Annotated in this window: 56 protein-coding genes and 1 pseudogene (2 of these 57 only partly in view); 42 read left to right on the plus strand and 15 right to left on the minus strand. The window is 49.5% G+C overall.

Annotation, left to right across the window (positions count from 1 at the left end):
• From NQ510_RS00970 to mobA, 3 genes and pseudogenes are all read right to left on the minus strand, one after another.
• Nucleotides 1–724, minus strand: a pseudogene (locus NQ510_RS00970) (YWFCY domain-containing protein); its annotated part reaches 197 nt to the left of the window's first position; the annotation flags it as partial.
• Between the two features lie 257 nt (nt 725–981).
• Nucleotides 982–2,277, minus strand: a complete 1,296-nt coding sequence (gene mobB / locus NQ510_RS00975) for a conjugal transfer protein MobB (protein WP_005829906.1) — start codon at nt 2,275–2,277, stop codon at nt 982–984.
• On the minus strand, nt 2,274–2,702 hold the full coding sequence (mobA, locus tag NQ510_RS00980; protein WP_004327358.1) for a conjugal transfer protein MobA: 429 nt from the start codon (nt 2,700–2,702) through the stop codon (nt 2,274–2,276). The genes mobB and mobA overlap by 4 nt, the downstream gene beginning before the upstream one ends.
• Before the next feature lie 360 nt (nt 2,703–3,062).
• On the opposite strand from mobA, the gene NQ510_RS00985 reads away from it, so the two are divergent.
• From NQ510_RS00985 to NQ510_RS01075, 19 genes are all read left to right on the plus strand, one after another.
• A complete protein-coding gene (locus NQ510_RS00985; protein WP_005829899.1) occupies nt 3,063–3,185 on the plus strand; it encodes a hypothetical protein in 123 nt (40 codons plus the stop codon).
• A 244-nt stretch (nt 3,186–3,429) separates the two neighbouring features.
• On the plus strand, nt 3,430–4,209 hold the full coding sequence (locus tag NQ510_RS00990; RefSeq protein WP_005840599.1) for a ParA family protein: 780 nt from the start codon (nt 3,430–3,432) through the stop codon (nt 4,207–4,209).
• Nucleotides 4,190–4,594, plus strand: a complete 405-nt coding sequence (locus NQ510_RS00995; protein ID WP_005647514.1) for a DUF3408 domain-containing protein — start codon at nt 4,190–4,192, stop codon at nt 4,592–4,594. The genes NQ510_RS00990 and NQ510_RS00995 overlap by 20 nt, the downstream gene beginning before the upstream one ends.
• A gap of 19 nt (nt 4,595–4,613) precedes the next feature.
• A complete protein-coding gene (locus tag NQ510_RS01000) occupies nt 4,614–5,201 on the plus strand; it encodes a DUF4122 family protein (RefSeq protein ID WP_005829895.1) in 588 nt (195 codons plus the stop codon).
• A gap of 18 nt (nt 5,202–5,219) precedes the next feature.
• On the plus strand, nt 5,220–5,519 hold the full coding sequence (locus NQ510_RS01005; protein ID WP_005647510.1) for a DUF4134 domain-containing protein: 300 nt from the start codon (nt 5,220–5,222) through the stop codon (nt 5,517–5,519).
• An 11-nt stretch (nt 5,520–5,530) separates the two neighbouring features.
• The gene (locus tag NQ510_RS01010; RefSeq protein WP_005647508.1) at nt 5,531–5,854 is read left to right on the plus strand and encodes a DUF4133 domain-containing protein; all 324 of its coding nucleotides are present in this window, start codon (nt 5,531–5,533) and stop codon (nt 5,852–5,854) included.
• Nucleotides 5,851–8,352, plus strand: a complete 2,502-nt coding sequence (locus NQ510_RS01015) for a TraG family conjugative transposon ATPase (protein ID WP_005647504.1) — start codon at nt 5,851–5,853, stop codon at nt 8,350–8,352. Before NQ510_RS01010 ends, NQ510_RS01015 begins: the two co-directional genes overlap by 4 nt.
• Before the next feature lie 215 nt (nt 8,353–8,567).
• Nucleotides 8,568–8,930: a DUF3876 domain-containing protein gene (locus tag NQ510_RS01020; RefSeq protein ID WP_005647502.1), complete on the plus strand. Its 363-nt coding sequence runs from the start codon at nt 8,568–8,570 to the stop codon at nt 8,928–8,930.
• A gap of 4 nt (nt 8,931–8,934) precedes the next feature.
• On the plus strand, nt 8,935–9,564 hold the full coding sequence (locus NQ510_RS01025) for a DUF4141 domain-containing protein (RefSeq protein WP_005829892.1): 630 nt from the start codon (nt 8,935–8,937) through the stop codon (nt 9,562–9,564).
• Nucleotides 9,565–9,613: 49 nt separating this feature from the next.
• On the plus strand, nt 9,614–10,618 hold the full coding sequence (gene traJ, locus NQ510_RS01030; RefSeq protein ID WP_005647499.1) for a conjugative transposon protein TraJ: 1,005 nt from the start codon (nt 9,614–9,616) through the stop codon (nt 10,616–10,618).
• 49 nt (nt 10,619–10,667) lie between these two features.
• Entirely contained in the window at nt 10,668–11,291 is a 624-nt protein-coding gene (gene traK / locus NQ510_RS01035; protein WP_005647497.1) for a conjugative transposon protein TraK, read from the plus strand.
• A gap of 5 nt (nt 11,292–11,296) precedes the next feature.
• The gene (locus NQ510_RS01040) at nt 11,297–11,581 is read left to right on the plus strand and encodes a TraL conjugative transposon family protein (protein ID WP_005647491.1); all 285 of its coding nucleotides are present in this window, start codon (nt 11,297–11,299) and stop codon (nt 11,579–11,581) included.
• On the plus strand, nt 11,556–12,722 hold the full coding sequence (locus NQ510_RS01045) for a hypothetical protein (RefSeq protein ID WP_005647488.1): 1,167 nt from the start codon (nt 11,556–11,558) through the stop codon (nt 12,720–12,722). The genes NQ510_RS01040 and NQ510_RS01045 overlap by 26 nt, the downstream gene beginning before the upstream one ends.
• A 20-nt stretch (nt 12,723–12,742) precedes the next feature.
• On the plus strand, nt 12,743–14,137 hold the full coding sequence (traM, locus tag NQ510_RS01050) for a conjugative transposon protein TraM (RefSeq protein WP_005829888.1): 1,395 nt from the start codon (nt 12,743–12,745) through the stop codon (nt 14,135–14,137).
• Nucleotides 14,138–14,174: 37 nt separating this feature from the next.
• Nucleotides 14,175–15,113 carry a conjugative transposon protein TraN gene (gene traN, locus NQ510_RS01055; RefSeq protein ID WP_005647484.1) on the plus strand — a complete coding sequence of 313 codons (939 nt, stop codon included), beginning with the start codon at nt 14,175–14,177 and terminating at the stop codon, nt 15,111–15,113.
• A gap of 3 nt (nt 15,114–15,116) precedes the next feature.
• Complete coding sequence (locus tag NQ510_RS01060; RefSeq protein WP_005647482.1) at nt 15,117–15,698, plus strand: conjugal transfer protein TraO; 582 nt, start codon at nt 15,117–15,119, stop codon at nt 15,696–15,698.
• A 26-nt stretch (nt 15,699–15,724) separates the two neighbouring features.
• The gene (locus tag NQ510_RS01065; protein ID WP_005647480.1) at nt 15,725–16,174 is read left to right on the plus strand and encodes a DUF3872 domain-containing protein; all 450 of its coding nucleotides are present in this window, start codon (nt 15,725–15,727) and stop codon (nt 16,172–16,174) included.
• On the plus strand, nt 16,161–16,817 hold the full coding sequence (locus tag NQ510_RS01070; protein ID WP_005647478.1) for a hypothetical protein: 657 nt from the start codon (nt 16,161–16,163) through the stop codon (nt 16,815–16,817). Before NQ510_RS01065 ends, NQ510_RS01070 begins: the two co-directional genes overlap by 14 nt.
• A gap of 29 nt (nt 16,818–16,846) precedes the next feature.
• On the plus strand, nt 16,847–17,695 hold the full coding sequence (locus NQ510_RS01075) for a hypothetical protein (RefSeq protein WP_005647477.1): 849 nt from the start codon (nt 16,847–16,849) through the stop codon (nt 17,693–17,695).
• Between the two features lie 89 nt (nt 17,696–17,784).
• Here the strand turns inward: NQ510_RS01075 and NQ510_RS01080 are convergent, their stop codons facing one another.
• From NQ510_RS01080 to NQ510_RS01120, 9 genes are all read right to left on the minus strand, one after another.
• Nucleotides 17,785–18,285, minus strand: coding sequence for a hypothetical protein (locus tag NQ510_RS01080; protein WP_005647475.1), 501 nt, complete (start codon nt 18,283–18,285; stop codon nt 17,785–17,787).
• A gap of 3 nt (nt 18,286–18,288) precedes the next feature.
• A complete protein-coding gene (locus NQ510_RS01085) occupies nt 18,289–18,861 on the minus strand; it encodes a type II toxin-antitoxin system antitoxin SocA domain-containing protein (protein ID WP_005647472.1) in 573 nt (190 codons plus the stop codon).
• 214 nt (nt 18,862–19,075) lie between these two features.
• Nucleotides 19,076–19,519 (minus strand): JAB domain-containing protein, encoded by a 444-nt coding sequence (locus tag NQ510_RS01090; RefSeq protein WP_005647469.1) that lies wholly within the window; start codon nt 19,517–19,519, stop codon nt 19,076–19,078.
• Between the two features lie 419 nt (nt 19,520–19,938).
• Entirely contained in the window at nt 19,939–20,541 is a 603-nt protein-coding gene (locus NQ510_RS01095; RefSeq protein WP_005829877.1) for a hypothetical protein, read from the minus strand.
• A 109-nt stretch (nt 20,542–20,650) separates the two neighbouring features.
• Complete coding sequence (locus tag NQ510_RS01100; RefSeq protein WP_005829875.1) at nt 20,651–22,363, minus strand: ParB/RepB/Spo0J family partition protein; 1,713 nt, start codon at nt 22,361–22,363, stop codon at nt 20,651–20,653.
• A 150-nt stretch (nt 22,364–22,513) separates the two neighbouring features.
• Nucleotides 22,514–23,062 (minus strand): SLOG family protein, encoded by a 549-nt coding sequence (locus tag NQ510_RS01105; RefSeq protein ID WP_005829873.1) that lies wholly within the window; start codon nt 23,060–23,062, stop codon nt 22,514–22,516.
• Nucleotides 23,063–23,073: 11 nt separating this feature from the next.
• Nucleotides 23,074–23,283: a hypothetical protein gene (locus tag NQ510_RS01110; RefSeq protein WP_005829870.1), complete on the minus strand. Its 210-nt coding sequence runs from the start codon at nt 23,281–23,283 to the stop codon at nt 23,074–23,076.
• Nucleotides 23,284–23,327: 44 nt separating this feature from the next.
• Nucleotides 23,328–23,984 (minus strand): hypothetical protein, encoded by a 657-nt coding sequence (locus NQ510_RS01115; RefSeq protein WP_005829868.1) that lies wholly within the window; start codon nt 23,982–23,984, stop codon nt 23,328–23,330.
• 70 nt (nt 23,985–24,054) lie between these two features.
• Nucleotides 24,055–25,029, minus strand: a complete 975-nt coding sequence (locus tag NQ510_RS01120) for an ArdC family protein (protein ID WP_005829865.1) — start codon at nt 25,027–25,029, stop codon at nt 24,055–24,057.
• 262 nt (nt 25,030–25,291) lie between these two features.
• Between NQ510_RS01120 and NQ510_RS01125 the strand changes: the two genes are divergently transcribed.
• The 8 genes from NQ510_RS01125 (at nt 25,292) to NQ510_RS01160 (ending at nt 30,287) form a co-directional block, all read left to right on the plus strand.
• Entirely contained in the window at nt 25,292–25,624 is a 333-nt protein-coding gene (locus NQ510_RS01125) for a hypothetical protein (RefSeq protein WP_032934329.1), read from the plus strand.
• A 247-nt stretch (nt 25,625–25,871) separates the two neighbouring features.
• The gene (locus NQ510_RS01130; RefSeq protein WP_225982706.1) at nt 25,872–26,528 is read left to right on the plus strand and encodes a hypothetical protein; all 657 of its coding nucleotides are present in this window, start codon (nt 25,872–25,874) and stop codon (nt 26,526–26,528) included.
• 74 nt (nt 26,529–26,602) lie between these two features.
• Nucleotides 26,603–26,938 carry a hypothetical protein gene (locus NQ510_RS01135; RefSeq protein WP_005829849.1) on the plus strand — a complete coding sequence of 112 codons (336 nt, stop codon included), beginning with the start codon at nt 26,603–26,605 and terminating at the stop codon, nt 26,936–26,938.
• Nucleotides 26,939–27,001: 63 nt separating this feature from the next.
• A complete protein-coding gene (locus NQ510_RS01140; RefSeq protein WP_005829847.1) occupies nt 27,002–27,613 on the plus strand; it encodes a hypothetical protein in 612 nt (203 codons plus the stop codon).
• 57 nt (nt 27,614–27,670) lie between these two features.
• Nucleotides 27,671–28,324, plus strand: coding sequence for an ankyrin repeat domain-containing protein (locus NQ510_RS01145; RefSeq protein ID WP_005829845.1), 654 nt, complete (start codon nt 27,671–27,673; stop codon nt 28,322–28,324).
• A 184-nt stretch (nt 28,325–28,508) separates the two neighbouring features.
• Nucleotides 28,509–29,336 (plus strand): hypothetical protein, encoded by an 828-nt coding sequence (locus tag NQ510_RS01150; RefSeq protein ID WP_005829837.1) that lies wholly within the window; start codon nt 28,509–28,511, stop codon nt 29,334–29,336.
• 28 nt (nt 29,337–29,364) lie between these two features.
• Entirely contained in the window at nt 29,365–29,952 is a 588-nt protein-coding gene (locus tag NQ510_RS01155) for a DUF4948 family protein (RefSeq protein ID WP_005829835.1), read from the plus strand.
• 23 nt (nt 29,953–29,975) lie between these two features.
• Nucleotides 29,976–30,287: a hypothetical protein gene (locus NQ510_RS01160; protein WP_008675376.1), complete on the plus strand. Its 312-nt coding sequence runs from the start codon at nt 29,976–29,978 to the stop codon at nt 30,285–30,287.
• Here NQ510_RS01160 and NQ510_RS01165 read toward each other — a convergent pair.
• On the minus strand, nt 30,246–31,238 hold the full coding sequence (locus tag NQ510_RS01165) for a ComF family protein (RefSeq protein ID WP_032934328.1): 993 nt from the start codon (nt 31,236–31,238) through the stop codon (nt 30,246–30,248). The genes NQ510_RS01160 and NQ510_RS01165 overlap by 42 nt on opposite strands.
• A gap of 242 nt (nt 31,239–31,480) precedes the next feature.
• Here NQ510_RS01165 and NQ510_RS01170 point away from each other — a divergent pair, with 242 nt between their 5' ends.
• Both NQ510_RS01170 and NQ510_RS01175 read left to right on the plus strand, forming a co-directional pair.
• On the plus strand, nt 31,481–31,774 hold the full coding sequence (locus tag NQ510_RS01170) for a helix-turn-helix domain-containing protein (protein ID WP_005829826.1): 294 nt from the start codon (nt 31,481–31,483) through the stop codon (nt 31,772–31,774).
• Nucleotide 31,775: 1 nt separating this feature from the next.
• A complete protein-coding gene (locus tag NQ510_RS01175) occupies nt 31,776–32,093 on the plus strand; it encodes a helix-turn-helix domain-containing protein (RefSeq protein ID WP_005829824.1) in 318 nt (105 codons plus the stop codon).
• Nucleotides 32,094–32,186: 93 nt separating this feature from the next.
• On the opposite strand, the gene NQ510_RS01180 is transcribed toward NQ510_RS01175, so the two are convergent.
• Nucleotides 32,187–33,482 (minus strand): site-specific integrase, encoded by a 1,296-nt coding sequence (locus NQ510_RS01180; protein WP_005829822.1) that lies wholly within the window; start codon nt 33,480–33,482, stop codon nt 32,187–32,189.
• 397 nt (nt 33,483–33,879) lie between these two features.
• Between NQ510_RS01180 and NQ510_RS01185 the strand changes: the two genes are divergently transcribed.
• The 12 genes from NQ510_RS01185 (at nt 33,880) to NQ510_RS01240 (ending at nt 55,908) form a co-directional block, all read left to right on the plus strand.
• Nucleotides 33,880–34,461, plus strand: coding sequence for an RNA polymerase sigma factor (locus NQ510_RS01185; RefSeq protein ID WP_005829818.1), 582 nt, complete (start codon nt 33,880–33,882; stop codon nt 34,459–34,461).
• A 53-nt stretch (nt 34,462–34,514) separates the two neighbouring features.
• Nucleotides 34,515–35,519 carry a FecR family protein gene (locus NQ510_RS01190; protein WP_005829816.1) on the plus strand — a complete coding sequence of 335 codons (1,005 nt, stop codon included), beginning with the start codon at nt 34,515–34,517 and terminating at the stop codon, nt 35,517–35,519.
• A gap of 225 nt (nt 35,520–35,744) precedes the next feature.
• Nucleotides 35,745–39,068 (plus strand): TonB-dependent receptor, encoded by a 3,324-nt coding sequence (locus tag NQ510_RS01195; protein ID WP_005829814.1) that lies wholly within the window; start codon nt 35,745–35,747, stop codon nt 39,066–39,068.
• A 14-nt stretch (nt 39,069–39,082) separates the two neighbouring features.
• Complete coding sequence (locus NQ510_RS01200) at nt 39,083–40,813, plus strand: RagB/SusD family nutrient uptake outer membrane protein (protein ID WP_005829812.1); 1,731 nt, start codon at nt 39,083–39,085, stop codon at nt 40,811–40,813.
• 136 nt (nt 40,814–40,949) lie between these two features.
• Entirely contained in the window at nt 40,950–42,830 is a 1,881-nt protein-coding gene (locus NQ510_RS01205; protein ID WP_005829809.1) for an FAD-dependent oxidoreductase, read from the plus strand.
• 47 nt (nt 42,831–42,877) lie between these two features.
• Nucleotides 42,878–44,941, plus strand: a complete 2,064-nt coding sequence (locus NQ510_RS01210; protein WP_005829807.1) for an alpha-galactosidase — start codon at nt 42,878–42,880, stop codon at nt 44,939–44,941.
• Nucleotides 44,942–44,954: 13 nt separating this feature from the next.
• On the plus strand, nt 44,955–46,247 hold the full coding sequence (locus NQ510_RS01215) for an acetylxylan esterase (RefSeq protein WP_008664209.1): 1,293 nt from the start codon (nt 44,955–44,957) through the stop codon (nt 46,245–46,247).
• 14 nt (nt 46,248–46,261) lie between these two features.
• Nucleotides 46,262–48,256 (plus strand): glycoside hydrolase family 97 protein, encoded by a 1,995-nt coding sequence (locus NQ510_RS01220; protein WP_005829802.1) that lies wholly within the window; start codon nt 46,262–46,264, stop codon nt 48,254–48,256.
• 39 nt (nt 48,257–48,295) lie between these two features.
• Complete coding sequence (locus NQ510_RS01225; RefSeq protein ID WP_005829800.1) at nt 48,296–50,092, plus strand: glycoside hydrolase family 2 protein; 1,797 nt, start codon at nt 48,296–48,298, stop codon at nt 50,090–50,092.
• Nucleotides 50,089–52,809: a glycoside hydrolase family 2 gene (locus tag NQ510_RS01230; protein ID WP_005829798.1), complete on the plus strand. Its 2,721-nt coding sequence runs from the start codon at nt 50,089–50,091 to the stop codon at nt 52,807–52,809. The genes NQ510_RS01225 and NQ510_RS01230 overlap by 4 nt, the downstream gene beginning before the upstream one ends.
• An 11-nt stretch (nt 52,810–52,820) precedes the next feature.
• On the plus strand, nt 52,821–53,591 hold the full coding sequence (locus tag NQ510_RS01235; protein WP_005829796.1) for a hypothetical protein: 771 nt from the start codon (nt 52,821–52,823) through the stop codon (nt 53,589–53,591).
• A 106-nt stretch (nt 53,592–53,697) separates the two neighbouring features.
• Nucleotides 53,698–55,908, plus strand: a complete 2,211-nt coding sequence (locus tag NQ510_RS01240) for a glycoside hydrolase family 3 N-terminal domain-containing protein (RefSeq protein ID WP_005829794.1) — start codon at nt 53,698–53,700, stop codon at nt 55,906–55,908.
• A 69-nt stretch (nt 55,909–55,977) separates the two neighbouring features.
• On the opposite strand, the gene NQ510_RS01245 is transcribed toward NQ510_RS01240, so the two are convergent.
• Nucleotides 55,978–56,526, minus strand: a complete 549-nt coding sequence (locus tag NQ510_RS01245; RefSeq protein ID WP_005829791.1) for an RNA polymerase sigma-70 factor — start codon at nt 56,524–56,526, stop codon at nt 55,978–55,980.
• Between the two features lie 153 nt (nt 56,527–56,679).
• Here NQ510_RS01245 and NQ510_RS01250 point away from each other — a divergent pair, with 153 nt between their 5' ends.
• Nucleotides 56,680–57,671 carry the 5' portion of a FecR family protein gene (locus tag NQ510_RS01250; protein ID WP_008664214.1) on the plus strand. 28 nt of this gene lie beyond the right edge of the window, so only the first 992 of its 1,020 coding nucleotides appear in the window; it begins with the start codon at nt 56,680–56,682; the stop codon falls past the right edge of the window.

Here is a 57,671-nt window from a genome sequence, read left to right on the forward strand (position 1 = left end):
GGTCGGGGTACTTGAAATCATACAGGAAAAGCGAATAGCCCTTCTCGATGGTCTGTTTGATGTACTGATTGATAATTGCATAGGACTTGCCCGAACCGGGCGTGCCCAAGACCATCGTCGCACGGAAGGGATTGACAAGGTTGATCCATCCGTCATACGCCCTGCCCCGGAACCAGAAGCGGGTGCGGAGGTTGACGGAATACTCGTTCTCCTTCAGCTCGGTCTCCTGCATGAAGGATTCGTTCTCGACGTTGAACACGTCTTCGAGCAGGTCGGTCTTCAGCAGGCGGGACATCCACAGCCCCGCCATGAGCAGGCAGATATACCCGGCGGTAAGGGTGGCGATATACAGCACGGTGCCCGCCGGAAGCGACAGAGGAAGGGCGAGCAGCCACCCGTTGCCGAAAAAGAGCAGCAAGCCGGACACGCCGCAAAGGATGATCCTGCGCCACGTGATTTTCTGCTCCTTCACGCCCTTTGTGCCGAGGCAGCTAAGGGCGAGGAACAGCACGGCGAAGAGCTTCGTCCAGAGGATACTGGAGAACAGCCCGGCGGTACGCTGGAAGCCGAGCAATATCCTATCGACAACGCCGATGTCGATGCCCCACTCCCGGACAGACTGGTAACAGAACCAGTAAATATTGATGACTACAAATAAAATGCTTATCGCACGCATGAACTCCATGACTTTGGCGAGTCCACGCAAATCGTCTTCGTTTTGCATAATTCGTTGAAAATTAATGATAAAACTTCGTTTTATTATGTATATGTACTTTTTCTTTTGTCTTGATACAAAAGAAAAAGATACCAAAAAGAAAAAGTCAAGACTGCATTTTCTCGCTACTCCACTTCGCAATTTTCGGGGACAAAAAGAACTCGCTACGCTCAAACAGCTTTTTGTCCTTATCCGAAAATCGCTGCGTTCCGCTTTACGCTGCGAAAATGAGGTCGGTGTGCCATGCGGATGGGCATTGGGCATTGTTACTGTTGCCTTCCATATTTGCGTTTTTTCTTCCTTTTTCGGGGCGGTACGGGCTGGTCGCCGGAGGCTCCGCCGGGTACGGGGGCAAAGAGGTTGAAGGCGGCCGCCACGTTTTGGGTGCTGCCGTCCTTGTGGTCGGGACGATAGCCGGTATCGTGTCCGTCCCATTGGGATGCGCCCGTATGCTCCTGCTGCCGGGTGGGATGTTCCACTCCGGCGGAGGGTTGCGGCAGGTGAATGCCTTCCTGCCCGGTGAAAAGGTCGTTGAACACGCCTGCGGAGAACTCCTTGCCCAGACGGGAGCCGTTGAAGACGGCTTTGGCGGCATGGTCGATGAAGGTCGCCCCATAGATGCGCCCGGCTTCATTCTGACGGAATACCACGCCGATACCCTGCCGCATGAGTTCCCGCTCGAACTGCGCCCGGTCATGCCCTGCGGTCTGCATGGCGGCGGCAACCTTTCCGGCGGTGGCGGCGGCGACCTCCCTGTGGGTCTTTTCCCATGCGGCAGCGTTGTGCATCCGCCTTTCGAGGGCTGCGACGCCCGCCTCCTTGCCGAACACGGAGGACTTGAAGGGCTTGCCGACCTTGTTGCCCTCCCTGTCGGTTGCCGAATAGGTCAAGCCGTGATACTCCCGCCCGCCGTATTCCCCCTTCACCTCGTCCACCGTGATGCCGTAAAGGGAAAGGACGGCACGGTATTCGCCCAGTGTACGGAAACGCCACTCCCGGGCGAGCGGGCGGATGACTCCTGCCAACTGCCCCTTGAGGTTGCCGTCCCCGTAACCGACGGGCGACAAGGGCAGCCCCTCCTTCCACTGCTTGGGCGTAGCCGGGACAAGATCGAACTGCCGTTCCAGCTCCCGGCAGACCTTCATCGAACGCCCGTGCTCGTAGCTGTCGGAAATCGCCCGCCCGGTTTCGTCCACCCGGACGGAGACGATGTGCAGGTGCTCCCGCCCGATGTCGTTGTGGCGATAGACGATATAGGGCTGGTCGCCGAAGCCCATGCGCCGCATATACTCCTCCGCCAAGCTGACAAACCGCTCTTCGCTCAAGCAATCCTTCGGGTCGGGATTGAGGGAGATGTGCAGGACGGGCTTCTCGGTCTTGCGATTGGCTGTGAGGTAATCACTGAACGAGCGGGAAAGATGCCCTATCGTGTAGGGGTTATCGCCCTGCGGCTCGATAATCCGGCTGGTGAAAAGCACGTCGGCGTGCCGTTCGTCCACCTTCAACTGGTTGTAGGCAAGCACCCCGTACAGGCTGCTGCCGTGCGAGATCTTGGCTATCATCGGACGGGGTATTTGCTTTGGAACTCCTCCACCAGTGCGGAAATCCGCTTGCTCAACTCGACCAGTTCGAGGGTGTGCCGCTCCAGCTTGTAGAGGAAAGCGAGGGCTTTCTTCTCCGAGAAATTGGATTTGAGCGCACGCACGCATTGGTTGTAGTTCGTGCCTATGGCACGGAACTGCGAGTGGAAAGTGGTCAGGCGCATGTAGAAATCCTGCGTCCCCTTATCCAGTTTAATGACCTTAATCTCCCTGCCGAAAAGTGCGGAAACGATAAACTCCGCCTTGGTCGCCTTGCCCGACTCGTCGAAAAGCGCGAGGAAACGGGCGTTGTCCCCGTCGTCCAGACGGAACACGTAGCGGTGGCGCATCTTGTCGGGCTTGGGCTTTCGCCCGTGGTTGCCCGCATACTTCTTCTGATTGTCCATCATCCTGTAAAATTTTAAGTGAAACATGGTCTGAAAACGCCGTATGCCTACGGCTCTCCCCCGTGAGCAGCCCCCGACTCCGGAGGGGGATGCCACATCGAGGGGGCAAGGTGGTGGTGAGGCACGAAATTCATTTCGAGTGCCGCAGCACACAACTTGCCATTTTCGTTTGAAAATAAAATCCGTCCTGCCGGACAGATTGGGGATGCCCTTGCCTGCTGCGGAGTGCCGGGGCACTCCCTCGGGCGATTGCCGCTCTTTTTCATTCTTACTTCATTTTGGTTTCCGCCTGCAAAGTAACAGCCCTTTCCCCGTCCGGACACCATACCCGGATGCGACAAACCTACGGGTGGAAAGACAATGCACGACACGTTGATAATCAAACGGATAAACTATCGGTATTTTGATATTCCTTTGCGCCGTGGAAGCGGTGAAACGACTGTCCGGATAGACAAGGAAACAACCGGACAGCCGAACGGCTGACGGTCTTGCCGGACAAACGGACGGATGATTGGCTAAACAGCCAAACGGCTAAATGACTAAACGGTCAAACGGCTGGACAGCCGGACAAGCGGGCAGTCGGATGATTGGATGGATGCCGGGCTGAATGTATGACCGGATGCCTGAACGGATGAACGGACGGCAGAGTGGCTGAAAAGCTGACCGATTGAGTGAACAGAGAAACGGCTGCACGGGCAGCCGGATGAATAACCAACAGAATGACGATATGGACAGACAGACATTGAACGTGGCTTTCGCCACACAGAAAGGCGGCAGCGGCAAGACGGCTATCACGGTGCTGGTGGCGGGCTACCTGCACTACCGCTTGGGGTGTCCGCTGGCGGTGATCGACTGCGACTTCCCGCAGTACAGCCTGTACGAGATGCGGGAACGGGACAGCCGGGCGGTACTGGAGAACGAATACCTGAAACGGGCGGCTTACGAACAGATGCGGCAGCCGGGGCGTGCCGCCTATCCGGTGCGCAAGTGCCGGGTGGAGCAAGCCCCCGACACGGCAAGGGAGCTGGCGGCGGAAGGCTGCTACGACCTGCTCTTCTTCGACCTGCCGGGCACGGTGAACTCGGCGGGCATCCTGCGCACGATCGCACAGATGGACTACATCTTCGCCCCAGTGAGTGCGGACAAGGCGGTGCTGGAAAGCACGCTCTCCTTCCTCGACGTGCTGCAACGGATGATGCTGGGCAAGGAGACGAGCCGCTTGAAGGGGCTTTACCTTTTCTGGAACCAAGTGGACAAGCGGGAAACGAGCGGGCTGTACGAGAAGTACGGGCAGGTGGTCGCCGACATGGGGCTGCCGATGCTGCAAACCCGCATCCCCGACACGAAACGCTTCCGCAAGGAGGCGGACGGCACGGGACGGACGGTGTTCCGCTCCACGCTGCTGGCTCCCGACAGGCGGATGCTGGCAGGCAGCGGCATCCCCGAACTGACCCGTGAGATAGCGACCATCCTCAAACTGGAAGGCTATGAAGAAGCAGCGGAATGAGAAGCCCATCGACGAGGAGCTGCTGATGCGGATGATGGCGGGCGAGGCGGCAGGGACGGGAGAACCGGGAACCGGAAAGGAGGAAACCGCCGTGCCGGTGGAGAAGGCGCAGGAAGGGAAGGCGGCGGACACAAGACGGCGCAAGGGAAGGCAGGCGGACTATGAGACGACCTTCCTCAAAGGCATGGACATCCCCGCCCGCTACGGCAAGCCGGTCTATGTGCGCCGTGAGTACCACGAGCGCATCGCCAAAATCTCGGTGATGCTGACGGGCGGCAAGGTGTCGCTCTCGGCATACATCGACAACGTGCTGGCGCAGCACTTCGAGCAATACCGGGAGGAGATCGAGGCGGCATACGCCGGGAAACTGGAGAACCTCTTTTAAAAAGGAAGGAGGAAACGGCATGATACTGAAATTATCGCTCACCGTCCTGCTGCTCTATTACCTTGTCGTGCTGTGGAAATACTACCGGCAGGACATCACCGGGATATTCGGGACAGCGGAGACGGACGAAGACACGGACGGAACGGGAAAGGAACCGGGGCAACCGGGCGAGCCGTACACGGTCATGGGAGAAAGCACCTACCTGCCCTTCGGAGCGGAGGACGGGGAGGAAGCGGCAGCCGGGGCCGTGGACGAACCCGCAGCGGAGGACGACGGGGCGGACTACTCCGACATCGAGCCGGAGGAGGACGAGGAGGAGACGGACTATGAACCCACGCCGGAGGAGATCCGGGAACTGGAGGAGGAAGAGGAATTAGAGGCTTATTACCCGGACGGCAACCCCGACTTCGCCACGGGGTACTCTTTCGATGACCTGAAAAAGGTGCGCCGGGTACTGGTGTCGGACAATGCGGACGAAAAGGCGGAGCGGGAAGCCCGTGAAGTGCTGCCGTCCGTGATGGGGTCGGACATCTGGGAGGCGATGCTGGACGAGTTCGAGGGCGCACGTGAGCGTGTCGCCCGGCTGATGGACAACCATAATGTTTAATTAAAATTTTAAAGACAAATGAGACAAAAGAGAATCTTATTCACGGCGGCCTGCATACTGGCTGCCGTGGGCGCAATGGCGCAGGGAAACGGGCAGGCGGGCATCACGGAAGCCACGCAGATGGTTACCTCGTATTTTGAACCGGGGACGAAACTGATTTACGCCATCGGTGCGGTGGTCGGCTTGATCGGAGGGGTGAAAGTATATGGGAAGTTCAGCTCCGGCGACCCCGACACGTCGAAGACGGCGGCGAGCTGGTTCGGAGCCTGCATCTTCCTGATTGTAGCCGCCACCATCCTGCGTTCGTTCTTCCTGTAAAACAGCGGACTATGGACATGGAAATCAACAAGGGGATCGGCAGGAACGTGGAGTTCAAGGGGCTGGAAAGCCAGTACCTCTTCATCTTCTGCGGCGGTCTGCTCGCCGTGTTCGTGGTGTTCGTCATCCTGTACATGGCGGGCGTGAACCAGTGGGTGTGCATCGGCTTCGGCGTGGCTGCGGCTACACTGCTGGTATGGCTGACCTTCCGGCTGAACGCCCGGTACGGCACGCACGGGCTGATGAAGGCAGCCGCCCGCAGGAGGCATCCGAGGTACGTGGTGAACCGCCTGAAAATCCCCCGATTATTTATCTTTAAACACTGGCAAGAATGAAAAACGTAATGAAAGCGGCGACGCTCGAAAGCAAGTTCCCGCTGCTGGCGGTGGAGAACGGCTGCATCGTGAGCAAGGAGGCGGACGTGACGGTCGCCTTCAGGGTGGAACTGCCGGAACTGTTCTCCGTCACGGGGAGCGAGTACGAGGCGATCCACTCGGCTTGGCACAAGGCGGTGAAGGTGCTGCCGGAGTATTCCATCGTGCACAAGCAGGACTTCTTCATCGAGGAGAAGTACCGGCCGGAAACGGACAGGGACGACCTTAGCTTCCTGAGCCGGAGCTTTGAGAGGCACTTCAACGAACGCCCGTTCCTGAACCACTTCTGCTACCTGTTCCTTACCAAGACGACGAAGGCACGGAGCCGTCAGGAAAGCACGTTCTCCACCCTCTGCAAGGGCAGGCTTGTCCCCAAGGAGATCGAGGACCGGGAGACGGTTACGAGGTTCCTCGAAGCGGTCGGTCAATTCGAGAAGATCATGAACGACAGCGGGCTGGTTACGCTGCGCCGCCTCACGACGGACGAGATCACCGGGACGGAACGGTCAGCGGGCATCGTGGAGAAGTACCTCTCGCTCTCGCAGCACGACACGACGGTGCTGAAGGACATCCAGTTGAACCCGGAGGAGATGCGCATCGGCGACGACATCCTCTGCCTGCACACCCTCTCGGACACGGAAGACCTGCCGGGCAAGGTGGCGACGGACAGCCGTTACGAGCGGCTCTCGACCGACCGCTCGGACTGCCGGCTGTCGTTCGCCGCCCCGGTGGGCTTGCTGCTGGACTGCAACCACTGCTACAACCAGTACATCTTCATCGACGACCACGGGGAGAACCTGAAACGCTTCGAGCAGACCGCCCGGAACATGCACTCGCTCTCCCGCTACTCCCGCTCCAACCAGATCAACAAGGCATGGATCGAGGAATACCTGAACGAGGCGCACTCGAAAGGGCTGACCTCGGTACGCTGCCACTGCAACGTGATGGCGTGGAGCGACGACCGGGAGGAACTCAGGCGCATCAAGAACGAGGTAGGCAGCCAGCTCGCCCTGATGGAGTGCAAGCCGAGGCACAACACGGTGGACGTGCCCACGCTCTTTTGGGCGGCGATACCGGGGAACGAGGGGGACTTCCCCTTCGAGGAGAGCTTCTACACGTTCATCCCACAAGCCCTGTGCTTCTTCACCGAAGAGACGAACTACAAGGACTCGCTCTCGCCCTTCGGCATCAAGATGGCGGACAGGATGACGGGCAGACCGCTGCATCTGGACATCAGCGACCTGCCGATGAAGAAAGGGGTGATCTCGAACCGCAACAAGTTTGTCCTCGGTCCGAGCGGAAGCGGCAAGTCGTTCTTCATGAACCACCTCGTGCGCCAGTATTACGAGCAAAACAGCCACATCGTGCTGATCGACACGGGCAACTCGTACCAAGGGCTGTGCGAGCTGATCCACCGCAAGACCAAGGGCGAGGACGGGATTTACTACACGTACACGGAGGAGAAGCCCATCAGCTTCAACCCCTTCTTCACGGACGACTACAAGTTCAGCGTGGAGAAGAAGGACAGCATCAAGACGCTGCTGCTGGCGCTGTGGAAGGGCGAGGACGAGAAAATCACGAAGACGGAGAGCGGCGAGCTGGGCAGTGCGGTGTCGGCGTACATCCGCCGGATACAGCAGAACCGGGACATCGTCCCCTCGTTCGACACCTTCTACGAGTACATGCTGAACGATTACCGGAAGGAGCTGGCTGCAAGGGACATCAAGGTGAGCCGGAAGGACTTCAACATCGACAACTTCCTGACCACGCTCAGGCAGTATTACAAGGGCGGTCGCTACGACTTCCTGCTGAACTCGAACGAGAACATCGACCTGCTGCACAAGCGGTTCATCGTATTTGAAATTGACAGTATAAAAGATAACGCCGAACTGTTCCCCGTGGTTACGATCATCATCATGGAAGCCTTCATCAACAAGCTGCGCCGCCTGAAAGGGGTGCGGAAGATGCTGATCTGCGAGGAGGCTTGGAAAGCCCTTTCCTCGCCGAGTATGAGTGAATATCTGAAGTACCTCTATAAAACTGTCAGGAAATATTTCGGCGAGGCGATTGTCGTCACGCAGGAGGTGGACGACATCATCTCGTCCCCCATCGTGAAGGAGGCTATCATCACCAACTCGGACTGCAAGATCCTGCTCGACCAGAAGAAGTACATGAACAAGTTCGACGGCATCCAGTCGATGCTCGGTCTGACGGACAAGGAGAAGTCGCAGATACTCTCCATCAACCTCGCCAACCATCCCGGACGGAAGTACAAGGAGGTGTGGATCGGTCTGAACGGTGTGCAGTCGGCGGTGTATGCCACGGAGGTATCGGCTGCCGAGTACCTGACCTATACCACCGAGGAGAGCGAGAAGACGGAGGTGTTCGCACTGGCGGAAGAGCTGGGCGGGGATTTGGAGCTTGCCATCAAGCGGCTGGCGGAAACGAAGTATAAATAATGTGCCGATGTGCTGACTGGGAGCGGCGGACAGGCTGCCGGACGGATGGTTGATTGACCGGACGAACGGCTAAAGGGTCGGATGACTGACCAAACGGCTAAACGGTCAAACGGTTAAACGGTTAAACAGTTGGCTGGCTAAACGGCTGGATGTACAAACGGCTAAACGGAATGGAGAGAATAAAATTTTGTAAAACTTAAAAAAACGGAATCAAGATGAAACGATTGAATTTAATCCTGCTGCTGTCGGCGGTAACAGTGGCGCTGGCGTTTGTCATTTCCTGCAAGGAGACAAATGCGGAACGGTTGGAAAAGATGTGCGGCGAGTGGGTCAGCACGGGCGGCAAGCCGCCCTTCACCCTCTGGGAAGAGGACGGCAAGTACCGTGTGACGGTCATGCACAGGAACCACAAGGGCGGCAGTGAAGCGGAGACCTACCTCGTCCGGGAAACGGAAGGGGTGCTGTTCATCGAGACGGGCTTTGCCGTGATGATGGACTATGACCGGGAGAAAGACCGCATCCGGCTGTCGCCGGGCGGAGAGTACAGGAGAAAGAGTGACGGAACCCTAAAACAGTAAGGACATGAGAACGATAAAGGCAATCATTCTGGGCGTGGCGTGCCTGACGGCAGGTGCGGCCAACGCCCAATGGGTCGTACACGACCCCGGCAATCTGGCGCAGGGCATCATCAACACGGCTAAGGAGATGGTGGAGACCTCCGCCACCGCACAGCACACGCTGGACGGATTCAGGGAGACGGCGAAGATATTCGAGCAGGGGCGTAAGTATTACGATGCGCTCAAGGCGGTGCATGACGTGGTGAAAGGCGGCGTGAAGGTGAAGAAGTCCATCGGGCTGGTGGCGGACATCTCGGAAATCTACGTGCGCAACTACCAGAAGATGCTGGGCGACCCGAACTACACGCCGGACGAGCTGGAAACCATCTCGTTCGGGTACGCCAAGCTGCTGAGCGAGAGTGCGGACATCCTGCAAGACCTGAAGAACGTGGTGAACGTGACGGGGATGTCGCTCTCGGACGCCGAACGGCTGGCAATCATCGACCAGAGCTACAAGCGGCTGCTGGAGTACCGTAACCTCGTGCAGTATTATACGGACAAGAACATCTCGGTGAGCTACCTGCGGGCGAAGAAGAAAAAGGACGCCGACCGGGTGGTGGCTCTCTACGGGGATGCGGAAGACCGTTACTGGTGAGACCGGCAATATATAATAATGTTCACGTACATAAATATAATATAGGACTATGTTGTTAGCGATAGACTTCACGAACCTGCACGAGATATTGCAGGTATTGTATCAGGACATGATGCCGCTCTGCGAGAAGCTGACGGGTGTAGCCAAGGGAATTGCCGGGCTGGGTGCGCTGTTCTACGTAGCCGCCAAGGTGTGGCAGGCGCTCGCCCGTGCCGAACCCATCGACGTGTACCCGCTGCTCCGCCCGTTTGCCATCGGGCTGTGCATCCTCTTCTTCCCCACCTTCGTCATCGGCACGATCAACGCGGTGCTCTCGCCCGTAGTGAAGGGCTGCCACGGGATGCTCGAATCACAGACCTTCGATATGAACCGATACCGGGAGCAGAAGGAAACGCTGGAGAGGGAGGCGTTCCGCCGTGACCCGGAGAAGGCGTATCTGGCGAGCAAGGAGGACTTCGACAAGAAGCTCGACGAGCTGGGCTGGTCGCCCAAGGACTTGAAGACGATGGCAGTGATGTACATCGACCGGACGGAATACAACATGAAACGGAACATCCGGCTGTGGTTCCAAGAACTGCTCGAACTGCTGTTCCAGTCGGCTGCGCTGGTGATCGACACGATACGGACGTTCTTCCTGATCGCCCTTTCCATCCTCGGTCCGATAGCGTTCGCCCTCTCGGTCTATGACGGGTTCCAGAGCACGCTCACGCAGTGGATAACGAGGTACATCTCCATCTACATGTGGCTGCCCGTGAGCGACCTGTTCAGCTCGGTGCTGGCACGCATCCAAGTGCTGATGCTCACCCGTGACATCGAGGCGATGAGCGACCCGACCTTCATCCCGGACAGCTCGAACACGGTGTACATCATTTTTTTAATCATCGGGATATTCGGGTACTTCACCATCCCGACGGTCGCCAACTGGATCATCATGGCGGGCGGGGTGAGCCAAGCCAACCGTGCGATGAACCAGACCGCAAACAGGGTCGGCAACGTCGCCGCAGCGGGTGCGGGCGCCGCCGTGGGGAACATCGCCGGAAAAATCATCAAGTAGCGGCGGATGCCCCAAGAAAATGAGTCATAACGAATAAAAAACCGGAAACATGGAATTTAAAAGTTTGAAAAATATCGAAACGAGCTTCAGGCAGATACGGCTCTTCACGCTGGTATTCGCCTGCCTGTGCGCCGTGGTGACGGGCTTCGCCCTGTGGAAGTCGTACAGCTTCGCCGAGGCGCAGCGGCAGAAGATCTACGTGCTGGACAACGGCAAGAGCCTGATGCTGGCGCTCTCGCAGGACGTGCGGCAGAACCGCCCGGTGGAGGCACGGGAGCACGTGCGCCGCTTCCACGAGCTGTTCTTCACGCTCTCGCCCGACAAGTCGGCTATCGAGGGGAATATCAAACGCTCGCTGCTGCTGGCGGACAAGAGCGCCTTCAACTACTACAAGGACCTCTCGGAAAAGGGGTATTACAACCGGATAATCTCGGGGAACATCAACCAGATGATAGAGATAGACAGCCTGCGGTGCGACTTCGACAAGTACCCGTACAGCGTGCGGACATTCGCCCGGCAGATCATCCTGCGGGAAAGCTCCGTTACGGAGCGCAGCCTTGTGACCCGCTGCCGCCTGCTGGATGCGGTCAGGAGTGACAACAACCCGCAGGGCTTCATCATCGAGGGATTCGAGATCACGGAAAACAAGGATTTGCAGACCCTCAAACGCTGACGGCTATGATAAGGAAATTCATCACAAAGGCGCAGGACCGGGCGGACGGGAAGCTCCGCCGCCTCGCCGGGCGTATCTCGCCCGACATGCGTGTGGCAATCATCCTCGTGATGCTGGCGGCGTTCGGCGCACTGTCGGTCTATATGACCGTCTCCTCCATCTACCGCATCGGCAGGAACGACGGGAAGGAACTGGGGATAGAGCATATCAGGCGCCTGCAATTGCCCAATGACAGTATTATCAACCCTTTTGAAAGCGGACGGCATGGGACTGGCGGAGAAGTTGAGTGAGTGGCTGCTCCGCCGCCGGGAGCGGCAGGAGGAGCGGAACATGAGGCAGGTGGCGGCGTATTTCGGGAGCCTGCTGAATAAGAGGCGTGCGGATGCCGGTGCAATCCTCCAGTCCGTCAGGGACTACCGGGACTGCCCGGAGGTAACAAGGAAACAGGCGGAGCTGCTGCTGGAACACAGGTTCTTCCGGTACGTGTACCAGACGAGCTATCCCGAATGGCGGGCGGTCATGGACGCCCTGAAAGAGACCCGTTACGGGATGCGTGAGGGGGCGGCAATCCCCCGGAGCGTGAGGGAGGCGGCGGAAAGCCCGATGCTGCGTCTGGAGGCGCAATACAAGGTGCTGGAGTACGAGTACACGAGGCGCAACGCCCCGCAGCCGTTATCCCCCGAAGCGCAGGCGGAACGGGATGCGGCGCACCGGCTGCTGAACTGCTGCATGAGGGAGGGCGACCTCGACGCACTGAAAAGGCTTGCCCTGAAAGGCGAGAAACCGGACGACTCGGTGGCCATCCGCCACGGGCTGGCGGAAGGCTACCGCAGGCTCGAAGAACTGAGCCGGGAATGGAGCGAGGAGATGCGGGGCGACAACCACACCGTCATGGAACAGATCGAGTTGCGGGAGGCGGACGAGCGGGGAAAGCTGATGCGGCAAGCCGCCGCCCTTTACGAGAGGAAGACGGGCGGCAGACTGCCCGGCGACTATCTGGAAGCGGTGAAGGCGGAACGGGCGCTGCTCCACGGGATCGCCCGCCACGGCTGGGACGGTCAGCGGGAAGTACCGAAGGAGACGGTGGAGAAGTACGGGCTGACGGAGGACTTTGCCGGTATCGCCCGGCTGAGATGGGACTACCACCTGAGCGAAGACAACGGGGATCTCTCCCGGGACTACCCGGAAGCCGCCATCGGACGCCACAACCGTGCCATCCGGGAGCGTGCGGCGAAAGAACTGGCAGGTCTGGAAGCGAGGCTGTTCCCCGAAAAGGCGGCAAGCCGGGAACGGAAGGCTGCGCACCTGCGGGCGGACAACCGGGCAAGCCCCACGGCATCGCTCAAACGGGAACGGAAGGAACCGCCCGGCAAGCGGCAAACCGGGGAGACAGGCAGGCGGAAGCCTCCGGGGAGAAGAATCAGAATGTAGGACAACCATAAATTTTTGACATGATGGAAGAACAGAACCAAGAAAAAGCAACGGCAACGCAGCACGTGACGGTGGCGGATGCCGCAGCCCCGGAGACGGGGAACGGAAAGAAGGAGGACAAGGGCGGCGGGAAAAAGGAAAAGAATACAGCCAAGCCGCTCACGCCGAAACAGTTGCAGCAACGGAAGAAGCTGATGGTATATCCGCTGATGGGCTTGCTGTTCCTCGGCTCGATGTGGCTGATATTCGCACCTTCGGAGGAGCAGGGCGTGAACCGGGACACCGTGGGGGCGTTCAACGCCGACATCCCCCTGCCGGAGAACGACGGGATCATCGGCGACAAGCGGAAAGCCTACGAGCAGGCGCAGGCGGAGAAACAGCAGGCGGAGAAGGTGCGCTCGCTGGAGGACTTCGCCTTCTCCGAAGAGAGCAATACGGACGGGGTGGAAATGGAACTGCCGGACAGCGAGCCGGAACGGGAACCGTTCAGGGACTATTCGGACAAGGGCGGCGGCAGCCGTTCCTCCGTTACCGCCTACCGGGACATCAACCGTCAGCTCGGCTCGTTCTACGAGGAGCCGAAGGTGGACGGGGAAAAGGAGGAGCTGAAAAGGCAGGTGGAGGAGCTGACCGCCAAGCTGGAAGAAAGGGAACGGCAGGCGGGCGGAATCGACGATCAGGTGGCGCTGATGGAGAAGAGCTACGAGCTTGCCGCCAAGTACATGGGACAGAACGGGCGGGACGGCGTAGCCGTGCAGGTGCCCGCCACCGGACAGGACGGCAACGGTTTGGGACAGCCCGCCGTGGCGGTGCAGGCGGCACGGGAACGGACGGTATCGGGGCTGCAACAGCCCCTGAGCGATGCGGAGTTCATGCGGCGGTACAGCCAGCCGAGGAACTACGGCTTCAACACGGCGGTAGGCAGCGGGTACGCTATGGGGAAGAACACAATACGGGCGTGCATCCACGGGGATCAGACGATTATGGACGGACAGACGGTGAAGCTCCGGCTGCTCGAACCGCTGCAAGCGGGAAACCTTGTGATTCCGCAGAACACGCTCGTTGCGGGTACGGGAAAGGTACAGGGGGAACGGCTGGATATCGTGGTGTCGTCCATCGAATACCGGGGGAACTTGCTGCCCGTGGAGCTGGCGGTGTATGACAGTGACGGGCAGAAAGGCTTGTCTGTCCCTTCATCGCTGGAACAGGAAGCGGCAAAGGAGGCGATGGCGAACATCGGCGGCGGGTTGGGAACGAGCATCTCGTTCGCACGGAGCGCCGGACAGCAGGTAGCAATGGACATCACCCGTGGGCTGATGCAGGGCGGCAGCCAGTACCTTGCCAAGAAGTTCCGCACGGTAAAGGTGCACCTGAAAGCGGGGTATGAGCTGATGCTTTACGCCAAACAACAATAGATCGACAGATTATAAAACCATTAAAAAGAAAGGACAAATGAAAAAGATTTTTGGATGGGTCGCCCTGCTTATGGGCATGGTGACGGGTGCGAACGCACAAGTGAATGATACGATACAGCGGGCTGCGGGCAACGACCTGTATCAGGGGATTACACGGAAGCTACCCTACCGGCAGATGGTTACGCCCCACGGGGTGCAGGTGACGTTCGCCAAGACGGTGCATATCATCTTCCCCTCGGCGGTGCGGTACGTGGACTTGGGAAGCAATTGGATTATCGCCGGGAAAGCGGACGGTGCGGAGAACGTGATCCGGGTGAAGGCGACCACCGAGGGTTTTCCGGGGGAAACGAACTTTTCCGTTATCTGCGAGGACGGGAGCTTCTATTCGTTCAATGCCCGGTATGCGCATGAGCCGGAGATGCTGAACATCGAGATGAAGGATTTTTTGGAGAACGGGGACACGACGGACTTTTCGCATACCCGCATGAATATCTATTTCAGGGAACTGGCAGGCGAAAGCCCGCTCTTAGTGAAGCTGATCATGCAGAGCATCTACAAGGAGGACAGGCGGGAGATCCGGCACTTGGGCTGCAAACGCTTCGGGGTGCAGTTCCTCCTGAAATCCGTCCACTCGCACAACGGGCTGTTCTATTTCCACACGGAAACAAGGAACAGGTCGAACGTGGCTTTCCGGACGGACTTTATCCGGTTCAAGATCGTCGACAAGAAAGTGCCGAAGCGCACCGCCATTCAGGAACGGGTGATCGACCCGGTGCGCAGCTACAACGAGGTGCTGGTGACGGAGGGGAAAAGCGACGTGCGCACGGTGTATGCCGTCCCGCAGTTCACCATACCGGACGACAAGCTGCTGGTCATCGAGCTGTTCGAGAAGGACGGCGGCAGGCACCAGACCATCCGGGTGGAGAACGCCGACCTCGTGGCGGCAAAACAGATTAACGAACTGAAAATCAAGTAAGCGATGAAAAGGTTACTGTTCATTATCCTGCTTTTCGGGGTGTGCCTGCATTTTAACCGGGCACACGCCCAACGGTGCCTGCCCGGAATGAGGGGCATACAGCTCACGGGCGGACTGTCGGACAACATGCGCTGGAAAAACGGCGACGGCTTCGGCTACCACGCCGGGATAGCGGTGAGTACCTACACGAAGAACGCCCACCATTGGGTAATCGGTGCGGAATACTTGGAGAAGCGGTACGACTACCGGGGCAGTCTCTATCCGGTGAGCCAGTTCACAGGTGAGGGCGGCTATTACCTGAACTTCCTTTCCGACAGGAAGAAGACGTTCTTCGCCGCACTGGGGCTGTCCGCCCTTGCCGGGTACGAGACGGTGAACTGGGGCGAGAGCCTGCTGCCGGACGGCTCACGACTGACGGATGAAGACAATTTCATCTACGGGGGTGCGCTGACGCTGGAGCTGTCCGCCTACGTGACGGACAAGATTGTCTTGCTGGTAAACGGTCGCCAACGGGTGCTGTTCGGCGGTGACTGCGGACGGTTCCACACGCAGGTCGGCGTGGGAATCCGCTTCATGATTCGATAACTGCTATATAATATAATAATGTATATATGAGGACAATGATTTATAAAATATTCACGGGCTGCTACATCGTGGCCGCCCTCGTGCTGGTCGCAGCCTGTAATGACAAGCTGGATATTCAGACGAAATACCCGTTCACGGTGGAGACGATGCCCGTCCCGAAGGAGCTGAAAGTGAACGAGACGGCGGAGATACGGTGCGAGCTGAAACGGGAAGGACGCTGGGAGGACACCCGGTACACGATCCGCTGGTTCCTCTTCGACGGGGAAGGGACGCTCAAACTGGATGACGGCACGGCACTGCTGCCCAATGACCGCTACCCGCTGGAGAAAGAGACGTTCCGGCTCTATTTCACCCCGCTGTCGGACGAGCAGAGCAGCTTCACCGTCTGGGTGGAGGACTCGGACGGTCAGGCGGTCGAGCTGGAATACGACTTCAATGCGGACAACGACAAGGAGGGCGGGGATGGAACGGAATGATCTGGTTTTATACCTCGACATACCGGAGTTTTCCGAAGCCCTGTATGCCTCGAAATGGCACTCGGATATTGTTCTACCACAAGCCGGGGACAATATATACCCGGAAAGCCTGCTGTCAGAAAAGGTACTTGCCATGCTGGAGACGGTTCCCGCCGGTGAGGTCTGGGAAGACCTGAAGGACGACAGCCGGACCATGCGCCGGGTCATGGAGCACGAGCTGTTCCGGGTGACGGAACGGGGCTTTTACCTGCGTAAGGACGGGGCACTGTGCTGCACGCTGACCTTGCAAAGATACCGTGTGTACGATGCCGAAAAACGGGCGAAAACGGAGGTGCCAACATCTTATCGTGCCCGGAGCATGGAACGAAAAAGCGGAAAAATCCGATTTTATTTCCGGAAATACTTTATACATATTGATGTGCCGGACACGCTGCCGCAATGCCCGGAGGTGCGTGAATACGTGAACATAGAGCCGTTGCTCTCGGAGGCAGATAAAAAACTGCTGGCGGAAACGGAATGTGATAAAGGGGAAAGCCTGCTGGAACGGATAGAGGAAGGAGACTGTTGCCGTGTACGGGCAAGATGTTGGACCACGGATAAGGAGAGCGGCAAGTGGATGCGTGTGTTGTCAGTGGATATTTAAGCAAGTTTATAACAAGAAAAAACAGAAACATGGAACAAGAAGAAAGAATGTATCAGGTGCCTCTGGAGATGATATGCAGGCACAACCGCACGGCGGAGGTGTGCCGTGCCGCCGTTGAAGAGGACGGCTGGCAGTTGGAGAACGTGCCCGAAGAGGTGAAGACACCGGAACTGTGCCGGAAGGCGCTGGAAACGGAAGCGGGATTCGGGAACGACTTCCACCGGGGGCTGGTCCAGCATATCCCGTTCCCGGAGGTGTGCATGGAGGTGCTGAAGGAGTGCCGGGAGAACAACCCGGAAGAACTCTACGGGGTGGCGGTGGCTATCCGCCCGGAGGTGATGAACGGCGAAATGGCGGACTTCCTGCTGCCGCTGGACGGCAGATGCATCAGCGTCCTGCCCGTGCACCTGCAAACACCGGAGCGGGTGCGGGTGGCGGTGGAAACGTCGGGGATGTCCGCCGTCGGGCGTGGCGGAGTGCCGAAAAGCCTGCTCACGCCCGAAGTGTATGTCAGGTGCGCCGCCCACAGCCGGGAGTCGCTGATGATGATCCCGTGGGCGGAACGCTCGCCGGAGGTCTGCCTGATGGCGAAGACGCTGTACCCGGACTGGGTGAGGAACCACCCGGAGTTCGTGCCGGAGAGCGTGCATAACCAAGACAGCGTATATACGCTGAACAGCCTGATGGAAAGCCTGACGGGGGAAAAGTTCAGCTACCGGCAAATGACGGACTTCTACAACGGGAAGCCGCTGGAGGTGAAACGGATGGAAACGCCGGACGGCGTGCAGAAGGACAAGGCGGTGAAGTTCGACAAGGAGACGGGGAAGTTCTCCTTCTCCGAGATCCGGCAGGAGCGGAAACGGGGATTGAAGATGTAGCGTGAGCCGGACGAAATGGAGCTGAAAGCAATACCCCGTTACAGATTTACGAATAAGTCGGTAACGGGGCATGGCTTGTTTCGGATATTTTACTGTTCTATCACGTATTTGTCAATGCCATAGACCTTTCTTGTGTGATTGTCAATAAATCCGTTCTCTTTAAGGTGTTTCATCACATTGGCTAAATCCTGCGGATTAAGCCGTCCTTTTTTCTCGGCTTCCTTAGCTTTGATTTTCGACACCTTCAGTTCTTTGGGGTCGGTACAGTCAATCCAGCTATCATATTCAAGGATTTCAGGATAGTCGGCTTGTCTGATACAGTATTGCTCGGCTTGCCAATCCGGGGCGGAAGAATAGTCATTGTCTGTGTTTATGAGTACCGCACAGACTTCTTTTGAGTTGGATTTTGCTCCGGCAACAATAACGTATTTCAACCTTGTATCATATCCCGGCAACGGTACGATGCCATCCGCACGATCCATGTCGTAATAGACAATATCACCGACTTGGAGGTCTTCGATGCCTTTTACAAGCGATTCCTGCCTTAGCTTCTCTTTTAGTTGTGCCAATGTCGATTCTTTTGTATCCATCCATCAAGAAAGTTCATTCGTCATCAGTTCTTTTTCACGGATGTAGGCGACCATCTTTTCTGTGGCACCTCCGGCTTTGGCTATTTCAATATTTGTAAGAGTTCCCAACTGGGGATCATCCTTGTATCTCGTGTAAGCCTTGGTGTACGCTTCATCGTGCGATTCCGGAGACAATTCTTTTTTTGAATCCTTGTCCTTGCAATAGTTGTACCATTTATCCAGATATTCACATTCCTTACGGGACAGATAATCCATATCCGGTTCTGCCAGAGCGTAAACCATCTGATCCTGTACACGGATAGAATTGTAGAAATTCCTCAAATCGGGATAAGAGTCTATATCTTCCTCCTCCAACTCGACAAGTTTTATAACCTTGTCAGACAATGCCGGAACCGGACCGAAGGTGCGTGCCTTAAAGGTATCAGGACATAACACCTTGCCATAGTTGACCAGATATTCTTTTTGGGCAAAATAAATTATCTTGAAGAGCTTGATATAATCAACCCCTTCAGGAAACTTACGCAGTACGTACAATACCACAGATTCTATTTTCTTTACTTGCTCAAGAGTCTTCATTTGGTAATACTTGATTATTACTTGTTACGATGCGATACAGCACTTTGCAAAGATACGAAAATAAGTTGGAATATCATTGATTTATAGTAAAGAGAAATTTCTATCAACCGGCAATCCCTTTTCTCCATCGGTTTCTTTTGCTTCTTGTTCTTTTCCCACCCCGCTCATGAAAGAAAAGAAGTGCAAAAAGGCTGGCGAACAAAAAAGGGGGTGCCTAAAGCATCCCCTCGTCGGTGTAGCTGAGGTAGGTGTCCTCGGTCAGTATGATGTGGTCCAAGAGGCGGATGCCGATTGCCTCGCAGCCTTTCTTCAACTGGCTGGTCAGGTTGTTGTCCTGTGTGCTTGCCACCGTCGAGCCGGACGGGTGGTTGTGCGAGAGAATGATTCCCGAGGCATGGGAAACGAGAGCCGTCTGGAGGACGATGCGTATGTCCACCACCGTACAGTCTATCCCGCTGCGTGAGATGCACGAAACGCCCAGCAGCTTGCCTGCCCGGTTCAGGTACATCGCCCAGCACTCCTCGTGGTGCTGCATACAGTCCTCGTAGAAGGTCTTGAGGATGTCGTAAGACTCCTTGGAAGAGTGGATTTTAACTCTCTTGGATGCGTCAGCGTCCTTGTAACTTACGGTGATTTGAGGAAAAGACAGTGTATTCATAATGCAAAAAATTAAAAGTGAAACATTTATTTTTTTGCTTTGGGGCACGGGGAAAGAGCGGACTTCATGCAAGGCTTTTGCGTGGAATACGACCCGAAGGTGTGGAGATTGTGCGCAAAACCGTCAGGTTCAGCCTTGCTACTTGTCCGTTTTTCCCCGTAGGTTTGCTAAAAAATGAGTGTGGAGCTTGGCTAAAAAATCCGGTGGGTCAAGGGGTTTCTTTTTGCTTCTTTGTCTTTGTCCGCATCCGGCTCACCGAAAGAAAAAGAAGTGCGTCCGGAATGTCGGGGTGGTCGGGGTTGCCACGGGCGGGTAAAAATAGAAGTCCGGGCGGATCGCTACCCGTCCCGGACCTGCGGCGATGAAACATAGAGGGGGAATGTTATGGCTTGATTTCCCCCGTTGCGGTCAAAATCAGGTTATGCCGTTTCATTGAATAGTGTACCGTCTTTCAGATACTCCCAATTTCTGCGGTGGCTCTCGTCCTTGAAATATTCCTCGCTCTCGCAATACTCGCAATCGTCACGGCACGAACGGAAAAAGGCTTCCAAACAATCACGCATGAGTTCCTTGAAATTCCGATTGTCGGGATGTTGCAGAAATTCCATGAGGGGCTGCAACATGATGTCGTCCATGACAAAGCCCGTCAGAGGGCATGAGGAAATGAGGGAAATGCGGCTGTTCCGCTTCTTCTTCAAGTCTTTCGTCCAATAGGTCTTGGGATAATACAGCCCGTAATGGAAATTATTACAGATGAACGTCCGCAAGCGGATGCCCGAAAGTCCCTCCATGTCCTCCTCCTGCTCTGTATAGAAACGGTAGTAGTATGTACAGCTATCGTAACGGTAGTTTGTGCAGACGATACGGAAAAGGTTGCAGAAGGCTTCGAGCGTGTTGCAGTTCTCGGAAGCATACAGGTAATCGTTTCCCTTGGCAAGCCAGTCGGTATAGGCTTTTTGACGGGCTGTCTCCTCCAGTTCCTCAATGTCGAATAGCGTATAGGTTCTTTGTACGGTTCGCATAAGTTTGAAAATTTGAAAGTTGAAAAATCGGTTTCTTTGCTATCTTTCTTTTTCGCTACGGCTCACGAAAGAAAGTAGCGGGCGGATTTCTCCACCCTGCCCTTTGTCCTTAGGCTGCAATCTCTTCGGCTTGCGGTTCTTCTTCGGGTTGCGTTACCTTGCGCTCCCTTGCCCGTTCCTGCACCAAGAGGACGGCTTTCTTTTCCTCGATGCGCTGATGCCGCTTCTCGTACACCCCGTTGTACTCCCTTTCGATGTTGGCGAGTTCCTCCGGCATGTGCCTGCGTGCGAAGTCAAGCAAGAGGGTCGCCACGGTGTTGTTGCCGTATGCTCCCTTGAAATTGGCTACAAGAAAGTCCCTGCGGATGATGGTCTTCATCCTCACGGTGAGGTTGCCGATAATCCCCATCTTGTCTTCGTCCGTGATATACTGCTTGTCTTCCGCAATCCCCACGGCTGCGAAGTGTTCCTTACGGAGCGAGGACAGAAGGAAGAAGTACAACATGGTATCTTCGTCCGCACTGAACTTGCCGCCCGTGATGTCGGCTTCGAGGATTTGTTTCTTGGTGTCCTCCACCGTGCGTTCGAGTGCGATTTCCTTGTTGCGCTCGTCCTGCTTCTCCAATTTCTCCACGGGTGAGAGCGGTGCGGGTGCGGGCGTTCCGTCCGCTGTCTGCGCTTCGGTCACGTTCTCCACATAGCAGAAGTCAATCTCCTTCTGCCCGATTTTGGCATAGACGGTGATTTCCCCCGCTTCGCTCCTGCGGGTGATTTCCTCCTCCTGCTCCATGTAGTCCGCCCATTGCTGCTCGTAGCGGGTGCGGGCTTCCCCGTAGCGTTCGGGGTCGTTGAAATTTTCGGCTTTGGGTTCTTTCGGGCAGCTTGGAAAGGCGGTGTACCTGTCAAGGGTCTCCACCTCGTAGCCCGAAGCGATTAGCCGTTCGACAACCGTCTCGTTGGTGCAGTAGCGGTCACGGCAGAGCGACACGCCCGGCTGGGTCTGCATGATTTGCACAGCCCGCTCCATGAGGTAGGATGCGTTCATTTCGGCAAGGCACGTGCGGTTGGCGCAATGCCCGCACCCGCCATCACGGAACAGCAGCAGGTTGTTGGTGTTGTGTGCGCACGTGGCGCACTCGGTCTTGTCGAAGCGGTAGTATTGCAGGTCGGTGGTGAAGTTCTGCTCGATGCGCCTTGCGACATCGGCGGCTTTCAGTCCCCGCCAACTGTTGTACGTTCCCTCGTCCTGCAAATGCTTTTCGTACACCTCACGCTGAATGTCCTCCCCGTATCGGCAGATTTCAGCCGCCACGCTGATGGTCAGCTCGTCCGCTTCCAAAAGGGCGGCGATTTCGGGGATAAGGGCGGTGAATTTCAGCCGTGTGCGGATGTAGTTCTCGTTCTTTCCGAAGAGTTGCGCCAAGGTCTGCACGGTGTGGCGTCCGCTCTCGATAAGCCGTTGATAGGCTGCGGCTTCCTCCACGGGTGTCACGTCCTTGCGCTGCAAGTTCTCGGTAATCGCCATTTCCTCGGCTTCCTCGTCCGACAACTCGGTTACGATTGCGGGAATTTCGTCCCTACCCGCAATGACGGACGCACGGTAACGGCGTTCCCCGAAAACAATCCCGTAACGGTCTGTCCCGTCAACGGGGCGCACGGTGATGGGCTGCAACACGCCCTGCCGCTTGATGCTCTCGGCAAGCTCGTAAAGGGCTGCTTCATCGAAACGCTTGCGTGGGTTGAAACCGCTCGGCTGAATGTCTGCCAATGCTACCATCGTGATGTTTTTCTCTGCTGCTGATTGATTTGCTTTTGTCTTCATAATCTGTTATTTTTAAGTTGATTGTTTATAGTTGTTCTTTTTGATTTTTGACAAACCGTTCCGTTCGGGAAATCGGTTTCTTTGCTATCTTTCTTTCCCCGCTCCAGCTCACGAAAGAAAGTAGCGGGCGGAAAATCCGCCCTTACGGGGCTACCTGCGGTTATAGCACACGTTCGCGAACTTCTTTTTCTGCTCTACTGCCCGTTTGAGGGTGTAGAACGTGCCGCCTATGGCTACCGTATCGTAATAGACCATCAGAAAAGCGGAGTTTTCCAAAAGATAGTCGTTACGGCGCAGGAAACAGCCCTCGGTATATCCGTCCTGCAAGGTTACCACTTCATCGGCTTGCGCCAAAATGGTGTCGTAACGCCGCTTGTCGGCTTGGGTGTACCGTTCGGCTTGTCCCTTGAAGGGAACAACGCATTTCAGACGGATATGCGGGTATCTCTTTTTGAGGTTCAATACTTCCTCTGCTGCGATAAGGTCGAAGCCCTCGCACATTCCCGACAAAAAGGTGTCGTAGCCTTTTTTGATACAATAACTTTCGATGGCTGCAAACGTGTCGAACGCCACTTCCCTAAAGAGTTTCTCACGGTCTGCCGTGAACTTGGCTATACGGTTGGTGCGGTGTCCCGAAAAGGCTACCGTCTTTTCTTTGCTGACGGGTGTTCCGTTTTCTGTCCATGTCCTTGTTTCCATATCGGTAAATTTTAGAGTATTAAAAGAATGATTATCAGTACGAACACGAAGCCGACAAACAGCCGCCACGCAAGGGCGAAAACAAGCCGTGCCACGAAGTAAAACAGAGCCACGACAAGCAACAAGGCGAAAAGCTGCCCTGTGGCGGTGGTAAGGAAATAAGCCACCGAAGCCCAAAGGATTAGGCGGTATATCCGTTTGTAAACAAATGCCGTTTTCATGTTCTTGGGTATTGTCGGGCGGATTGCTCCGCCCGTGGTTCATACTATTTCAGTGTAAATCGGTTGTCCGCCAACCGTGCGAACGTGTCGTAATTGCTTTTGTTGTAAGGCAGGGACAACTCGATTTTCTCGTAAATGCTGCGTCCGCATATATGGAAGGAGAAAACAAGCCCGTTCCGCTTGATTTTGCCCTCGGTATGCCTTTCGGTGTCCTTCCATTCGATTGGCTCGCTGCTGAGTTTGGCGAAATACTCGGCTTTCATCCGTTGGATAACTTCGTTCTCGGCTTCCAACGCCTTGTAAATTTTCAATCCCCACGTTATCCAGTCCTCTATTTTCCGTTTGGTGAAAACTCCTATCCGGTTGGGTTCGGGGTTTTCCTCTTTCAGTCGGTGCAGGATGCTGCCTTTGGCTTCGGAAAACATGGAGGTCTCGACCTCGAAATAACATTTCTTGTCCTTGTAACTTTGGTGCAGGACAAACGTAACACCCTCACGGATAAGCCCTACATGAAGCCGGTAAAAGCAAGGGTTTTCGACTGACGGGCTGACGCAATACAAAAGGAGCGCATCGGGCTGGAATTTCCTCACCGCTTCGTAAAGGGGCTGTATCAGTTTCAGATAACCATCTATCTTGTCCGTTTCTGCCATGCGTGCCTTGCTGTTCTGAAATTCTTCTTCTGTCAAATAGATTACGTTCATGATTTTATGTGTTTTAGTGGGCGGATTGCTCCGCCCGTTGGTTGATACTCTTGTTCCTTTGTTGTCCCGTTTAGGCTGCTGCGGGTTCGTTCATCGGTTCGGTTACCTTGTCGGCAATCATCTTCGCCGCCTTGTTCACGTCCCCCAATATCTCCACCAAAAAGGCGGGTTCTTCCTTTAGCTTGGTGAGCCAGTGTTTCAGATAGGCGGCGTTGTTCTCCTGCGGTGCGGCTGCGTAGCCGAAGAACGCACCGCAAAGGGCTGCGGTAAGTTCGGCGACAAGTTCCTCACGGGCATAGAGCGCATCCCCGAAGAAGCTGCCGAACGTGCGGTTCAACCGTTGGGGGCTTCCCGTGCTGTGCGCCATCTCGTGCAGGAGTGTGCCGTAATATTCCGCTCCCTGCGGGAACTGCTCACGCTGCGGGCAAACGATATGGTCGGAAGAGGGCGAATAGTAGGCACTGTCCGAATACTGCACCTTGATAGGGCAATACCAATTTTGCAGACAGACAAGCTCGTCCAACGCCTCGTAAATCATCCCGTCCGAATAGTCTTCGGGCTGCTCTCCCTTTTTCATGCGCTCGTAGCGTTCGGGGTATTTCCCTGCAAAATCGGTCTGGTCGATGTTAAAGACATTGTAATACTTCATCTGCGGGATGACCTTGTAATTTTCCTGCTCGGTTGCGGGCAACTTGCGGTATTCCTCGTACTTGATTGTCTTTTTCGTCTCCTTGTGTACCACGAACTTGAACCAATAATAGACGGGGAACGAGCGTGCGCCCTTGCTGATGCTCAAGTCCTCTTCTTTCGCTTGGTTGAACGTGAGGAACACGGGCAAAGTGAATTTCATAAACTCGGTGTAGAACAATAACATCAAGACATTGCCGCCGTTGTAGAGCGTTCCTCTGATGTTGCGGGGCAAACCTTGTTCAAGGCTCGCTATCCACGGTTTTTGCCAATCCGTTTTCAAGCACTCGATTTTCTTGATTAACAAATCGGTGAACATCGGTGCAATCTTTTCGATGGTGCTGTTCGTTGTTGCCATAACTCACAAATTTTAATCGTTATTACTCTGTTTTCATCGCTTGTCGCCCCAACCAATTTTTTTCCCTTGGCTGATTGGGAAGAACATTGACCATCATTGAAAGCGGAAAAGGTGAATTGCAACCATCTGAAAAAATGGTAAATACTACCCGTCGGGTGGAGATTTGGCATTTTTTGCGGATTTGCTTTCACCTCCGCCTACCTTCGTCAATGTTTTTCCAATCAGCTTAGGGAAAAAATGCCCTGTCAGTCTATTCCAGTCAATGGTAAGTTACTTGCCGGGTGCAGGAAAAAGAAGCCTTCCGGAGAGCCGGGAACGCCCGTTTCCCAAGGCAAGGAGATACGGGCGGGAGAAGTATATGGGAGCACGGTCAGGTTCCGGCTGCCGGACAAACGCCGGGGAACTCTTTCGGGCGGGACGGGGCACGGGAGGTTTCGGCGAACAGCCGAAGCCCCGTGTGACGGCACGGACGGACGTGTTCCGTTTGTCCTTCCGCCCCGATGTCCGGCTTCGGCCATGCAGCCTCACGGAGTGGTCGGAAACGGACGCCGGGACGGGACAGCCCGTGCGCCAAGGTTTAAGCGCAAGACAGTGAAATCCCTTTCACCCACGTTAGGGATTACAGGGAAAAGCCCACAGCATAGCGAGGACTTGCAGCGGAAAGCCCGACCCGAAGGGGAACGCCCAAACAACCACCCGACAAAACTGCTTTTGAGCATACCATAGAAAAAAGGAAGACCGAACGCTCTGAAGTTTCGTCCTTATGATATATATTTGTAATTGAGTGTGCGATATACAGCGGAAAACGTATATAATTACATATTAGTTGCTTATAAATGAATATGAAAAATAAGAATAATATATGTCCTGTTTGTGGGCAACATCATATTTATCTGCCTCATGAGGTATGTTTGGTTTGTTATCAGAAGACGAAACAAAGCTCTGGATTTTATGAAGCATTAAAAGAAAGAGAAAAACTTGCCAATGAGGGGAAAGTGCTACATCATTATTTAATAGATGATTGGTATAATATAGACACGAATGGTCTTGGGGCGGTACAATTGATAGGTGAGTATATTTTAGACATAATTGAAGATGATGTAAAACATCTGTGGCACAAACGCCGGATATGTTTTATGCAAGACATGATAAGAGAACTTGATATGAAGTATTTTGCCCCGGCATCAAAAGAACAAATAGACGATTTTGCGCAAGCGGCTATTAATTTTTGGGACGGGAAAATGACCATTCAAGATGCAAAAGCAAAACTTCGCTCCATGGAAAAGATTATTCAAAAAGATACATTGAAATATTCTGATTGGGAACCGAAAGATTTTCTTCTTTGGATGATGGAAACGGAAGAAGTTTTTGACTGGATGTGGGATCAATGGTTCGAGTGTATTCATGCTTGTATTCCCGATAAGTGTAATGACGAGTTGTGGATAAAAATGTTTCATAAACATTTCCATGATGAAATTAAGGCATGGATAGATAAATAAATTTAGCAACTAACAAGCGGCTCAACCTCCCCAGAAAAGGTCGATTAGCCACCAACATACCGATAAGAAATAAAATGAAAGATATAATTGAGTTATTACAAAAAGAACGAATAAAAACTGTTGATGCCCTGAAGCATGGCAATCAGCAGGAGCTTTCCTATCTTCAACAAATAGATAAGGCTTTAGGATGGTTGAAACGGATTGAAGAAAAAGGATGGGAAGATGTTGGATGTTATGACATACATAGTCTACCGGATTTACCTCAAGAAAACTCCGGTCTATACTCCTTTTATCATATAATGATGGATTATGAAAGTCCCAACATTGAAGATTGGAAGGAATATAGACCAAACGATCAGTCTTTGCTATTAAGTTTTGATGATATTGTAATGACTCGAAAAAGCAGATAACAAACAGCATCACTACTAAAAGCGGGAACGCTGTCGAACATATTACCGATTAACAATGACAATATGAAATGGTATAAAGTATATTTGAATGGAGAAAACCGAATTTGGAAGAAATGTATCACATATTCATGGGAATTTATGCATGAAAATGAAGAAATTAATTTTCAAGAAATTATAGGTTCATCTTCAAAGAAAGAGTGCCAGATAAAAGCCCTTGTCAAAGGTAAAGGGCTAACGGCTAAAAGTATATCTGATTTTGAGCAAATAAGGATGCCAGAATTTGCTGAAGTTAGCCATTTGTTTCTTATTAGAGAAGATGTCTTGAATATAAATGATTTATCTTCTATAAATGGCATTTCTTTTAAAAGAGTTTCAGTGCATGGAGATTTCCCGTTCAATTATATGGTACTTATTTTTAACGAAGTTGTTGATTGTATTGATAATATCCATTCTAAAATAGAAGAATTTGATTGTTTGAGTACTCTCGTATTAGATGAATCTAAAATACCTCAATCTGTCGATGGATTCTTTTTAAAAGGTTGGAATAAATATGGCTTTTATAAAAGCATTGTCAATGAGAATATGAAAATGCGATTACTTCATTTGTATAAAGCAAATGAATTTTTGAGATTTAAAGAAGTACAAACAAATCGTATAACAATAACAAACGGATAAATATTTAAAGAAGAGATTATTCGTCGGAAATTGTACATCTAATAATAAAGGATAGTAATGAAAAAGTTATTTGATGCGATAAATAAAGGAGATTTCGATACAGTTAAGCAAGTGATAGAAAAAAATCCTGTTCTTATCAATTGCATAGAAAAAGGATGGCGCAAAAGAGATGAAGGTTTGTGCCCTTTACGCATAGCAATCAAGAATTGTCACTATGATATTGTCTGTTTCTTAATAGATGCGGGTGCGAATGTAAATGATTATACTCCCAAAGATGATATGTATATAAGTCACCAAGCTGTCTATACCGCTGTTACACATTGCATACCCAAATATGGGTTACAATGCGGTATATACGAAGATTCTTTAAAAATATTGAAGTATCTTATTGAACATCGGATGGACATCAACCTTACAGATAACAATGGAGTTAATAGTTTCTTTCATGGAGTAAATCTCTCTCACTCAATGATACATCCGACATCGGATATGTTTGAATCCGATTTGCCTGATACCCTAATTTGGAATCCGGAATTTGATGTAAATATAGCTTATCAAAGATTCAAAGAAGTATTCACACTCCTTTTGGAGCATGGTGCCAATACTGATATCCCTGATTATTGGAAAGAGCAGTCTGCATCTTGGGAGGGGTTTAATGCAAAAATCAAATGGGCTAAGAATTTATTAAATCTATGCAATAGAGAAAAGTAGGATGTGCGATATGATTGGATATGAAAATGAAGATGATTATCACATTCATCTTGATGGGCTTTATGATATAAATGAGGAAAACAAGGTGTTTATCAATAAATAAAAGTAAATAGTAGGCGGTTTAATAGCAAACTGGCTGAATAAGCGGAGCACTATCAAACATTACCCATGCAATATATTTAGAATGAAGAAACGGGACTATAAGGAGCAAGAACGACAACGGCGCTATTATTTCTTCGACTACCTGTTCTGGTTGGGAGAAATGGCACAGAGGCATTACAAGGGTGAGCCAAGACGCCCCGACGGGGAGTCCATGCTGATGCTTTGCATCATGATATTTATCTATGAACCGATCTTCCTTACAACTGCTCATTTCCTTTTCGGTTCCACGGCATTTGGGTGGTTTACAGTTGCCATGATAGTTGGAATCGTTGTAGTCCATCACTGTGTTTCGCGCGGCTGGATATACCCGTTTTCACGAAGGGAAGCGGTCATGCAGCACTATGAAGGACGCAGGTTCAGCCCCTTCAGATGTTACTTCTTCCTGTTCTCCCTCGTCTTTCTGATTATTGCCGAAATTAACCTGTTGCCAAGCACACTGATGCGGATAGACGGGCGCAAGGCAGAGCCGGTGGAGAACACACGGACGGAAGTCCCGCAAAGGTGGAGGGATTACCTTGCACTACGTTTTGCCATAGGAGCCCGTCAGGAAGTACCCAGCGAAGCCTTGCAATATCTGATCAATCAGGACGGTCGCACATCCCGCTACGGGCAACCGGTCTATGTCATGCAGGTAAGGGAGGAAGATATGGGAGGAAAGTTCCGTGTGGGGCTATTGAACCATGCTACCTTTGATGAAATCCAAGACGGCAGACGGAAGTTTGTCGAATGTACATGGGTCAAAGGATATACGCCTGACAGCATAAGGGTACTGCTGACCGGATGGTATGAGGTGAGAAACGCCGAACTTTGTCCGGTGGACTCTCTGGAATGGACGGAGGATACGGATTGAATAATCAACAACATACCCAATAAATAGAATGAAGAAAACTGTCATAGCACTGTTGTTGGCGGCTGTATCCGTCGTGAGTTGCGAGCCGCCCATGCCGCCGAGCGACGAGGAAATGATACGCCACTTCGCCACGCACGAGGCGGCGTTCCGCAAGGTGTACGAAATCATGTCAGAGAGTTCAGAAGGCAGTTTCCACTACCCGCCACTTTATCCGGAAGAGGTCATTATACTTGATTCAACAGAGCAAAGCGATACATCCTATGAATCAAATGACGAACAAGACCTCCCGGTATATGGGCTGCTGAAGCCAGACCGAATACAGCTCGATTCCTTGTTGTCAGAGATTGGATGCGGTCTTGTCCTTGTTGACCGCAGGGAATGGGTAACAGCGGATTCGGTATATGTGAGCCTCGTTATGCCGTACTATTCCCACGGCATCGTGGACGCAGGAACATCCAAGAGTTTCGTTTACGATCCCGGATTGAGAAGCCGCCGGAACATCCGTATCACCGAATACGGCGACCTGAACGAGATTTACCGAAGGACATACAACGACACCACGCTGTACAAGCCCGTCAAGGAAGGCTGGTACATCAAGTTAGACCATTCACGATAACCTGAAATGATGAACCAAACAAGATGAAATTAAGATTGGCATTAAGGATATTATGGGGGTTATGCTGTCTGCTGTTGCTGTGGGTGGCTGTCGCTGATTCTATACAATTCTCAAAGCATCCGGAACTTTACCCGATAGGTTGTGAAGGATTAAGTTGGAGCTATGAATCTTCCGAAAACTATATCCTTACGGGCTATGTGGTGATTGGTTGGAGTGCTATCGGCTTTGTCGCATCTGCCTGCTATCGTTTCAAGTATAGCGGAAAAATACTGCTGGTACATTTTGTACTGACACTACTTCGATGTTGTTGGAATTGTATAGTCATTTATGGATAGGTCATTCCGCTCGTCCTCGAAAACGATGGTCTTGGCAAGGAATATGCCGATGACGAACTTTGCCCCATGCGCTATCAGCTTGCGCCGCAGCGCTATGAAAGTAGCCCCGGTGGTAAGCACGTCGTCCACGAGCAAGACGCACTTTCCCCTGAACCGTTCGGGGTGGAACTCCAGATTGGCGGTGCGGTCTCCGTTCCCGCGCGTGCCCTTGTATTGCGCCCTGTCATAAGCGACGGTTATCGCCCCGTACCCGTCGGCAACCCCCATGTCCGCCGAGAGCTTGCGGCAGAACGCCTCGTACCGGGTGCGGTGCTTCTCCCGTGTGGATGCCGGGACGGGAACCAGTACGGCACGGTGCCTGTTCTCCTGAATCGCCCGGATGCGGCTGGCGGCGATGGAGAAGAGCTTGACGAAGAGGTCGGTCTGCTCACCGCTCTTGAAACGCCAGACGGCGTTCGACACCTTCTTCCCTTCGAAAGTAATCTTGTCGTTCCGGCGGACGGGGCAATAGTCATAAAGGTATAAACACAAGCTGCCGTCCAAGCGGAAGAATCCCTGAAAGCGGTTGTCGAGCGGAAAGAACGCCTTGCGGAAGTCATTGAAGAAAGTGAATACAAGGATATTGTTCCAGAAACGTGCCTCGTCCTCGCTGCCGGAATCGAGCCTGTACATGAATCCCGCCAAGTTCCCGCTCTCATACAAGCCCATGCCGATGGTCAGGCGGCTGTTGAAGTCGGTCTGGCTGACGATGTACCAGCCGCACCGGGCGAAATGCTCCTCGTAGCCGGAACGGGTCTCCAAAAGGAAATAGAACTTGCCGTCGTCCTCGAAACGGATGACGTATTCGCAGCGCAGGCGGCGTGCGATCTTGCCCAAGATGCGGCTCTCCTCCTCGATGACCGCAGGAGTGGCAAGGAAGGTGTATTGTGCGATAAAGACAGCCTCGTCCATAGTGATGATGTTTGGTCGGTTACAAATATGCGAAATGTCCGGCACACGGCAAGCGGAAAGGGCGGAAAATATGCGGAAGGGCGTGCGGATATGTAGAGCTTCTCCCTGCTTTTCACCGCCCGGAACGTGACAAGGCTACAAACGTGAAGCAAAACGAGGACAAGCGGTACGGTTTTGATACACGGACATATACAGACCGGTATATTTGCAGGGAAGTATAACAATAAAAACGTATCGGGACAATGGAAATAGTAAGCATCGAGAGAAAGACCTTCGAGGAGATGAAGGAACGGTTCGGCTGCTTTTCGCAGCACGTGAGGGAGCTTTGCGCCCGCTACCGTCCGCCCGAAAAGATGAACTGGATGGACGGGGCGGACGTGTGCGAGAAATTAGGCATCAGCAAGCGGACGTTGCAGACCTACCGTGACCGGGGGCTGCTGCCGTACAGCCAGATCAACCACAAGATTTACTACCGGACGGAGGACGTGGAGGCGTTCGTGGAAGCCATGAGCCGGGAAATGACGGAGGACGAGTGAGATGGAAGTGATCACAAGGGACACGGAAGAGGTACGGGCGTACTTCGAGGCACTGGAGGAAGGCATGAGGTACCTTGACACGGTAACGGCGCACTTCCGCCCGGCGATGAACGGCGAGGTCTATCTTACGGGCGAGGATGTGTGCAGGCTGCTGCACATCACGCCGAGAACGTTGCAGGACTACCGCACGCAACGGCTGATCCCCTACATATCGCTGCCGGGCAAGACGCTCTACCGCCAGTCGGACCTGCTGCGTATGCTGGAGGAGAACTACGTGGACATGCGCCCAAAGCGCAAACGGGGGAAAACTCCAACATAAACGCACGGGGGTGTGCATCGGGAAATGCAGCAAAGGCAGGAACACCGCATCGGAAGTTCCTGCCTTTGCCGCATTCTGCACCGGGGAAAGGCGTCAAGCCGTTTCCCGGAGGGAGCGGCGCACCCGCTTCCCGTCCTGTTTCCTGTCCTTCTTCTCCAGCACGCTCCGCTGCATGGCGGCGAGGTTGCCGGAGATCGCCCGGAAATCGGAGCTTACCATCCTGTTGGTCACCTCGGCGTAGATCTGGGTGGTGGAAATGTGCTTGTGCCCGAGTATCTTGGAGAGCGCCTCGATGGTGCCGCCGTTGCAGAGATAGACGGTCGTGGCGAAGGTGTGGCGGCTCAGGTGGAAGCCGATCTCCTTGTGGATGCCGCAAGCTTTGGCTATCTGTTTGAGGTGGGTGTTGCACACGCTGTTGCTGGGCATGGGGAAGACAAGGTCGCCCCCGGCAAGCCCCCTGTACCTCTCTATCAGTTCCTTGGCAATCTCCATGAGGGGGACGTTGCTCGACACACGGGTCTTGGTGCGCCGGGTGATGATCCATTCCTCGCCGTCGAAGTCCATGCGCTGTATCTTGTCATGGGTGAGCGTCTTTATATCAATGTAGCTAAGCCCGGTGAAACACCCGAAGAGGAACATGTCCCGCACGAGGCTGGTCTGTTTCTTGACGAACACGGCGTTAGCCAAGGTGCGCAGCTCCTCTTCCGTGAGATAGCCCCGGTCGGTCTCCTGCATCTCAAGGCTGTACTCGCCGAAGGGGTCGGTGCGGACGATTCCACGTCGCCATGCCTTGTCGGTCAGGCTGAGCAGGGGCATGGTGTATATCCAGAGGGTGTTGGCACTCAGCCCTTTCTCCACCCGCAGGTACTTGTCGAAATCGGTGATGATTTCCTTGGTCAGTTCCTTGTAAGCCATGTCGGTGCGCTTCTTCTTCTCCCAAAGGAAGGTCTTGAAATGGTTGTAAACAGCCAGATACTTGTTGTAGGTGGACTTGGCTCGCTGCCCTTTCTCCACCATCGCCCCGAACTCCCGGTTCATGTTCCCGAAGTCTTTGAGGATGCAGTTCTCCATCACGCCGACACCGAGGAAGGCGTTGCGCAGCTTCTCGGCGGTGACGAAATCCTCTTCCCGGAGGATGCGGTGGTAGTGGTTGGTGAGCCGGGCGGAAACCTCCTTCAACTGCCCGTTTATCTCGTTTGCCTCGGCAGACTTGCCTTTAGCCTTGCCGTTCTCCCAGAGGTCGGGAGTGACGAACAGCTTGGTTCCCATTGCCTTGTCATCCCCGTCAACGGAGATTTTCACCATGATGGGGGCTTTCCCGTCCCGGTTTCTCACTGCGGATCTCTTGATGTAGAACGAGGTCGCATACGTACTTCTCTTTGTTTCCATAACTCTAAAATTTTCGTTTCTAAAGGTAGTTACTTATTTCTTACCAAGAGCTATGCAAAACAAGGCAAAGCGATGAAACAGAACTCGTTATACCGTATATACCCCGTTTCGGAACCGGTAGCTGTTTAGTAGCCGAACTTTGTCCGAAAGGGGTGTTTTCAGGCTTTTTATGCCGAAGCCTGCTTCAACCCGCCCTGCATACAAGATGCTGACCTGCATTTATTTATGTAGAACTTTGCTTTTCTTTGCGCCTTATGCCGATTTTTCAGCAAAAAACTTTTAAATAAATAATAAAAACACCACCTTTGTAGTTCATTCTTTCAGAGTCTATGTGGAATAGTACTTTACTATACAAAGACACTACCATTCAGAATGCGTAAATGTAAGATGAATCAATATGCAGAAAGAAAATGATACTTTATTGGTAGCCAAGTTGAGAGAAGGCAATAAATTTGCCTTTGAAGCATTGTACGAAAAATACAGTGCCAGGCTGTACAACACCATCGTCCTTCTCGTATATGACAAATCATTAGCCAAAGACATCACCCAAAGCAGCTTCATGACGATATGGGAAAAACGCAGTAATCTGGATACCGAGAAAAGTTTTCCGGCATATCTATGCACCATCGCACGCAACATGGTATACAAAGAAACCGAACGAAGATTATTACACAACAAATTTGTAGAAAACAAGCTGAAAACAGAAGCAGAGGCTATCGAGGAAGATACGATGGATATGGACGTCTCCATCATTGAAAAACAGATAGAGCAACTTCTGCAAAGCCTGCCAGAAGTTTCACGGGAAGTCTTTCAGCTGAAAAGAGCAGGAAAACTGTCCAACAAGGAAATCGCCTCACAGCTAGATTTGACGGAACGTGCCGTAGAGGCTCATTTCTACCGTACTATGAAACTACTGAAAGAAGAATTACGCAAATTCATCATGCTTTTCCTCTCCTTCTACTTTCTAAATAATTGTTAAAGCACGAAAATCCGTGAGTGTTTTGGCAGGCATACAGATATATACTACAGAACATGGATAAAAAAGACAGTCATATTGAACTTTTGGATCGTTTCTTTCGAGGACTGACCAGCCCTGAAGAAGATGTACAGTTGAAATCATGGATTAAGCGACCGGATTTTCAACAGAAATTTTCCGCATACTATCAGCAATGCTGGGCACTGGCTCCGGACACGATGGACAAAGCCGTACAAAATGAAATGTTCACCGAACTTTTAAGCCAGATAGACGCAAGTTCCACCACGGAAACGAAGGTCCTGAAAACAAGGAACCGTTTCCTGCGTCAGATTGGGCGCTATGCTGCAGTTGCCTGCATCATATTGGCAGTGGGAAGCGGAGCCTATTATGCAGGAGTCAAACGACCGGCCGATGACGCCAATACAGAAGTCACCATGTCCGTATCCAACGGGCAGAAGGCCGACATCATTTTGGCTGACGGCACAAAGGTCTACATCAATTCTGATTCAAGAATTGTATATGACAACACTTACAACAAGAAAACACGTATGGTCTCCCTGGAAGGAGAGGCCTATTTTGAAGTTGCAAAGGACAAGGAAAAGCCTTTCATCGTGAAAGCAAATGGCATCAATGTACAAGCGTTAGGTACAAGCTTCAATATACGTGCACATAAAGACGATAAATCAGTAGCTGTAATCCTGATAAGTGGAAAGGTTAAAGTAGACGACGGCAGACACGAGGCATATATGAAGCCAAACGAAAGGCTCGTTTGCAACCTGACCAATGGACAGTTCGAAAAAAGCGAGCTTCATCCTAATGCAAGTTATTTGCTATGGAGAAGCAATGAACTAGCGTTCTACGGTGAATCTTTTGAAGAAATTTGTACCATGCTTACACGAATGTATAATTGCAAATTTATATTCAAAAACGAGAAAGTAAAACAATATACTTATCACGGCATCATCAAGAATAGCAGTTTGAATAATGTATTAGAATACATCAGCCAAGCTGGCGGCATTAATTACAAAATAAAATCTGATAATACGATCGTAATATATTAGTAGTGTTTAATAAACTCTTTATGTTAACTTAAAAAGGAAAATATGGAATAGATTTTATAAACTTTTTACTTCATCAAACACAACTGCCAGCTTTCGGCAGCAAAATAAAATTCTAGTTTAAACATTCACGAGAAATTCGTCATAAGTTACTCTAATATCTTATTAGAGCAGGTCTTTGGTACGCCTTTCTCAAAATAAAAAACAATTAATCTAATATTATTAGACATGAGACAAAACAAAATGATTATGCGGTCTTTAGTACTGCTGGGTGCCCTGTTTTTCTGGGGAAACAGCTTCGCCCAAATCAGTTTATCTGTAAACAAGCAGACCATCAAGCAGATTATACCGCAAATTGAAAAAGCTAGCGGTTATAACGTATTCTACACAGACAAACTTCCCAATCTTGAAACAAAAAAGGATTTAAATGTATCAAATGCTTCACTTGAGGCCGTATTGAAAGAATTATTTAAAGGAACGAAAATCTCCTTTGAAATAAAAGCAAACAAGCAGATTTTGCTGTTCCAGCAAACCAACAAATCTGTAGGTGCTAAAAAGAAAGTAACCGGTAGAATCGTAGACGAAAATGATGAGCCGCTTATCGGAGCTTCCGTTATTATCAAAGGCTCTACACAAGGAACAATAACCAACATTGACGGTGAATATACATTGGAAGATGTGCCGGAGAAAGCTACTCTAACCGTTTCTTACGTAGGCTATATACCGGCATCTGTTGCTGTCAACGGTAAAAACGCAATCAATGTAGTGCTGCAAGAAGATTCAAAGACTTTGGAAGAAGTTGTTGTTATCGGTTATGGTACCGTAAAAAAGAAAGACTTGACCGGTGCAGTAGGTTCTGTGGGAGGTGCAGAAGTAGCCGCCCGTAAAACAACTTCCCTTTCCACCGCTTTGCAAGGAACCATCCCAGGGTTAATGGTAACCCGTAACAATAATGCGCCTGGTGCAAATGCAGACAAGATATATGTACGTGGTATCACAACCATCGGGAATTCAGATCCTCTGGTTATCGTTGATGGAGTGCCTGGTGACATCAATTCAGTAAATGCCAACGACGTTGAGAGCATTTCTGTATTGAAAGATGCTGCTTCCGCTGCTATCTATGGTTCTCGTGCCGCTGCCGGCGTTATTCTTGTCACCACCAAAAGAGCCAGTGACAAGGAACTGTCATTGACCTATAACGGTGAATTCGGTTGGGAAATACCTACCGCAGAGCCTGAGGTTGTAGGCGTGCAACGTTTTCTGGAAATGGCTAATGAATTACGATATACAGATAATCCGGACGGTGGCAAATACCAAGCCTATTCAGAAGATCAAGTTAATAACTGGGTGAAAAACAATGCAACCAATCCCAACCAGTATCCTATAACCGACTGGCAAGATCTGATTCTTGAGAAATCCGCAACCCGTCAAAGTCACAGTATCCACCTTTCAGGCGGTAGCAAGGTTGTTAAGACCAAAGCATCCTTGGCGTATGATGAAGTAGGCGGTCTGTACGGTGACCGTTATTTCCAACGCTATACATTACGTGTAAACAATGACTTCAACATTACCCAAAAGTTAAGTGCTACATTGGACTTCAATGTTAAGCGCACTAAACACCACATGCCGCAATTCACTCCATTCGGAATGATGCGCTACATGCCTGCTATTTATGCAGGAGTATGGGATGACGGCCGTATAGCTGAAGGCAAATCGGGAGCCAACCCTTATGGATTGATGAAATTGGGTGGTACAACAGAAAAATGGTACACAGCATTGGGCGGTAAAGCATCTATTGATTTCAAGCCTTTTGACGGATTTAAAATTTCAGCAATCGTTGCTCCTCGCTTTAATTACGACAAGTTCAAAACATTCAAGAAAGCAGCCAGCTATACATTGGCAGATGATCCCAATACAATAGGGGGATACTTAGACAACAGCGGACTATACAACACAACCAAACTCTCAGAAACCCGCAATGACAGCTACAATGTCACTACACAATTAATAGCAAACTATGCAAAGAAGTTTGCCGGAAAACATGACATCAACCTTATGGCAGGTTACGAAAACTATTACGAATATATTGAAGAATTAGGTGCTGACAGAGACGGCTACGTTCTCACGAACTTTCCATACCTCAATAATGGACCTAAAGATTTAATTGGCAACTCTGGAAAAGGAAAAGAGTACGCTTATCGTTCCTACTTCGGACGTGTCATGTACAGCTATGCCGACAGATATTTATTCCAGGCTAATATACGTCATGACGGCTCATCACGTTTTGCAAAGAAACACAGATGGGGTACATTCCCTTCCTTCTCTGCCGGTTGGGTACTCAGCGAAGAAAATTTCATGAAGAATCTTAATTGGGACTGGCTGTCATTCTTGAAGATTAGAGCTACATGGGGAGCATTGGGTAATGAACGTATTGGCGATTTTCCATATATGTCAACCATTGCATTTGGGAACACTATTTTCTATCAAAACAACGGTATTTATTTTGACCAAACTGCATCTCAACAGAAATATGCCATTGAAAATGTAACATGGGAGAAAACTGAATCTACAGACATTGGGTTAGACATTTCTTTCTTGAACAACCGCTTACGTGTGAACGGTGACTATTACTGGAAAAATACTAAAGACATGCTATTAGCAATGGCTATCCCTGATTTTCTAGGATTCTCTGACCCAGACGTCAATGCCGGCAAAATGTCAACCAAAGGTTATGAATTGAATGTCAGCTGGAATGACCACATCGGTGACTTCAGCTACGGAATAGCCATTAACTTCTCTGACTTCACCTCCAAAATGGGGGATTTACAAGGAACCCAATTCCTCGGTGACAAAGTTAAAATGGAAGGCAGTGAATTCAATGAGTGGTATGGCTATGTTAGCGATGGTCTTTTCCTGACAGAAGAAGACTTAAAGAATTCTCCCAAAATCAATGATAAGAACACTCAATTGGGCGATATTAAATACAAAGACATATCTGGTCCTGACGGTGTACCCGACGGAAAGATTTCTCCTGAATATGACCGAGTATTACTAGGCAGCTCATTACCCCATTTCCTATATGGTGGTAATATCAATTTGGGCTACAAAAATTTTGACCTTTCATTGGCATTCCAAGGTGTCGGAAAACAAAATGCACGCTTGGCAAGAGAAATGGTAGAACCATTCCGTAACAATTACGGAAATTTCCCCGCCATCATTGATGGAAACTATTGGAGTCCTTATAATACGGACGAACAAAACGCAGTTGCCAAATATCCTCGTCTAACCCATGTAAACAAAAGTTCCAACTATGCCATGTCAGATTATTGGCTGTTCAACGGAGGTTATTTCCGTCTCAAAAATATAACTTTAGGCTATACATTCCCTAAAGAATGGATGAACGCAATAGGTATCAAAGGTGCACGCATTTATGCCAGTGCTTCCGATCTATTCTGTTTGAGCAAATATCCGAAAGGATGGGACCCTGAAATGGGAGTAAGTGAATATCCTATCACAACATCTATATTGTTAGGCGTATCTGTTAACTTTTAAAAGAAAGAAAAAAAATGAAACATAAATTTATAATATTAGCTTTAGGACTTGGATTTTTAGCAAGTTCCTGCAATGACTTGGACTTAGTTCCATTGTCTGAGGCCTCCACTGAAAACTGGTATTCTTCAGAAGAAGAACTATTGATGGCTGCCAATGAATTCTATAAAATCGGATATTGGAATAAAATGAACCAGGGACTTCTGGAACAAGCCACCGACAACTTCACCTATAGAAATGTGAATCGTTGCAACCTCCTAGACGGTACAGTAAATGGTGATGGTGGAACAGAGAACTGGTATCCAGTAGAGCAATGGCAATCAAACTATAAATGTATAACGATGGCCAATACATTTCTTGAAAAATCTGAGCGCGCCGAAAAGGCTGGTGTCTCTGAAAAAATATTGAATCAATACAGAGGAGAAGCTTACTTTACAAGAGCTTGTAAATATGCAGTACTCGTTTCTTTCTTTGGTGATGTTGTCTGGCTAGATAAGAATATTTACATTGAAGAAGCCTTCCAAAAAGGACGTACTCCCAAAAAAGAGATTATACCTTTAATTTACCAAGACTTCGACAAAGCAATTTCTATGTTACCAGTATCTTATACCGGTAACTCGACACAACGTTTCACAAAAGGTGCTGCATTAGCCATGAAAGCACGTTTTGCCCTTTACATGGGTGATTGGGAACTTGCGGCCGAATCAGCTAAAGCGTGTATGAATTTGCAAGCTTATCAATTACATCCCGACTTCAGCGACTTATTTCTGATGAATACCAAAAATTCCATAGAAAGCATTCTTGTATTCCCACGTTCCGTGCAATACAACATTCTATACGATGCTACTGCCACAAAAAATGAGCTGCCTAGAAATGCTGGAGGATACGGTTCGTATGCACCCTCTTGGGACTTGTTGGCTTCGTTCCTCTGTACAGATGGGTTGCCCATTGACGAGTCACCTCTTTTTGATCCCCACAATCCTTTCAAGAACCGTGACCCCCGTTGTACTGCCACCATTGTAGAATTTGGAACCCGCCATTGTAGCTTTGACTTTGATCCTCATCCCGATGCATTAAAAGTAATGAACTACAAAACCGGTAAAATGGTAACCAACCAAGATACCCGTGCCAATGCGCAATACACCTCATTCAATGCATTGCTATGGAAAAAGGGTATTGACGATTCTTGGGTAGATAACAAACAAAAAGTGGAAAGTGACTATATTGAAATACGTTACGCAGAAGTATTGTTGACTTATGCAGAAGCCATGATTGAACTGAACAAGATTGACGAATCTGTATTAGAAGCCATCAATAGTGTACGTGCCAGAGCATACGGAGTGAAATCTTCTGAAACAGACAAATATCCGGCAGTAACAGCACGTGACCAAAAGTCCTTACGCCAGACAGTCAGACTGGAACGTCGCGTAGAGTTTGCTAAAGAAGGACTCCGCTACATGGACCTCATTCGTTGGAAATTGGCAACCAAAGCTCTGAACACCAAGAACTACGGCATTCTATATCCTGCTGACATATTAAGAGACAAAGTTACATCAAAAGGACTGTGGTTCTGGCCTACTACACCACAGATAGATGAAGATGGAATCGCAGACTTCTCTGCTATGGAAAAAGAAGGCTTAATCCAAGTACTTTCCCAGCGCAAATGGGACGAACGGCAGTATTTATGGCCAATCCCCACATCTGAAATCATTATTAATGAAAACATGAAACAGAATCCAGGGTATTAACGGTTAGACATTATAGGTAAAAAGATTGTGAATAAAAGGATAAACAAACTGTAATGAAAGGACTGCCCCTGCAAATTAGAAATCCAGGGCAGCCCTTTTATACCGTTTCCACAACAAAATAAAGAACCGCATATTTATGAGAAGAATTATATTGATTTTAAGTCTACTGTTCTGTAGCCAGCTTATCACAGCCTCCAATCTATTGATAGAAGCAGAAAGCTTTGACCAAAAAGGAGGATGGGTAGTAGACCAGCAATTCATGGACCTTATGGGGTCACCCTATCTAATGGCTCATGGAATGGGGGTCCCGGTTGAGGATGCTTCCACTACCATATCTTTTCCCGAGAGCGGTACATATTATGTATATGTACGTACCTATAACTGGACTTCTCCTTGGCATGATGGCAAAGGACCAGGAAAGTTCACTCTAAAAATCGGTAATAAAAAGCTGCCTATAGTTTTAGGGGATGAAGGCAACCAATGGATGTGGCAACCCGCCGGAAAAATTTCAGTAAAGGCTGGGAATAGTAATCTAACATTAAAAGACTTGACCGGTTTCAATGGCCGTTGCGATGCTATTTATTTTACAACAGAAAAAGAGCAACTACCTCCTAACGAAACTGTACAACTGACAGATTTCCGTAAAAAGATGCTGGATATTCCAGCCGAACCGGAGCAATACTCCTATGATGTGATTGTAACTGGTGGCGGTATAGCCGGTATGTGTGCAGCCGCAACCGCTTCCAGATTGGGATGCAAAGTGGCATTAATCAACGACCGCCCAGTACTTGGCGGCAATAATAGCTCTGAAGTCAGGGTTCACTTAGGGGGCAATATCGGAGTAGGCCCCAATTCCGGACTGGGACGTATGATAAGAGAATTCGGACATTCTAAAGAAGGAAATGCCAAACCTGCCGCAAACTATGAAGATGAAAAGAAGGAGCTTTTTATCGCCAATGAAAAGAATATCACCCTTTATGCCAACTACCGTGCCATATCTGTAAAGACCGATGGCAACAGAATAGAATCTGTCATCATCAAGCATATAGAGAATGGAAAAGAAGTGGAACTGAAAGCACCATTGTTCTCCGACTGTACCGGAGACGGCACCATCGGGTATCTGGCCGGTGCAGACTACAACATGGGACGCGAATCCCGTGCCGAATACGGAGAAGAGCTGGCACCGATTCAACCGGACAAAATGACAATGGGTTCATCCGTACAATGGTACTCTGCAGACAAAGGTAAACCTACCCGTTTCCCTATTTTCTCGTACGGTCTGCAATTCAATGAAAAAAATTGCGAAAAAGTGACGATGGGTGAATGGAAATGGGAAACCGGCATGAACTTCAATCAAATCGACGACTTCGAACGTATACGTGATTATGGCTTAATGGTCATCTATTCTAATTGGAGTTTTCTGAAAAATGAATTAAAGGACAACAAGAAATATAAGAACCGCGCATTGGACTGGGTAGCCTATATTGCCGGAAAACGCGAGTCACGCCGATTGTTGGGCGATTATATTCTAAAGCAAGATGATATAGATAAAAATGTCTATCACGAAGATGCCTCCTTCGTCACAACCTGGAGCATCGACCTGCATTTCCCGGATTCGCTCAATGCATCACACTTTCCTGATGCGCCTTTCAAAGCAGCAACCAAACACATCCATATATATCCTTATGCAGTGCCCTATCGCTGCCTATATTCCAGAAATATCGAGAATCTTTTTATGGCGGGCCGCAATATCAGTGTTACCCATGTGGCACTGGGCACTGTCCGCGTAATGCGTACCACCGGAATGATGGGCGAAGTTGTCGGGATGGCAGCTTCCTTATGTAAAAAGTACAACACCACTCCGAGAGGAGTATATCAGAAACACCTACCGGAATTGAAAGCACTGATGAAAGAGGGAGTAGGAAAAAAAGAAGGGATTCCCGATAATCAGAAGTTCAATGAACAAAAATTATTAAAAAAGCCTCGTATATTTGCCATTGAAAAAAACAAGAAGTAAGAAACACGTTGATACTACAATTTAAGTATTAATAAAACACGCATATCATGAAAAATATTCTAACATTATTATTTGTCCTTTTCGGAGGATATTCGTTACACGCACAAGATACCTGCTACGGCTTTCTGAGAAATGACACTTTAACCATCGGGAACAATTTGGTCGAACGTACCTTTTTGTGGAACGGGGGAAATATCATAACTTACCGCCTGACCGACAAGAGTAATGGAAAATCATGGAAGAACCACAGCCTTACTCCAGATTTCAGAGTAACGAAAGATTTGCCGCAACCATCAAACGGTTCACTCAAAGTAGTTCCCGTAAAAGAGACTAAAATATTTCCCGCTTATCTGAAAGTAGAAGTTTCTTTCAGCCTGGAGAAGCTAGATATAAAACGGGTATATCGTATTTATGATGATTGTCCAGCCATAGCCTGCGACACCTATTTAAGAGGAACAGTAAACAGTATTTTCGGAGGCAGAGAAGTTAGTGCAGCCGACCGGAAGAATATTGAATTCGCCGAAGACATGAAATCTAAAGAAGTAACCGCTGTACTAGACCAGTTCCATTTCCAAGGACAACATTGGCACGCTCGCAGCGTGGAATTTTCCGATGTGACCGACTGGCACAACAACCTGGTTTTCGAGAAAGAGATTATTTCCTACCGCAAACTGGGATATCGCGGCAATCTGCTGTTTGCCTTTAATGGCGAGGACAACTGTGGCATCTTCTTTTTAAAAGAGGCTCCCTGCTCTTCGGTACAATTAGCCTATCAAGGAAAGGATTTTCTGACTGATTTCGGAAAGTTTACAGTAACCGGTCTGGGCATTACCGAGAAAGACGTGACTCCCGACCGTTGGACCAAAACATACGGATGTGTATTGGGAATATACGGAGAAGATGAACTGAGCCGCCTACAAGCGCTTCGTTCATATCAGAAGAATATACGTACTTACCGGGCCGACCGCGACGAGATGATTATGATGAACACCTGGGGAGACCGTAGCCAGGACTCAAAAGTAAACGAATCCTTCTGTTTGAAAGAACTGGAACGCGCCGCCCGTCTGGGAATCACCCATTTCCAGATTGATGATGGCTGGCAAATAGGTAAAAGTCCTAATTCAGCTGTAGCCCGCGGTTCATTCAAGAACATTTGGGACAATAAAGACTACTGGAAACCCGATCCGCAAAAGTATCCACGTGGTTTGCATCCCATCGTAAAGCGTGGCAAGGAATTAGGTATTGAAATCGGTCTTTGGTTCAATCCCAGCATACAAAATGATTTTGCCGATTGGCAGAAAGATGCGCAAGCACTCATCAGCCTCTATCGCGAATACGGCATCAAAATATTCAAGATAGACGGGCTCACCATTCCCAGTAAAGAAGCCGAAACAAACCTGCACCGCTTATTCAACAAAGTGCTGGAAGAGACGGACGAGGCAGTGATTTTCAACCTTGATGCGACAGCCAGCCGCCGCGGAGGCTACCACATGTTCAATGAATATGGAAATATCTTTCTGGAAAACCGTTATACCGACTGGCAGAACTACTATCCTTACTGGACTTTGCGTAACCTCTGGATGCTTTCCAAATATGTTCCGGCAGAAAAGCTGCAAATAGAGTTCTTGAACAAATGGAGAAATACGGATAAATATAAAGGAGAAGTCTTCGCTCCAGAAAACTATTCATTTGAATATCTGTTTGCTACGACTTTAGCAGGACAGCCGCTTGCCTGGATGGAAGGTACCAATCTACCCGAGGAAGCATTTACATTACGAGAACATACAGAAGCCTACAAGAAATTTCAGCATGACATGCATTCCGGCACTATCCTACCCATAGGAGATGAACCATCGGGACGCTCTTGGACCGGCTTCCAGTCTCTAAAGAAAGATAGAGGATACTTGATTGTGTACCGTGAAAATCATCCAGAAGGGACTACAGAAGTCGAAACCTGGCTGCCAGAAGGTGTCACAGTAAGATGTATCCCATTGATGGGACACGGCAAAGCGATGACAGCAGTAACCGGAAAGAAAGGAAGGCTGGAAATCTCTCTGCCATCAATCAATGACTATGTTGTCTACAAGTATGAAATTAAAAACAAACGCTAAAATAAAGACTGACATGAAAATCACAAGGAGTATACTCTTAATCGCCTTCTTGATGCTGTTTTACCGAGCCTTCGGACAACCTGCCGAACGGCTGATTCGGATACAGATCACTCCCAATCATACAGACTGGCTATATAAGCCAGGCGAAAAAATAAAATTCAGCATTACGGTACTGAAAAACAACGTACCAATTCCTGACACAGAAATTCGGTACCAGATTTCAGAAGATATGATGAAGCCTCACAAAGAAGGCATATTGCAAGCTGAAAAAGGGACAGCCACGGTGGAAGCCAAAACAATGGAAAAACCTGGCTTTCTCCGTTGCCAAGCCTTTGTTAAATATGGAGGACGTGAATACCAAGGGATAGTAACCGTTGGAATCAATCCAGAAAAATTAAAACCTATCACATCATTGCCCGAAGACTTTCTAAATTTCTGGGAAACAGCAAAACTCCAGGCTCAAAAGACACCAATGGATGTACAAATGACCCTTGTACCCGAACGTTGTACAGAGAAAGTGAATGTATTCCATGTGAATATACAGAATTATGAATCCCATACACGCTTATACGGCATGCTGGCTATGCCTAAAGCAAAAGGTCGATATCCCGCAGTTTTAAAGCTACCAGGTGCAGGAATACGTTCTTATGCCGGAGATGTGGAACATGCTGCCAATGGCTGGATTGTTTTCGAAATAGGAATACACGGTATTCCGGTCAACATGTCAGGACCGGTATATACCAATCTCTATATGGGAGCATTAAAAGGGTACCACACGTTCAATCTGGATAATCGGGATAAATACTATTATAAACGTGTATATCTAGGCTGTGTACGTGCCATTGACTTTATTTATTCCCTACCACAATTCGATGGGAGCAATTTGATAACATTCGGCAGTAGCCAAGGAGGAGGATTGTCCATCGTGACAGCTGGACTTGATTCACGTGTCAAAGGACTGGTAGCCTTTTACCCTGCTCTTTGTGACATGGTCGGCTATATACATAACCGTGCCGGAGGATGGCCACACATGTTTAACAAGCAAGAAAATCAGACTGCAGAAAAGGCAAATACAGCACGTTATTATGACGCAGTTAATTTTGCACGCCAAATAAAAGTTCCCGGATTCTACTCATTCGGATATAATGATATGGTCTGTCCACCCACTACTACCTATTCTGCCTACAATGTAATTCAAGCACCCAAACAAATATTAGTATCCGAAGAAACGGCTCATTATGCCTACCCAGAACAATGGGCAGCCGCATGGAAATGGGTCGCTGATTTCTTTCAACAAAAAAAATAAAAACTATAAGAATCATGAGAATACTTTTTTTTATTACAACACTGCTTTTCATCATCCCGAACATGTTCGGACAAAAGGAATATCGTCTGAACTCACCGGACGGCAAGTTGGAGGTTACCTTATATATAGGTGACCGGATCACTTACGAGCTGACGGAAGAAGGGCATACATTGGTAGCCCCCTCTCCCTTATCAGTACATCTGGATAATAGGACAGTCTGGGGTAACGGCTCCCATCTTAAGAGAGTCAGTCATCGCCAGGCAAATGAGGTGATTCCCTCTCCTTTCTACAAACGCAGTGAAGTAAAGGATGTCTATAATGAAATGACGTTAAGTTTCCGGGAACATTTCAACCTCATTTTCAGAATGTACAATGAAGGAATGGCATACCGGTTCGCAGCGACCGGAAACAGACCGTTCAAAGTTACAAACGAAGAAGCCGCCTTCAACTTCAACAAGGACTACAAATCGATTGTTCCTTATGTAAAAGATGGCGATAAACAACCGATAGAAGCCCAGTTCTCCAACTCTTTTGAAAACACCTATACACATATAGAGCTATCCGGACTGAACCCCCAAAGACTGATGTTTACCCCCGTAGTAATAGAGCAGGAAAACGGCCGTAAACTTTGTATTGCCGAATCCGACGTGGAGAGCTATCCGGGCATGTTCCTCATCAACAGAAACGGGGGAACAGCACTCACTTCCGCTTTTGCCGCCGTCCCCAAAACAAAAAAACAAGGCGGGCATAACCAACTGCAAATATTAGTCACAGAGCGTGAAAACTACATTGCTTCCTGCCAGCCGAAAGCCAAACTACCCTGGCGCATCATTGTTGTGGCAAGAAATGACAAGGAGCTGGCAGATAACGATATGGTTTATAAGCTGGCTGCTCCATCACGCATGAAAGACATCTCATGGATACGTCCGGGCAAAGTGGCCTGGGAATGGTGGAACCATTGGGGAATCAAAGGCGTGGATTTCGAAGCTGGAATAAACAATGAAACATACATGCACTATATCGACTTCGCCTCCCGGCATGGCATCGAGTATGTGATTCTGGATGAAGGCTGGGCTGTCAACCTCAAGGCTGACCTTTTCCAAATTGTACCGGAAATTGATTTAAAAAAGCTCACGGCCTATGCCAGGCAAAAGAATGTAGGACTCATCCTTTGGGCAGGTTACCATGCCTTTGCCCGCGACATGGAACATGTATGCAAGCACTATTCCGAAATGGGCATCAAAGGATTCAAGATTGACTTTATGGATAGGGATGACCAGGAAATGGTAGACTTCCACTACCGGGCTGCCGAAATTGCCGCTAAATATAAGTTGATGGTAGACTTTCACGGCACGTACAAACCTACCGGGCTGAACCGCACTTATCCCAATGTCATCAACTATGAAGCCGTTCACGGGCTGGAACAGATGAAGTGGAGTGACATCCATACCGACCAGGTAACCTACGATGTCACCATGCCATTTATCCGTATGCTGGCCGGACCGGTGGACTATACACAAGGCGCCATGCACAATGCCAACAAACGGTGTTACCACTCCTCAATGGATACCCCAATGAGCCAGGGAACCCGTTGCCGCCAATTAGCTGAATATGTAGTATTTGAATCACCATTGAACATGTTGTGCGACAGTCCCACCAATTACGACCGTGAAGAAGAATGCACGGAATTCATCGCTACCATCCCTACCGTTTGGGAACAAACAATAGCCATGAACGGAGAAATTGGAAAATACATTACAATGGCGCGCAGGAAAGGAGATGTCTGGTATGTCGGCTCCCTAACCAATTGGGATGCACGTACTCTGACACTGGACCTTTCTTTCCTCGGTGCAGGCAGATGGAAAGCGGAAATGTTTCATGACGGAGTGAATGCCAACCGCCTGGCTTCCGACTACCAAAAGACCGTCACAGACATTCCTGCATCCCGTAAACTGACCGTCAAAATGGCACAAGGAGGCGGATGCGCATTGAAAATATACAAAGAATAATTCATAGGCTTTTTAAACGTTAACTGATACATACGATTTATGAAAATTAAAAGATTAATGATTACTTGTTTGCTCGCAGTGTCTGTACTGGGAGGCAAGTCACAAGCACAAGACTTATTGTCCAATGTTTACGGACGCGATTACCAGCTACTGAATGGGAAGTGGGGAGCCATTGTAGACCTTTATGACCAAGGAGAAAGGATGCAGGTGTACAAAAACAGAAAACCTCAAGACAACAAGCAATTTTATGAATACTCTTTCGACGGAGGTTTGGTCCTGAATGTACCTGCCGATTTCAATTCACAAATGCCCGAGTTGAAATTTTATGAAGGAACAGTATGGTACGGACGCTCTTTCGATACCCCAAAGACTGACGGCAAACGTTTGTTTCTCTATTTCGGTGCGGTAAGTTACCGTAGCAAAATATATCTGAACGGGGAGAAAATAGCCAGTCATGAAGGCGGATTCACTCCCTTCCAGGTGGAAATCACAGATAAGGTAAAGCAAAAGGACAACTTCCTGGTGGTGAAAGTCAACAATACCCGCACCACGGATGCCATCCCTGCCATGTCCTTTGACTGGTGGAATTACGGCGGCATCACACGCGATGTAATGTTGGTAAGCGTTCCACAAAGCTACATCAAAGACCATTTCATCCAGTTGGACAAGGTACAATCCAACCTGATTCGTGCCAAAGTAACCTTATCCGAAGCAAAGCCTGGCATCAACGTACAAGTCGCCATCCCCGAATTGGGCATCAGACAGAACATGACTACCGATGCCAACGGAATTGCCCAGGCCACTATCAAAACCAAAAAACTGCAACGTTGGTCACCGGATGCTCCAAAGCTGTATGATGTAACCATCACTTCGGAAAGTGACCGGCTCAACGAGCAAATTGGTTTCCGTAACCTTTATGTAAAAGGTGAAGATATCTATCTGAACGACCAGCCCATCTTCCTGCGCAGTATCAGCTTCCACGAGGAAATTCCGCAACGCCGCGGGCGTGCCTTCTCTGAAGCGGACGCAACAATGCTGTTGTCCGAAGCCAAAGAGCTGGGTGCCAACATGATTCGTCTGGCACATTATCCACAAAATGAATATACTGTCCGCCTAGCAGAAAGAATGGGATTTCTTTTATGGGAAGAGATACCTATCTGGCAAGGGATTGACTTCAAAAATACCGCTACCCGTGAGAAAGCAGGCAGAATGATTAAAGAGATGGTGATGCGCGACAAAAACCGTTGTTCCGTTGCCTTTTGGGGGATTGCCAATGAAACAGCCACTTCCGCCCCGCGCAATGAATTTCTGAAACACATGAAACAATGTTGCCTGGACATCGACTCAACCCGTCTGATTACGGCCGCCTTCGATTTGGTACGCTTCAACCGCGAAAGCCGGGACTTTGAGATGAATGACTCCATTATCAACATCCTGGACATGGTAGCCATCAACAAATATATGGGATGGTATCATGACTGGCCACTGGCTCCGGACCAGGCTGTCTGGAATGTAGCTCCCGGCAAACCTCTTTTCATTTCCGAGTTCGGAGGCGAAGCGCTCTATGGCAAACATGGCGACGCGGAAGTCAAGAGTTCTTGGAGTGAGGATTATCAGGCACAACTCTACAAGGACAATCTGGAAATGTTTAAGCATATCCCCAACCTGCGCGGAACATCGCCGTGGATTCTTTTGGATTTCCGTTCTCCCTTCCGTTTCCATCCACACCAGGGAGGGGAATGGAACCGTAAAGGACTGGTTTCCGACCAGGGACAACGCAAAAAAGCATGGTACATCATGCGTGATTACTATAACCAAAAGAAAACAGAACAATGAAGCACAAAATAAAACACTACATGGCTGCCCTCCTCCTGACCTCTATGGTCTGGAGCGGGCATGCCCAAGAAAAGAATGAAATGGACTTGTCTGGTGAATGGGCATTCCAGACAGATGTCATGGACTTCCGGAGAGGTTCACTGGACGTACGTTACTGCCATCGCCTGCAGGAAAGCATCGTTCTGCCGGGAATTACAGATGACTATAAAATAGGCTACAAATCTCCTTACCGCCACCTGGATAGGCTGACCCGTGTCTACGAATATATGGGCCCCGCATGGTACCAGCGAGAAATAGAAATTCCTGCGGCATGGAAAGGCAAACGCATTTTCCTCTATTTTGAACGTACACACTGGCTCAGTTCGGTATATGTAGGCAAAGAAGAAGTGAGTAAAATAGACTACATCAGTATTCCCCACAACCACGAACTGACCCAATGGCTACATCCAGGCAAAAAAGAACTGATAACTTTCTGTATAGACAACCGCTACCAGTACGATACCCATAAATGGGACCATGCCCACTCCGAATTTACCCAAATAAACTGGAACGGAGTATTGGGCGAAATTAAGCTGGTAGCTGTAGACCCAGTCTATGTAGATGACATGCAGGTCTATCCGGACATCAAGAACAAAAGCATCAAAGTCAAAATGACTGTCCGCAACTGTACAGAACATACCGCCAGCGGCAAAATATCCTTCCACGTGTCAGGAAAGGACTATAGACTACAAAAGGAAGTACCAGTAACAGTGACCGATTCCATTACTTATATCGAGGAAGAAATGTTTTTGAGTAAGGATATCCATTTGTGGAATGAGTTCCATCCCAATCTTTATACGTTGGACTGTAAGTTGACTTCCAGTGTAGAGGGCCAATCCTATGCGCATGAGAAAAGCACAACTTTCGGTATGCGCGAAGTAGAGGCTGGTGAGGACCATATCATCCTTAATGGCGAACCCATACACCTGCGCGGTACCGTTGAAAACGCAGTGTTCCCCAAGACCGGCTATGCTCCCGTGGACGATGCCTCTTGGGAACGTGTACTCCGTATCCTAAAAGAATATGGTATGAACCATATGCGCTTCCACTCCTGGTGTCCTCCTGCCGCTGCGTTCCGTATGGCAGACAAGCTGGGTGTCTATCTGGAGGTGGAAATGCCGATGTGGGGTAAAGATGCCCAACCCGATGAGAAGCGCTGGAATTTCTTCCGTCGCGAGCTGCGGGGTATCTTGAAAGAATATGGGAATCACCCTTCCTTCATTCTCTACTGTAACGGAAACGAAATTACCGGCGATTTCAGTTTCATAGAAGAGCTTACCGCCACAGCCCGCCAGTTGGATAACCGCCGTCTATACAGCGGTTCCACAGCCCGCACACGTGTCAAATCAGACCAGTTCTACATTACCCATCAGACTACCAAAGGACACATGGCTATCTACGAAGGACGTCCTTATACAAACTGGGACAAAAACAAGGAACTGGGAGTAGGCCTGCCCATCATCTCGCATGAATCCGGACAGCGGTGCATCTATCCCAATTTCGAGGAAATAAAGAACTTCACCGGCCCCGTACAAGCGCGTAATTTCGAGATATTCCGTGAACTGCTGGACAAAAACCACATGCTCGACCAAGCACATGACTTCTTCCGTGCTTCTGGAGCCTTGACCGCCATAGAGTACAAGGATGTCATAGAAGCCCAGTTGCGCACTTATCTGAAAGGCGGTTTCCAATTACTGTCTCTGAATGATTTTACCGGACAAGGATATGCACCGGTAGGCATTCTCGATCCTTTCTGGAATACCAAAGGGCTCATCACACCGGAAAAGTGGCGCGAGTTCTGTGCACCGACTGTTGCGTTGCTCCGTTTCGACAAACGCGCACTTTACAATGATGAGGTATTTGAAGGAAAAGCGGAAATATACAATTATGGACCTACCCTATTGAAAAACGCAAAAATCAATTGGAGTATCACCGACAGCAACGGTAAAACCCTTAAGAGCGGAAAACTGAAAACACAAACTGTCGGAAAGAACGGGGTATTTCCACTTGGCAGTTTCAGTTATGCATTGAACAATATCACTGAACCACAGAAGCTGACGGTCCATCTTTCTGTTGCACACGTAAAAAACAGCTGGGATATCTGGGTATATCCCCGTCATAGCAACTTAATGCAGTCCACTAGTGAAGTGCTCTACACCACAGTATTCGATGAAAAAGCAAAACAACACCTTGCCGATGGCAAGAAAGTGGTACTCTGCCCCAAACCTTCCAAAGTAAAAGGTCGTAAATCCGTGTTCCACAATCACTTTTGGAATCCGATAATGTTCAAATGGCCTCCTATGACCATTGGCTGTCTGATTCATGACGACCAGCCTATATTCGAGCATTTCATAACTTCCTACCATACTGACTGGCAGTGGTGGGACATTCTGGAAAATGCCAAGGTTATTGAGATGAAAGATGCTCCGGCAGCACTGCGGCCTTTCATACAAGTAATAGACCATTACGACAATAATGAAAAGCTCGGTATTGGTTTCGAAGCAAAAGTGAAGAAAGGCAGTCTACTGGTACTGGCCGTAGATACCCAGAAAAACATCAACGAACGTCCTGCCACCCAGCAATTGCTGGAAAGCATTGACCGCTACGTAAAGAGTGACAAATTCGCTCCACAAATTACCGTTGACGAGTCCTACATTGAATCATTCTTAAAGAAATAAATAAAGGAAATATGATGAAATTATTCTTGCTTTGGGCTCTTTTGTTGCTGCCGGTCGGACCGGCAGCAGCACAAGAGATAAAAATGTCACAAACAGCTCCATTGGAACAAGTTTATGGAGAAACTGTAGAAGATGATGCCTTACTGCCCATGAATGAGCTGGATATGGATTTTGGCTATGCCCTCTATGAGACAACCGTTGATGTGGAAGAGGAGAATCCCACACTAACTATTGAAAACGTACGGGATTATGCTGTGGTCTATGCAGACGGCAAACTGCAAGGATATTTAAAAGATAGCAGTAAAAGCTTGAAAACCAATCTACCGATAGGTATACACAAACTTAGTATCTATACTGAAAATATCGGACGTATTACCTATGGTCCTGAAATTCTGGACAATTCAAAAGGTATCTACGGCAGCATAACATTGGGAAAGACAGATTTAGAAGGCTGGAAGATGACCCCATTGGAAATTAAGGAATGCGATGTGGCCGGAATAACTTTCAAAGAAGGTACCTCCTCCATCCCTTGCTTCCGTAAAGGTGGTGTCACAGTAAGCAATCCGGCACAAGAGACCTTTCTTGACGTGTCTGGCTGGGGAATGGGAGAAGTCTGGATAAACGGGCAATACTTGGGTGCCTACTGGGAAGAAAATACAGAAAAGACCCTGGAGATACCTGCTGGTGCTCTGATAGCAGGTAATAATGAAATAGTGGTATTTGAACTAAAAAATAACGAACAAGCTTCCATGACACTAACCGATAAGCCTATTTTCAAATAAGCCCTTGCATGTACTTGTTTATATTCCTTAAAAAAACGACCTTTGTGTAGGAGCAGATTCCGAAAAACGTGTCTTATTTAATGAGAATAGCATAATTATATATATCATGAAGAAACTAACATTTATCAGTTGCCTCCTTTTAAGTGGTTGCCTGGCCGGAGCAATGGCTGCAAACAAAAAGCAACCCATCTACAAAGATGCCAAAGCTCCCATTGAGGAGCGTGTGAATGACCTGGTCAGCAGAATGACACTGGAAGAAAAGGTACAACAACTCAACCAGTACACTTTGGGGCGGAATAACAACGAGAACAATCGTGGTGAGGAAGTAAAAAAAATTCCTGCCACATTAGGCTCCCTCATTTATTTTGATGAAGATGCCAATCTGCGTAACGAGGCTCAGAGAAAAGCAATGGAAGAATCACGTCTGGGTATCCCCATCCTTTTCGGATACGACGTCATCCACGGGTTCCGTACCATTTATCCCATCTCTTTGGGACAAGCATGTTCTTGGAATCCCCAATTGGTAGAACAAGCATGTGCCGTTGCCGCCCAGGAAGCACGCATGTCCGGGGTAGACTGGACTTTTTCCCCTATGATTGACGTGGCAAGAGACGGACGCTGGGGACGCGTTGCAGAGGGCTATGGCGAAGACCCTTATACCAATGCTGTATTCGGTGTCGCATCTATCAAAGGATACCAAGGTGAAGACATGTCCGACAGCAAGCGAGTAGCCGCCTGCCTTAAACATTATATCGGATACGGCGCTTCTGAAGCAGGACGTGACTATGTTTATACGGAAATCTCCAATCAGACTCTGTGGGACACCTATATTCCTCCCTATGAAGCTGGCGTAAAAGCCGGTGCCGCTACTTTAATGAGTTCATTCAATGACATCAGCGGTACTCCCGGAAGCGCCAACCATTACACGATGACAGAAATTCTGAAGAACCGTTGGAAACACGACGGCTTTGTTGTTTCAGACTGGTCTGCAGTACCGCAACTTATTGACCAAGGCCATGCTGCCGACCGCAAAGAAGCTGCCCGTCTGGCTTTCAACGCCGGCCTGGAAATGGACATGATGGGGCATTGCTATGACAAGCATATGGCAAAGCTGGTGGAAGAAGGTAAAATAAGCATGCAATTGGTGGACGATGCAGTGAAACGCGTGCTCCGTATCAAATTCCGCCTTGGACTTTTTGACAATCCCTACACCCCGACATCTACAGAAAAAGAGCGCTTCCTCCTTCCACAAAGCCTGGCTATTGCAGAGAAACTGGCAGAGGAGACCATTGTTCTACTGAAGAATGAAAACAAGGTACTCCCTCTGGCAAACGGGAACAAGCCAACTATCGCCGTCATGGGGCCTCTGGTACAAAACAGTGCCGAGCTCCTGGGGTCATGGTATGGACATGGACATGCAGAAGATGTCCTCCCCATCAAAAAGGCGCTGGATGCAGAATTTGCAGGCAAGGCTGAACTGATTTATACCGAGGGTTGTGGTTTCGACGGTAACGACACTTCCAAATTCAGTGAGGCACTGGCTGTAGCCCGGAAAGCAGATGTCATTCTACTCTGCATGGGTGAAAAGAAAAAGTGGAGTGGCGAAAACGCATCGCGTTCCATCATAGAACTGCCTGCCATTCAAGAGGAATTCATTGCTGAAATGAAGAAAGCAGGCAAACCGATTGTTCTGGTACTGGCTAACGGACGTCCTTTGGGACTCTCTAAAGTGGAACCTCTCTGTGACGCTATCGTTGAAATGTGGCAACCGGGAGTACCTGGCGGTAAACCATTGGCAGGTGTCTTGTCCGGCCGGGTAAATCCTTCGGGCAAGCTTTCCATTACTTTTCCACGTTCCACCGGACAGATTCCAATCTATTACAATCAGCGCAAAACAGCCCGTCCACAAAGTGGCAAATATCAAGACATCTCCTCTTCCCCACTGTATGAATTCGGATACGGCTTGAGTTATACCACCTTTAATTATGGTAATATCAACTTGCCCAAAGAAACCATCAGACGCGGTGAAAAGTTGGTAATGGAAATCCCAGTCACCAATGTAGGCAAACGTGACGGTGCAGAAGTGGTGCATTGGTTTATCTCAGACCCATTTAGCACGATTACCCGTCCATGCAAAGAATTGAAGCACTTCGAAAAGCAACTAATTAAAGCAGGTGAAACACATATATTCCGCTTTGAAATAGACCCGATGCGTGATCTTGGTTTTGTAAATGCCAATGGTGAACATTTCCTTGAAAATGGAGAATATTATGTAATAGTGAAAGACCAGAAAGTAAAATTCACGGTTATAGATTAATCTTCTTTTTATATTGCAGGCCATCCTCCTTTCATCCTTCTAAAAGACAGATGGCCTGCAATTTCTATTTTAGAACAAATAAGTATACTGTTCTCCTAAAAATTTCTTGATATGCTTCAAGGCTTTGGTTATTTGGGCCTCCACCGTCTTGACAGAAATCCCCATTTCCCCGGCAATTTCTTGATTAGTCTTCCCTTCCTCCCTACTTTTGCGATAAACCTGCCCACATTTGTCCGGAAGGGAACAAACAGCTTCTTCAATCAATCGGTTCAGTTCTTCCATCTCCACCGAAGTATCAGCCGCAAGAGCATATCCATATTCTTCTCCTCCCTCGATGGGAACCGTATCCTTTTCATCGCGTAAAGCATTCAGGCAACGATTGCGTGCAGACTGGAAAAGATAAGCCTTGAATGAGATTTTAAGAGTCAAGTCGGCCCTACCCTCCCACAAATTCATAAAGATGGAAAGGGCCAGTTCTTCTATCTCCTGCTTGTCTCTCAGATAAAGGGACATGAAGCGGCAGAGTGAAACAAAATAAGTATCGAAAAGGTGCTTGAAAGCCTTCTCGTCATCTTGTTTGATTAACTGTAACAATAGGATATCATCTTCTGCAGGCATATCGAAGTTATATTAGATAAGGGCTTCTTGAGCGGCAAAGATACTAATATTATTTGTTCCTCGAAATTTATTAAAAAAATAATTGGAATTGGAATAAGGGTTAAACCCAAGTGATGTGTCATATAAGTGAAGGCCTATAAAAACATCATGATCATGAAAAAAAGTGTTCCTTGGAATTTAATCATTCCTAAGTTGAAACAGGAAATTTCCGCAGACGAAGAGCGGCAATTGGAGACTTGGTTACGCAGCAGTAACAACGAAGCGTTATTCAAGGAATTGCAACTGTTATGGGAAAAAATTCAGGCAAATGTAGAAAACTACACGCCCAATACCGAATATTATTGGAATGAACTTGTCAACCGTATGCACGCCAGCGAGCCTAAGCAGACTGAAAAACCTGCAAAGAAACGCTTCGAACTGAAACGGATATACCGCTACGCAGTAGCTGCATGTATAGCTGTTGCCATCGGTTGCTCATTCTACATAGGATTCCTTAACGGACAGCCTGAAGCCATGCCGCAGTTATACTCTAATTTGTCGGGTAAGTCTAAGGTTCTCCTTCCTGACGGAAGCGAAGTATGGATGCATACAGAGACCTCTTTGCAATACGGATCACAAATGAATAAGGATGAGCGTATCGTAAATGTAACTGGTGAAGCTTACTTCGATGTAGCACACGATGCTGACAAACCTTTTATTGTGCAGACAGAAGGTATGCGTATCGTAGTTCACGGAACCAAATTCAATGTCGATGCATTCCCCGGTTCGGAAAATACATTGGTGAGTTTGGTAGAAGGGTCCGTCTCTTTGGAAACCGAGACAGAGAACCGTTTCCTCAAACCGGGCGAAACAGCTACTTTTAATCGGAAAACCCTTACACTTAAGGTAGAAAAAGATGATGTACATTTTGCCTCTTCGTGGGCAAATACACAACTCGTATTCAGAAACCGTTCATTGGGAGACATTTGCAAACTGCTTTCTAAATGGTATCGGATAAAGATAGACGTGGATCCTACATTATCCAATAAATATTTCTATACGTTTACGTTGCGTAGCGAACCGCTGGACGAAATACTCCGCATCATGGCACGCATCCAACCTATGAAATATACCTTTAACGAAGAGAATGAGTTGACAATTTCGTT

It is taken from the genome of Bacteroides uniformis (assembly GCF_025147485.1).
Lineage (GTDB): Bacteria > Bacteroidota > Bacteroidia > Bacteroidales > Bacteroidaceae > Bacteroides > Bacteroides uniformis.

Bases quoted from the DNA above. Each gene is read 5' to 3' on its own strand.
- mobB (WP_005829906.1), bottom strand. From the start codon at position 2,277: ATGATAGCCAAGATCTCGCACGGCAGCAGCCTGTACGGGGTGCTTGCC.
- mobA (WP_004327358.1), bottom strand. From the start codon at position 2,702: ATGGACAATCAGAAGAAGTATGCGGGCAACCACGGGCGAAAGCCCAAG.
- NQ510_RS00985 (WP_005829899.1), top strand. From the start codon at position 3,063: ATGCACGACACGTTGATAATCAAACGGATAAACTATCGGTATTTTGAT.
- NQ510_RS00990 (WP_005840599.1), top strand. From the start codon at position 3,430: ATGGACAGACAGACATTGAACGTGGCTTTCGCCACACAGAAAGGCGGC.
- NQ510_RS00995 (WP_005647514.1), top strand. From the start codon at position 4,190: ATGAAGAAGCAGCGGAATGAGAAGCCCATCGACGAGGAGCTGCTGATG.
- NQ510_RS01000 (WP_005829895.1), top strand. From the start codon at position 4,614: ATGATACTGAAATTATCGCTCACCGTCCTGCTGCTCTATTACCTTGTC.
- NQ510_RS01005 (WP_005647510.1), top strand. From the start codon at position 5,220: ATGAGACAAAAGAGAATCTTATTCACGGCGGCCTGCATACTGGCTGCC.
- NQ510_RS01010 (WP_005647508.1), top strand. From the start codon at position 5,531: ATGGACATGGAAATCAACAAGGGGATCGGCAGGAACGTGGAGTTCAAG.
- NQ510_RS01015 (WP_005647504.1), top strand. From the start codon at position 5,851: ATGAAAAACGTAATGAAAGCGGCGACGCTCGAAAGCAAGTTCCCGCTG.
- NQ510_RS01020 (WP_005647502.1), top strand. From the start codon at position 8,568: ATGAAACGATTGAATTTAATCCTGCTGCTGTCGGCGGTAACAGTGGCG.
- NQ510_RS01025 (WP_005829892.1), top strand. From the start codon at position 8,935: ATGAGAACGATAAAGGCAATCATTCTGGGCGTGGCGTGCCTGACGGCA.
- traJ (WP_005647499.1), top strand. From the start codon at position 9,614: ATGTTGTTAGCGATAGACTTCACGAACCTGCACGAGATATTGCAGGTA.
- traK (WP_005647497.1), top strand. From the start codon at position 10,668: ATGGAATTTAAAAGTTTGAAAAATATCGAAACGAGCTTCAGGCAGATA.
- NQ510_RS01040 (WP_005647491.1), top strand. From the start codon at position 11,297: ATGATAAGGAAATTCATCACAAAGGCGCAGGACCGGGCGGACGGGAAG.
- NQ510_RS01045 (WP_005647488.1), top strand. From the start codon at position 11,556: ATGGGACTGGCGGAGAAGTTGAGTGAGTGGCTGCTCCGCCGCCGGGAG.
- traM (WP_005829888.1), top strand. From the start codon at position 12,743: ATGATGGAAGAACAGAACCAAGAAAAAGCAACGGCAACGCAGCACGTG.
- traN (WP_005647484.1), top strand. From the start codon at position 14,175: ATGAAAAAGATTTTTGGATGGGTCGCCCTGCTTATGGGCATGGTGACG.
- NQ510_RS01060 (WP_005647482.1), top strand. From the start codon at position 15,117: ATGAAAAGGTTACTGTTCATTATCCTGCTTTTCGGGGTGTGCCTGCAT.
- NQ510_RS01065 (WP_005647480.1), top strand. From the start codon at position 15,725: ATGAGGACAATGATTTATAAAATATTCACGGGCTGCTACATCGTGGCC.
- NQ510_RS01070 (WP_005647478.1), top strand. From the start codon at position 16,161: ATGGAACGGAATGATCTGGTTTTATACCTCGACATACCGGAGTTTTCC.
- NQ510_RS01075 (WP_005647477.1), top strand. From the start codon at position 16,847: ATGGAACAAGAAGAAAGAATGTATCAGGTGCCTCTGGAGATGATATGC.
- NQ510_RS01080 (WP_005647475.1), bottom strand. From the start codon at position 18,285: ATGGATACAAAAGAATCGACATTGGCACAACTAAAAGAGAAGCTAAGG.
- NQ510_RS01085 (WP_005647472.1), bottom strand. From the start codon at position 18,861: ATGAAGACTCTTGAGCAAGTAAAGAAAATAGAATCTGTGGTATTGTAC.
- NQ510_RS01090 (WP_005647469.1), bottom strand. From the start codon at position 19,519: ATGAATACACTGTCTTTTCCTCAAATCACCGTAAGTTACAAGGACGCT.
- NQ510_RS01095 (WP_005829877.1), bottom strand. From the start codon at position 20,541: ATGCGAACCGTACAAAGAACCTATACGCTATTCGACATTGAGGAACTG.
- NQ510_RS01100 (WP_005829875.1), bottom strand. From the start codon at position 22,363: ATGAAGACAAAAGCAAATCAATCAGCAGCAGAGAAAAACATCACGATG.
- NQ510_RS01105 (WP_005829873.1), bottom strand. From the start codon at position 23,062: ATGGAAACAAGGACATGGACAGAAAACGGAACACCCGTCAGCAAAGAA.
- NQ510_RS01110 (WP_005829870.1), bottom strand. From the start codon at position 23,283: ATGAAAACGGCATTTGTTTACAAACGGATATACCGCCTAATCCTTTGG.
- NQ510_RS01115 (WP_005829868.1), bottom strand. From the start codon at position 23,984: ATGAACGTAATCTATTTGACAGAAGAAGAATTTCAGAACAGCAAGGCA.
- NQ510_RS01120 (WP_005829865.1), bottom strand. From the start codon at position 25,029: ATGGCAACAACGAACAGCACCATCGAAAAGATTGCACCGATGTTCACC.
- NQ510_RS01125 (WP_032934329.1), top strand. From the start codon at position 25,292: ATGGTAAGTTACTTGCCGGGTGCAGGAAAAAGAAGCCTTCCGGAGAGC.
- NQ510_RS01130 (WP_225982706.1), top strand. From the start codon at position 25,872: ATGAAAAATAAGAATAATATATGTCCTGTTTGTGGGCAACATCATATT.
- NQ510_RS01135 (WP_005829849.1), top strand. From the start codon at position 26,603: ATGAAAGATATAATTGAGTTATTACAAAAAGAACGAATAAAAACTGTT.
- NQ510_RS01140 (WP_005829847.1), top strand. From the start codon at position 27,002: ATGAAATGGTATAAAGTATATTTGAATGGAGAAAACCGAATTTGGAAG.
- NQ510_RS01145 (WP_005829845.1), top strand. From the start codon at position 27,671: ATGAAAAAGTTATTTGATGCGATAAATAAAGGAGATTTCGATACAGTT.
- NQ510_RS01150 (WP_005829837.1), top strand. From the start codon at position 28,509: ATGAAGAAACGGGACTATAAGGAGCAAGAACGACAACGGCGCTATTAT.
- NQ510_RS01155 (WP_005829835.1), top strand. From the start codon at position 29,365: ATGAAGAAAACTGTCATAGCACTGTTGTTGGCGGCTGTATCCGTCGTG.
- NQ510_RS01160 (WP_008675376.1), top strand. From the start codon at position 29,976: ATGAAATTAAGATTGGCATTAAGGATATTATGGGGGTTATGCTGTCTG.
- NQ510_RS01165 (WP_032934328.1), bottom strand. From the start codon at position 31,238: ATGGACGAGGCTGTCTTTATCGCACAATACACCTTCCTTGCCACTCCT.
- NQ510_RS01170 (WP_005829826.1), top strand. From the start codon at position 31,481: ATGGAAATAGTAAGCATCGAGAGAAAGACCTTCGAGGAGATGAAGGAA.
- NQ510_RS01175 (WP_005829824.1), top strand. From the start codon at position 31,776: ATGGAAGTGATCACAAGGGACACGGAAGAGGTACGGGCGTACTTCGAG.
- NQ510_RS01180 (WP_005829822.1), bottom strand. From the start codon at position 33,482: ATGGAAACAAAGAGAAGTACGTATGCGACCTCGTTCTACATCAAGAGA.
- NQ510_RS01185 (WP_005829818.1), top strand. From the start codon at position 33,880: ATGCAGAAAGAAAATGATACTTTATTGGTAGCCAAGTTGAGAGAAGGC.
- NQ510_RS01190 (WP_005829816.1), top strand. From the start codon at position 34,515: ATGGATAAAAAAGACAGTCATATTGAACTTTTGGATCGTTTCTTTCGA.
- NQ510_RS01195 (WP_005829814.1), top strand. From the start codon at position 35,745: ATGAGACAAAACAAAATGATTATGCGGTCTTTAGTACTGCTGGGTGCC.
- NQ510_RS01200 (WP_005829812.1), top strand. From the start codon at position 39,083: ATGAAACATAAATTTATAATATTAGCTTTAGGACTTGGATTTTTAGCA.
- NQ510_RS01205 (WP_005829809.1), top strand. From the start codon at position 40,950: ATGAGAAGAATTATATTGATTTTAAGTCTACTGTTCTGTAGCCAGCTT.
- NQ510_RS01210 (WP_005829807.1), top strand. From the start codon at position 42,878: ATGAAAAATATTCTAACATTATTATTTGTCCTTTTCGGAGGATATTCG.
- NQ510_RS01215 (WP_008664209.1), top strand. From the start codon at position 44,955: ATGAAAATCACAAGGAGTATACTCTTAATCGCCTTCTTGATGCTGTTT.
- NQ510_RS01220 (WP_005829802.1), top strand. From the start codon at position 46,262: ATGAGAATACTTTTTTTTATTACAACACTGCTTTTCATCATCCCGAAC.
- NQ510_RS01225 (WP_005829800.1), top strand. From the start codon at position 48,296: ATGAAAATTAAAAGATTAATGATTACTTGTTTGCTCGCAGTGTCTGTA.
- NQ510_RS01230 (WP_005829798.1), top strand. From the start codon at position 50,089: ATGAAGCACAAAATAAAACACTACATGGCTGCCCTCCTCCTGACCTCT.
- NQ510_RS01235 (WP_005829796.1), top strand. From the start codon at position 52,821: ATGATGAAATTATTCTTGCTTTGGGCTCTTTTGTTGCTGCCGGTCGGA.
- NQ510_RS01240 (WP_005829794.1), top strand. From the start codon at position 53,698: ATGAAGAAACTAACATTTATCAGTTGCCTCCTTTTAAGTGGTTGCCTG.
- NQ510_RS01245 (WP_005829791.1), bottom strand. From the start codon at position 56,526: ATGCCTGCAGAAGATGATATCCTATTGTTACAGTTAATCAAACAAGAT.